This window comes from Collinsella aerofaciens, assembly GCF_015546965.1.
Lineage (GTDB): Bacteria > Actinomycetota > Coriobacteriia > Coriobacteriales > Coriobacteriaceae > Collinsella > Collinsella aerofaciens_X.
Map to the genome: position 1 here is coordinate 1 of NZ_JADMUF010000015.1, position 42,005 is coordinate 42,005.

Consider the following 42,005-nt stretch of genomic DNA (forward strand, 5'->3'; position numbering starts at 1 on the left):
CCGGGCCCGCGCCTTTAGACGCGAGCCCGGGGCCCGTGGGTTATACCCTAAGAGCAAACCACCCTTTTTAAGGGTGGTTCTGATTGCAGCCAACGTACGTCATAGCAATTCCCGGTAGGTCGAGGGTGCCCCGCGGCGGTCTGGTGTTTTCATCTGAACGACTTTGCGAAGCAACCGGAGTGAAGATGAAAACACCAGACCGCCGCGGGGCACTCGCAGACCGCAGGGACGGGAGCAGCTATACTACTCTCAGTAGTTAAGGGTCGCGGATTGGCCGCGTCGCCGTTCTCAACAGGAGGTCTTTGTTTATGGCAGATCAGAAGCCGGTTGTCGGGATCATCATGGGTTCCAAGTCCGATCTGGGCGTTATGGAAGGCTGCACCGCCGAGCTCGAGGCGCTGGGCGTGCCCTATGAGCTCGTGATTGCAAGCGCGCACCGCACGCCGGCGAAGGTCCATGAGTGGGCTTCGACTGCTGCCGATCGCGGTATCAAAGTGATTATCGCTGCCGCCGGCAAGGCCGCTCACCTGGGTGGTGTCGTGGCCGCCTTTACGCCGCTGCCGGTTATCGGTGTGCCTATGAAGACGAGTGACCTGGGCGGCATGGATTCGCTGCTGTCGATGGTGCAGATGCCTTCGGGCGTGCCCGTGGCCTGCGTTGCCATCAATGGCGCCAAGAACGCCGCCATCTACGCCACGCAGATTCTGGGCGCTTGCGACCCCGAGTACCGCAAGGTTATCGAGAAGATGAAGCAGGAGATGGCCGACGCCTAGGCGTTCCGCCGTTTCACCGCAGTATAAGGAGAGCCATGTCCGACTATCAGGGAAAACGATTCAAGGCTTCTCAGATTCCCGATCCGTCGAAGCCGGGTGCTGCTCATGCGGCACAGCAGGGTCGGACATCCTCTCCTCAACAGCCGCGCGCGCCGCGTTCCGTAACGCCGACGTCCCGTCGCCGCCAGGATACGCCGGCTGCGTATCGCCCTTCGTCATATGGCACGGCAAAGAAGCAGGCTCGGACGACGAGGCAGCTGAGTGACGCGCCGTCAAACTATGCCGAGCAGCCGCGTAAGAAACGCCGATCCATCATTCCCATCTTGCTCATCATCGTGGGCATCGGTCTGATTGTCGCCGCCGCCGCCATCTTTATCAATGCGCAGATTGGCTACAAGCAGGCGAGTGATTCGTATCAAAAGATCGAAAAGCAATATGTGAGCGATAAGGATGCCAGCGGCGTGCCGATTGTCGACTTTGACGCGCTTGCCCAGACGAACCCCGAGGTCGTTGGCTGGATTTACGCACCCGGTACCAACATCAATTACCCCGTGGTGCAGACTAACAACAACTCCAAGTACCTCAATACGCTGTTTGATGGTACGGCGAATGCGTCGGGTGCGATCTTCTTGGATAGCGACGATACCGCGCCGGGAATGGTTGACCAGCAGACCACGATCTACGGACACCATATGAACGATGGGTCGATGTTCAACGTGATTTCGGATACGACTGACCAGGCAACGTTCGATAGCATTGAACATGTGTACTACATCACACGGGATGCTGCGTATAAGCTGCGACCACTGGCGACCAAGGTCGTTGAGGACACGTATGCCAAGGCGCGCACGCCCAATTTTGAGGGCGACGACGGGCTCAAGAACTACCTGTCCGAGATGCTCGACGGTGCCTCTGCCGTGGCGAGCGATGCCACCGATCGTGCCGCTTCGGCAACCAAGGTCGTAACGCTTGTGACCTGTCGTTCGTTATCGCTGAGCAACACGCGTGCCGTCATGGTGCTCACGCCGGTCGAGGAATAAGTTGTTCGAGAATAGCTAAAAAGCCACGTCCCAAATTGGCTACTCAATGACGGTGAAAGGGGAAATGATGCTCGAGAATGGCAAAACGATGCCTTCGATTGATGCTTGGCTGCGCGAGGCCAAGGCCGATTCGTCGGCACCTGCGTGCGGTATGTATCTGACACATAACGGTGTGGTGCGCGCGACGCCCAAGGCCGAGGCGCGCGGTGTCGAGACCGACGGCGTGGCGCCGGGCCACAAGGTGGGCGGCATGGTGTTTGGCTACGACGCCAGCAAGGTGCAGGCTGCTATCGAGGCCACGCGCGCGATGCCGGGTATCGGCTATGTGCGCGTGTGGCTGGCGAGCGGTGAGCTTGCCGTAGGCGACGACATCATGCTCGTGCTCATCGGCGGGGACATTCGCCCGCACGTGGTCGATGCGCTGCAGGCGCTCGTTGGCACCATCAAGAACGAATGCGTGAGTGAGGTCGAGCACGAGGCGTAGAGGCTTGCGTCGATAGAAGACTCGTTTATAAAAATGCCCCCCGGTACGTGTGATACCGGGGGGCATTTTGCGTTTTGGGTGCGGTGGACGCTACACGCGCGTCGCATCCTTGGGGCTCATGGTCATGCTCTGGAAGCGGTTCTCCATGTAGTCGTTATCGAAATACTTGCCGTAGAACTGCGCGACGGGAATATCCGGCTCCGTGCCGTTGACGCGCTGGTACCAATAATCGAGCGATTGCAGCGTCATGACGCCGTCGACCAGCATAATGATGGTGAAGATGACGGTAGCCGAGTAGCGACTCTTCCACGGAATCATGTTGATGAGCTTGAGCAGCCTCGGCAGCAGCAGCTTGATCCAGATGAGGCCACCCAGGCCCCACAGGCAGGCGAAGCCCGTGCAGGTACGTCCGCCGGTAAGGACGGCGAGCGGATCGGGCATGCCAAAGAGCTTCATATGCGAGTAGCTCCACGAGACCACGCCAAACGAGGTCTGCATAAACCAGCCCACGAACACCTCAAAGCTTGCACCGAGCAGCGCGCTCACCAAAAAGATAATGATGGGGTTCTTTTTGTAGAAGCGGTTGAGCACCATGGTCATGAGTACGGCGCCAAATCCGTAGATGGGGCTGAAGGGGCCAAACAGCATGCCGGCGCGGTTCTGGAAGACGCCCGGGTCGTCGACCGTCATGTGCCAGATGTCCTCGGCGATCAGGCCGAGTATGCAGCAGACAAAGAATACCCAGAACAGGTTGAAGTAGTTGAGCTTGATGTAGCCTTCGCCGGTTTCATCGCGCCCGAGCATGCCCTCGGCTGCGGCGTCGCGATCGAGCATCTCCTGCAGGCGGCGCTGCAGCTCGCGCTCCTGGCGCAGCGTGGGGTCGACGGTGGCCGAAAGCGCGACGAGGATGCCGAGCTGGATGGCAGGGCGAAGCAAGAAGGGCCCGATGCCCTGGAGCATCACGTCAACCAAAAGCTCGACGACGGTGAATGCAATAAGGATGTAGGACAGGCGAGCGGCGTTGCGGCGCTGGTTTTTGATAAGGTCCAGGCCAAAGATGATCAGGATGACGGCGCTTGCCGCAGAGAGCATGATGCCGGCGACGATAAGGCCGACCGCGACGAGCGTGTTGTCGCCGAGCTTGGCGGCGGCGTTGCCGTTGATGAGCGCGGTGATGACCTGCCACATAAAGGCGCCGACCGAAGGGAGCGTGCCCACGCCGGACAGGATGCATAGGACGGCGTACACCTTAATGATGAGGGGGATCTTCTTGACCTCCATGGCGCTGGGGACGCTGGGGTCGAGTTCGTTTCGATCCATACATAACCTTTCTCGTTTTGCTGTAGGTACAAGGATACGCCGCCGACCTGCCAAAAGACAGGACGAACGTCCTAATTGCAACAATGCAAGCCCCAACGGCGGGCGAGACGCGTCGCAACGGAAGTATGCGGGATCGTCGGCCCCGAGGCGGTTGCCCAATAAAATGTTTGGCTGCAAAACGGATTATAAGCTCGGTGGGCTTTTAAAAAGCGCTGTTCATGCGCGGGAGTGCTTGTCTTGCCGTGCGTATAATAGGGCAGGTAACGCCAAATAACGAGGCTCTGAGGGGATGCCATGTCTCAAGAAACCATCCGCGCGGCCGAGCGTGCCGCGGGACAGGTGAAGACCATGTCGACGTATGATCCGGACTCCGACCAGCTGCATGAGGAATGCGGCATTTTTGGTGTGTGGGCACCCGATCGCGATGTGGCTCGACTGACGTACTTTGGTCTGCGCGCGCTGCAGCATCGCGGCCAGGAATCGGCGGGAATCGCCGTGGGTGATGGCGGCACGGTTATGGTCCGCAAGGATCTGGGCCTGCTCGACCGCGTGTTCTCCAACGCCGACCTGTCGACGCTCTCCGGCCAGCTGGCCGTGGGCCACGTGCGCTATGGCACTGCCGGTGCCAAGAGCTGGGAAGCCTCGCAGCCGCATCTCTCCACCATCAACAGCGTCATTATCGCGCTTGCTCACAACGGCACTCTGGTCAACACCGACGAGCTGCGCCGCCAGCTGATCGAGCTGGGCGTGCCGTTCCTCTCCAATTCGGATTCCGAGGTCGCGACCAAGCTTATCGGCTACTTTGCTCAGCGTACAGGCCATCTGCGCGAGGGCATTCGCAAGACCATGGAGCTCGTGCGCGGCGGCTACGCCATGACGCTCATCAACGAGCAGGCGCTCTACGCATTCCGCGATCCGCACGGCATTCGCCCGCTCGTGCTGGGCAAGCTGGTGGACGAGGGTCTGGACCAGGCCGATGCCGCATCCGTTTCGCAGCTGCCCTCGCAAGACGGCGCCACGACGGTCGACTCCGCCGTCCATGTCACGCGCGCCGGCGGCTGGGTCGTTGCTTCCGAGACCTGCGCACTCGACATCGTGGGTGCCGAGTACGTCCGTGACGTCCGTCCCGGCGAGATCTTGCGCATCAGCGCCGAGGGTCTGGTATCCGAGCAGGGCGTGCCTGCAGCCGAAGAGCCCGCAAACTGCATCTTTGAGCAGGTCTACTTTGCCCGCCCCGACTCCATCATGAACGGCAAGAGCGTCTATGCCTGCCGTTACGACATGGGTCGTCAGCTGGCACACGAAGAGCCCGTCGAGGCCGACCTGGTCATCGGCGTGCCCGACTCCGGCCTGCCGCCTGCGGAGGGCTATTCGCACGAGAGCGGCATTCCCTTTGGCGAGGGCCTCATCAAGAACCGTTACGTGGGCCGTACGTTTATCGAGCCTACGCAGGAGTTGCGCGCCATGGGCGTGCGCATGAAGCTTAACCCGCTGCGCGACAACATCGAGGGCAAGCGCCTGGTCGTCATCGACGACTCCATCGTGCGCGGCACCACCATGGTGCAGCTCGTCAAGATGCTGCGCAACGCTGGCGCCAAGGAGATTCATATCCGCATCAACTCGCCCGAGGTCATCTGGCCGTGCTTCTACGGTATCGATACCGACGTGCAGTCGCAGCTTATCAGCGCCAACAAGACGGTCGACGAGATTTGCGAGTATATCGGCGCCGATTCGCTGGCTTTCCTTTCGGTCGAGGGCCTGCTGAAGGTCATGCCCAAGGGCGGTTACTGCGATGCGTGCTTTACCGGACGCTACCCCGTGGCGATTCCCGAGAGCTTTGGCCGCGACAAGTTTATGGAGGGCTTTAAGCCCCGCAACCTGGACAAGCCACTGCACTTTGACGACGACGCCGTGGTCGAGAAATACGACGACCGCAGCTGGGAAGAGGAGCACGGCGAGGCCTAAAACCTGCCATTTAGGGACAGGTTTATTTTGGTAGGTTTTACCTGCTGTTTTGTTGATATGACGGCGCGTGCTGTTATGGCGCGCGCCAAAATGAACGCAACTATGAGTACCGTTTGGCGCCCGCGCGGCGCCACGGTAGTGGGAGAGGAAGGCCCAGATGAGCGACAGCAAGCATGTGACGTACGAGGACGCCGGCGTCGATACCGCCGAGGGCGGCCGCGCCGTCGACGCTATTAAGCAGATGGTCAAGGACACCAACCGCCCCGAGGTCATCGGCGGTATCGGCGGCTTCGGTGGCCTGTTCTCGGCCGCCGCGCTTAAGGATATGGAAGACCCGATTCTGATCAGCGGTACCGACGGCGTGGGCACCAAACTCGTGCTCGCTCAGATCATGGACCGTCACGAGACGGTGGGCCAGGACCTGGTCGCCATGTGCGTCAACGATATTCTGGCTTCGGGCGCCGAGCCGCTGTTCTTCCTGGACTACGTTGCCATCGGCCACATTGAGGCCGAGCACATGGCAAAGATCATCAAGGGTGTGGCCGATGGCTGCAAGCTCGCGGGCTGCGCGCTCGTGGGCGGCGAGATGGCTGAGCACCCGGGCGTCATGGCTCCGGCCGACTACGACCTTGCCGGCTTTACCGTGGGCGTCGTCGACCGTCCCAAGATGCTCGATCCCGCAAACGTCCGCCCGGGCGATGTGATCCTGGGCCTGCCTTCCACCGGTGTGCACTCCAACGGCTATTCGCTCGTGCGCAAGGTCATCGGCGTCGACGGCATTAAGCCGGGCACGCCCGAGGCCGCCGCTAAGGCCGAGGAGCTGAGCCGTCCGCTCGAGGAACTCGGCGGTGCATCGCTGGCAGACGCCCTGTTGGCCCCCACGCGCATCTATGTCAAGCCGATTCTTGAGCTGCTCCGCGGCGGCGCTCCGGTGCACGCCATCGCCCACATCACTGGCGGTGGTATTACCGAGAACCTCAACCGCGCGCTCGCCGACGACGTCGACGCCGTGGTCACCCGCAACGGCGCCGAGATGGGTTGGGACGTTCCGCCCGTCATCACCTACGTGTCGCGCCAGGCCGAGCTTGCGCCCAACGAGGCGTGCAAGACCTTCAACATGGGCGTCGGCCTGTGCCTGATCGTCGCCCCCGAGGACGAGGCCGCGGTGACCGAGGCTCTGGTCGCGCTGGGCGAGAAGCCGTTCCGCGTGGGCGAGTGCGTCGAGGGTTCCGGTAAGGTCGTGTACTCCGATGAGCGCTAACGAGCAGATGACTGCTGCCGAGGGCCTGGATTTTGTGCCCTATACCCGTCCGACTGGCACCGATACGGCCGAGCCGCTCAAGATCGGTGTGCTCATCAGCGGTTCGGGTACCAACCTGCAGGCGCTGATCGATCTGATCGCTGCCGGCAAGCTCAACGCTTCGATTGAGCTTGTGGTGTCGAGCCGTCCTTCGGCTAAGGGTTTGCAGCGCGCTGAGCGCGCGGGCATCCAGACGCTCACACTGTCCAAGGATGTCTATGCCGACCCTATTGCCGCCGACGAGATCATCGCGCACGAGCTTCTCGAGCGCGGCTGCGAGTATGTGGTCATGGCCGGCTACATGCGCATGGTGCACACGCCGCTGCTGGCGGCGTTTCCCAACCGCGTGGTCAACTTGCATCCGGCGCTGCTGCCGAGCTTTACCGGTGCGCATGCGATTGACGACGCCTTTGCGCGCGGCGTCAAGGTAACTGGCGTGACCGTGCATTTTGCCAACGAGATCTACGACAACGGTCCCATCATCGCCCAGCGCGCGCTGGCTGTCGAGGAAGGTTGGGATATCGACACGCTCGAGGAGCACATCCACGCGATTGAGCACGTGCTGTATCCCGAGGTTGTTCAGATGCTCGCCGACGGCCGTGTCCACGTGCTGGAGAGCGGCAAGGTCGCAATTGATGCACCCCGCGGCTAGCGGTGCACAGTACAATTTAGCCGAGTAGTCAGGGTGGTCATTGGCGCCAAGGCGCGCGTGGCCACCTTTTGTTTTAGGTAGTCATTGGGGACGTTCTTTAACGACTGGCCATTCAAGAACGTCGCAGGTGACTAGATGAGAGAGGTGAGCGCATGGCGGATAACGAAGCGCTGTTTACGCCTGAGCTGGTGTTTTTTGATTGGGAGTGTGCGACGCCGGATGAGGTGTTTGCGCGGCTCGAGGGCGAGCTTGCACCGCGTGGCTACATTGCGTCCGGTTGGCTCGACGCCGTTCGCACGCGCGAGGATGCCTATCCCACGGGTCTTGCCATGCCGGCGGCAAACATTGCCATTCCGCATACCGATCCGGGGTTTGTGGCCAAGCCCTATATCGCGGTGGTGAAGCCCGCCGCGCCCGTGACATTTAACGCTATGGCTGGCATGGGCGCTCCGGTGCCGGCGCAGATCGTCATCAATTTGGGTATTGCCGAGCCGGGTGGCCAGGTCGAGGCCCTGCAGGCACTCATGAACATCTTTATGGGCGCCGATGCCGCAGCCGACGTGCTCGGCCAGACCACGCCCCAGGGCATGGTCGACGCCATCCGCCGCCACTTCTAAGGTGGGGCTGAGTCGGCACTTGGGGACTGTCCCTAACTGCCGGCTGCCAGAGCTGTCCCCTTTGCACCAAAATGGTGCAGATTAACCTGTCCCCAATGCACCAAGCGTGCCGCGGGGGCTGCGTTGTGACACAATGGCGTTTGTTCGATTCGTGATGCGAAAGGCCAACTATGGCAAATAAGAAAAAGAACTCCGAGGCCGCGCCGACGCCCGAGCAGCAGGCCCGCGCTGCCTCCAGCTCTCGCAAGAAGCAGCGCAAGACGTACGTGTCTAAGACAGTCAAGATCGTCCTGGTGGTCATCGGCGTGCTGGCGATGCTGCTTTCCGTCTCGGCGATGGCGTGCTCCGGCCTTATGTCGCAGGCCGAGGACACCTCGGGCTACAAGCTGACCGGCGGTGTTGCTGCAACTATCAACGGCACCAACCTCACCGAGGACACCGTGACCAAGCAGATCATGAGCATGCGCACGTCCTACGGCTACACCAAGGATAAGGATTGGGCGCAGTATCTGGTTGACAACGACCTCACGCCCAAGAAGTACCGCAAGCAACTCATCGACTCCTACACGCAGCAGATTCTGCTTCAACAGGCACAGAAGGAGAACGGCGTGACGGTGTCGGACGAGGAGGTCGAGAAGGCTTGGAAGGACGCGTGCAAGAGCGCAGGCGGTGCCAAGGCCTTTAAGAAGACCCTCAAGACCTACGGCTATACCGAGGACACCTACAAGGACTCGCTCAAGGAGAGTCTGGCGCAACAGAAACTCAAGGATGCCGTCGCGCCCACGAGCAAGCCCAAGGACAGCGAGATTGTCGATTACATCAACGAGAACCTGTCCAGCTACAACGACGCCCGCCGCTCGTCGAACATCCTGATCAAGGTTGATTCCGACGCTTCCGACGAGGACAAGGCTGCCGCCAAGGCCAAGGCACAGGAGTGCCTGGACAAGATCAACTCCGGTGAGCTGAGCTTTGAGGACGCCGTTGAGCAGTACTCCGAGGACACCGGTTCCAAGGAGAAGAAGGGCGATGTGGGCTGGGATAAGCTCACCACTTTCGTCGACAGCTACCAGACGGCGCTCGAGGGGCTCAACAGGGGCGACGTGAGCGAAGTCGTCGAGTCGACCTATGGCTACCACATCATCAAGTGCACCGACTACTTCCATGTCGATAATCAGGTGGACGACATTAAGCAGGTGCCCAAGGCCATTAAGAAGTACGTCTCCAACGTGGTGAAGACGCAGGCGGCCAGCACCGCATACAGCGAGTGGCTGGAGCAGTACAAGAAGGACGCCGACATCACCGTCAACCCCATGCCCAAGGACGTGCCCTATAACGTGAGCCTGAAGGGCGTCACCAAGAGCTCGACCGACGATTCGTCGACGACTGAGTAATCATGGGGCGGTGCTCGCGCGAGTGCCGCCCACGCTATCAGAGAGGATTTGCAGATGACCAACGAAGAGCTGCAGAAGGAAATGATCGCGGCCATGAAGGCCAAGGACAAGGTTCGCCTGTCCATCATTCGCCAGGTCAAGGCCGAGGTGAAGAATATCGAGGTTAACGAGCGCCGCGATGTGACCGAGGAAGACGTCAACAGCATGATCAAGCGTCTGATCAAGCAGACGAGCGAGACGTTGGAGATGTCCATCAAGGCCGGCACCGACCAGGAGCGTACCGACAACCTGACCGAGCAGGTCAAGATTCTGGAGAGCCTGCTGCCCGCACAGGTTTCGGGCGAGGAGCTCGAGGCCCTGATCGAGCAGGTTATCGCCGAGCTGGGCGCTACTTCCAAGAAGCAGATGGGCCAGGTCATGGGAGCACTCGGCAAGGCCACCGGCGGCAACTTCGATAAGCCGGCCGCGGCAAAGATCGTCGGAGCAAAGCTGTCTTAAGGGCTGACCGACACATAGCCGATGCTGAGGGGCGTGACCATTGCGGTCGCGCCCTTTTTTGTCGGCCGATGAAGGGCGCCTCCCCTGGCTGGTCATTGGGCGCTCATTGGGGACAGGCTTAAATGAGTGCCCAATGAGCAGGTACTCATTTAAGCCTGTCCCCAATGAGTGGGTGGAAGGTTGCGGGTTCTTTACGGTGATGTAGTGTGGGCTGCGGAAACGTGATTCTTTCCGTACAATAGTGCAATTCGTGTAAGCGCAGGAAAGGGACATTCATGGCAGACATGATCGAGATCAAGCATCTCAACAAGTACTTTGGCGACCTGCATGTGCTCAAAGATATCAACCTCACCGTCAAGCGCGGCGAGAAGCTCGTAATGATCGGGCCTTCCGGCTCGGGTAAGTCGACGCTCATCCGTTGCGTCGATTATCTTGAGGAGCCCACGTCGGGCGAGGTCGTCATCGACGGTACGCCGCTCACCAAAAAGAATCACCTGGAGATGGCTCGCAAGTACAGCTCCATGGTGTTTCAGCAGTTCAACCTGTATCCCAACATGACGGTGCTGGGCAACCTGACGCTCGCGCCCATCAAGCTGCAAAAGAAGAGCAAGGAGGAGGCGACCGAGATCGCCATCGCCGCGCTCAAGCGCGTCGGCATGGCGCATAAGGCCGGCGAGTATCCGCAGAATCTCTCGGGCGGTCAGCAGCAGCGCATCGCCATCGCCCGTGCCCTGTGCACCAAGCAGCCCATCATTCTGTTTGACGAGCCGACCTCGGCGCTCGACCCCGAGATGGTCCAGGAGGTTCTGGACGTTATGATTGAGCTCGCGCAGGAGGACATCACCATGATCTGCGTGACGCACGAGATGGGCTTTGCGCGTCAGGTGGCCGACCGCGTCATCTTTATGGAGGACGGCCGCATTCTGGAGGAGGGCACGCCCGAGCACTTCTTCGATAACCCCGAGAACCCGCGCTGTCGTGAGTTCCTGTCCAAGATTTTGCACTAGGCGCGGTGATGGACATGACGGATATGACGAGGGCGGCCGTATCGCGCCGTCACTTTTTGCAGCTGGCTGGCGCCGGCATGCTTGCGCTGACGGGGACCGCGCTTGTCGGTTGCGGCCACTCCACCAGCGGCGAGGGCTCCGACAAGGGGTCCAAGCTTGCGGCCATCAAGTCGCGTGGCCATCTGAATGCCGGCGTTAAGAAGGACGTTCCCGGCTACGGCTATTACGACACCGCCAAGGGTCGCTTTGAGGGCATGGAAGTCGATTTGTGCTATCAGATCGCCGCTGCCGTCTTTGGCGTGAGCTACAAGGAGGCCCGTGCCCAGGAGCTTGTCGAGTTTACCGACGTAACGCCCAAGACGCGCGGCCCGCTGATCGATAACGGTCAACTTGACGTAGTCGCGGCGACCTACACCATCACCGACGAGCGCAAGAAGAGCTGGGATTTCTCGACACCGTACCGCACCGACTACGTGGGACTCATGGTCAAGAAGCGTTCGGGCTTTACCTCGATTGAGGACCTGGACGGCAAGGTCATCGGCGTGAGCCAGGGTGCTACCACGCAGGGCCTGATCGAGCAGATGATCAAGGACAACGGCTTTAGCTGCAAGCCCGAGTTTAGGGCCTTTAGCGGCTACCCCATCATCAAGAGTTCGCTCGACGCCGGCAATATCGACGTCTTTGCCATGGACCGCTCCACGCTGGCCGGTTACATGAACGAGACCGTTGAGTTGCTGCAGCCCGAGGTTAAGTTTGGCGAGCAGGGCTACGGCGTGGCGACCAAGAAGGGCTGCGACCTTTCGGCCGTGGTCGATCAGGTGATTTGCGATCGCCTGGCCGACGGCTGGCTCGACCAAGAGGTCAAGACCTGGGGTCTTGTATAGGCGCATCGTCCAAGGAAGGAATCAAATGCTCGAAGGATTATTTGACGCCGACCGTTGGTCGACGACATTTCAAAACATGGGGCCCTTCTGGGAGGGCTTTGGCGTGACGCTGCAGGTGGTCGTTGCCGGCCTGCTGCTGTCGCTGGTGCTGGGCACGCTGCTGGGCGTGTTCTCTACCACTCGTTCGCGCGTGCTGCGCGCCATAAGCCGCGTGTACGTGGAGTTTTACCAGAACACCCCGCTGCCCGTGCAGGTGCTCTTTATGTACATGGCGGGCCCGCAGTTTTTGCAGGCCATAACCGGTGCCGACCAGCCGGTGCGCATCGCGCCGTTCGTGCTGGGCTTTTTGGGCGTGGGCCTGTATCACGCGGCCTACATCTCCGAGGTTATCCGCACCGGCATCGAGGCCGTTCCGCGCGGTCAGATGGAGGCGGCCCAGAGCCAGGGCTTCACCCGTGCGCAGGCGTACTGGTACATCGTGCTGCCCCAGACATTTAAGATCATTCTGCCGCCGCTGTGTAACCAGGCGCTCAACCTGGTCAAGAACACGTCGGTGCTGGCGCTTGTGGCCGGCGGTGACCTTATGTACCGTTCCGACAACTTTGTGAGCCTGTACGGTTACCTGCAGGGATACATCGTCTGCTGCCTTATGTACTTCATCATCTGCTTTCCGCTCGCCATGCTGGTGCAGTGGCTCGAGCGCCGCTCCAAGGAGCGTCCGCGCGGCGTGAGCCTGGCCGAGCTGGGGCTCGACAACGTAGAGGAGGCCTAGCGCATGGAAATCTTCAACGCGACCAACCTGCTCTACATTTGGGGCGGCTTTGTTAAGACAATCGAGATCTCGGCGCTGTCGATCTTTTTCTCGCTCATCTTGGGCACGGTGCTGGCGCTCGTTAAGAGCTATGCGCCCCGCCCGTTCCGTATTTTGGTAAGCGCCTATATCGAGCTGTTCCGCTGCACGCCAAACCTGCTGTGGATCCTGTTTATCTACTTTACGGTGCAGGGTTTGGACATTGTGATTTCGACCATCGCCTTTACGCTGTTTACCAGCGCTGTTATGGCCGAGATTGTGCGCGGCGGCCTCAACTCGATTCCACGCGGCCAGTTTGAGGCAGCGCAGAGCCAGGGCTTTGGCTTCTTTGCCACCATGCGCTACATCATTCTGCCGCAGACGTTTAAGACGATCATTCCGGCGCTGTTTAGCCAGTGCACGACCGTCATCAAGGACAGCTCGTATCTTTCGGGCATTAACGTGGCCGAGCTCATGTACACGGCAAACGTCGTGATGGCCCATGCGATCGACCTGTCGCAGGTGCTTATGCTCTACGGCCTGGTATTTGCGATGTACTTTGTGCTCAACTTTGGTATCTCGCTGCTGGTCCGAGCATATCAGCGCCGTATTGTGGCAGCGTAGTCCTGCTTCCCCAAGCACGGCACCTTGCCCCTCAATCGTCGCTTGCGTACATTTAGTACGCGGCGCTCCTCTTTCGGGACAATCTGCCGCACTTGGGAAACCAGGACGGTCGTAAGTGACAAAATGAGAAACGAGGACAGCCTTTTTTTCATTTGTTAGAAAGGAATCGCGATGAGCGATCTGGAGAACAAGAAGAATCCTGTGGTCATTACCATCGCGCGCGACTTTGGCGCCGAGGGCCACGAGATTGGTCGTATCCTCGCCGATGAGCTGGGGATTCCGCTGTACGATAACGAGCTGCTGGTGCGTGCTTCGCTGCGCGCGGGCGAGTCGCTCGACAAGATGGCCGCCTACGACGAGCGCCTGGCCGTGGAGAACATGGCGTTTCTGCCCGACCGCTACGATGCGCGTTCGTACTCGGACAAGTTGTTCCAAAAGATGAGCCAGGTGATTTTGGATCTGGGTGAGACCGAGAGCTGCATTATCGAAGGCCGTCTGTCGGATTACCTGCTGCGCAACAATCCTAACCACATTGCCGTGTTGGTGACCGCTCCCTTTGAGGACCGCGTCGAGATCGTGCGCAAGAAGCGCGGCCTCAACAAAAAGAAGGGCGCCAAGCTGGTCAAGCAGCAGCAGAAGGCGCGCGAGGCATTTTACAAGCGTTACAGTGCCGGAAAGTGGAAGATGACGAGCGGTAAAGACATCGTCGTCAACCGCGCCAAGCTGGGCCGCGAGGGTTGCAAAGACGTTATTGCCGCCGCCTACCGCTACAAAGTAGCGCAGCTCGAAGGCTAACCGACCAAAAACCACCACGAAGGGGACACAGGCACCTTCGTGGTGGTTTTTGTTTTAGGCAGAGAAAGTCAACTGGTTCTGCCGGGGCCAATCGCTCAAAGAACTCAAGGATGCTCAAAAAAATCAAAGATACTCAAAATACTTAAAGATTGTAGGGGCATAATTAAGTTGTATGAGTTCAAGGATGAGTTCAAGGGAGGCTTTATGGCGGCACCGACGGCGTACAGGCAGGCAAATCCATTCACTCCGATGTTCGGACGTGTGCCGGCGTATATGGCCGGCCGTGAGCAAATCATCGATGATATGGTGCTGGCGTTTGAAAATGACGATTCCGATCCCAATCTTTGCTCGGTTTTCTATGGTGCGCGTGGTACAGGTAAAACGGCGCTTTTGGCATATCTGTCGTACCGCGCCCAGCAAGAGGGCTGGATTACAGCGAATGTGACGGCCTCGGAGGGGATGCTCGAAGACATTTTGCAGCGCCTCAACGAATCAGCTGCCCATCTGATCGAAAAGCCCGCTTCTAGGCGTGTGAACAGTGTCGGCATTGCCCCCGTAGGAAGCATGAGCTGGGAAAACATCGATATTGAATTTGAGGGCGCTAACTGGCGCACTAAGATGAACGCTTTGTTTGCTCAGCTTGAAGCGACTGACACTGGGGTGCTTATCGCCGTTGACGAAGTGGATGCATCGTTTGCGCAAATGACGGAGCTTGTTACTACCTACCAGCACTTTGTAAGCGAGAATAAAAAGGTAGCTTTGCTTATGGCGGGGCTGCCGTTTCGCGTGCTGGCGTTGCTGACGGGGAAATCGACATCGTTTCTTCGTCGTGCGGCTCAACATTCACTGGGATCAATTTCACCGACTGAGGTAAAAGAAGCGTTTCGACTAACGATTGAGGACGGCGGCAAGACGATTTCCGATGAGGCGATCGACCTCGCTGCCAAGGCGATCGATGGCTTTCCGTTTATGTTCCAGTTGGTGGGGTATCGGGCATGGAATGCTTCGCGCCAAGCCTCCGAGGTTTCTATTGAGGATGTCGAACGAGGCGCGAAACTTGCGCAAGAGGAGCTAGAATCGCGAGTTTTCGCTTCAACAGCGGCGGAACTTTCACGAGGGGACCTGTATTTTCTTCGTGCAATGAATCCGGTTGGGACGACGACCAGGCAAGAGCTGGCAGCGAGGCTTAAGAAGAGTTCTGGTTCGATTTCAACGTATAAAAAGCGTCTGGTAGAGGCTGGGGTAATTGAAGAGCCTCTGCAAGGGCGTTTTGAGTTTGCATTGCCAGGCTTCGGCCGATATGTGGCATCGCTTTACTAGAGGGTTGTTGCTGCGAAAGATCGCTTCGTGTTCCTTTACTGTCTCGATCTGTAACAATAAGCCTGCTTATAGGGGCCTATCTGTTACAGGCTGAGACAAGCTGGCAGAGTGACCTTCTGCTCCGCTCAAACCACCACAAAGGGGACAGGCACCTTTGTGGTGGTTTTTGTTTTAGGCCGAGGGGAAGGCCTTGGTGAGACCGGCGCGCGTCTGCGTGCCGGTCTTTTGGTAGATAGAGCTCAGGTGGCGCTGCACCATGCGCATCGAGATTCCAAGCTCCTCGGCGACCTGCTTGAGCGGGCGTTCATCCTGGGTCACGGCCACGAGCACATCGACTTCGCGCGGGGTGAGAGCGTGGTTGGCGATGAAGGCCTGGCGCTGCTCCTCGATGGTGGGGGCGGCGAGTGCTTCTTCTGCCAGCTGCTCGCGCTCGCGCTCCTGCTCGGTTTGGGGCAGGCGGAACAGGCCCGCAGCTACAAACGCCACACTTGCCGCCACAAGCAGCATGAGCGCGCCGATCATGATGATGGCGACATTGCCCGAGGTCACAAGTGCCAGCGAGATGCCCGACGTAGTGAACGCGCACACGTTGTTGGCTGCGCGGCCCATGCCAGCCCACAGTGCGGGCGTATGCATGCGCGGTGCCAGCTGTGTAAAGGTGGCAGTAAAGAACGTGACAAAAAAGCCCGAGCTCAGGTAAAAGACGACAAGGCCCAGGTTGGGGTCGGCGCCGGCTTCCACGGCCAAGATCGAGATGGTGGAAAGTACCGTGACGCCGAGCATGATGAGGCCCATGTAGCGACGCTCGGCAAGATCAAAGACGATACCGGCGACGAGACCGCTCGCCGCCAAAAAGAGGCGCGGCCAGGTCTGTACGGCGATGGTGCCGTGGGCGTTGGAGAACGTGACGACGTTATCGAGCGTCGAGAACAGGCAGGCGAGAATCATGACGAGCGCGATACTCCAGCACGCCTGCTTGGCGAGGGCGTGCGAGGGCTCGGCAAAGGGATTGATGGTGGGACTGGGGCCCTCGTTTGCCGCTTGGGTAGTGGCGCTGAGGGCGGAGATGGCGATAGTCGCTGCGCCAAGGACGATGAGCTCTGCGATACCGCCGCAATTGAGCAGGTTGATGGCGAACTGCATCAGGATGCCCGCGGCATAGGCTGCCCCCGCACCGGTGGCAAGCTTGGGGTCATCCTGGAATGCCAACGAAAAGGCGTGGTGAGTGGCGGCGCCCAGCAGGCCGAGCCCGAGGAATGCGAGGCATCCCAGAATCTCGAGTGCAAGCGGGCTCATGGGGGACTGAATTTGGGTCAGGCCCACGATGACGATAGGGACGGCGGCGTTGACGGCTGCCAGTGAGTGGCCTTTGCGCTGTGCGAGCCCGAGCAGCGGCGCGTATCCGATAAAGCCGAGCACACTCGCGCCCAGAATAAAGCCCTGTGCGATTACAACGCGTTCGGCACCGGCGAGCAGGCCGACGTTGACGTCGAAGCGAAACTCGGCGGCAAGGAAGGCGAAGGTGAAGAGCGCGAGTGCCAGAAGCGCGTTGATTTTAGGCCTGCTCAGGTTCAAGGACGGTCCTTTGGGTGGACGAATAATCGTGTCCTCGATTGTAGCGTTCCTGGGACGAGTGTGGCGATGGTGAAGTCATATTGAATTAAACCGCAGGTAGAGGCCTAGGTTCACATCTACGAACCTAGGCATACGGAGTCATTTGACACATCTTGGTGGTACAGGACCACCACAAAGGGGGCAGGCACCTTTGTGGTGGTATGCCCCTACGACCAAGGAGGCCGTTATGTGCGGAAGCCACTTTGGAAAGCAAACCCAGCGCGAGCGTACCTGCTCGCTGGTTCACGGTACCTGGCGTTGTGTGGGTGCCAAAATAGCTTGCGCCGGCGCGTGCGCGCTTATGGTCGGTCAGCTGCTGCTGCCGAGCGTGGCGCTGGCGACGGAATGCGCCGATCCCGCCGCTGGGACGGATGAGGTTGCCGCAGCTCCGGTGACGCCGACGGTTGCGGGGGATACGGCTGCAACGACCGCACCAGCTGCTTCGACCGCGCCTGCAACCGATGCTGCTCCGGCGGCGCAAGCCACCGTTGAGCCTCAGCAGACGGCCCCGACTGGCGCCACCGATGAATCCAACGATGCGGCACCCGCTGAACAAAATACTCCCAGCGACAACGCCGTTGCGTCGGCAAACAACGCCATCATGCCCTGTGGCGTGACCGATGTTGTTGGCGGCAGCGGCGTTAGGGTCAATATTACGGTGCGGAACAATTACACCGACATCAAGAAAGAAGAAACGATTGAGTATGTGGAGGGGATTGCCCTTGTAGATGGAGACCAGTCTGCTCTCGATGGTAGCGCTTTGACTTTTATCGGTCTGGGGGACTTGATCGTCCATGCGGCGTATGACAGTGCGAGCAATAAAACAACGCTTACCCTGGATATCAGCAAGATTCAGAGACAGAAGGAGGAGCAGAAGTACTTTACGGAGTACAAGGAGAATAAGTCCAAGATGACGACCACCTATGATGGATCCAAGCTTACGTATACGGGTACAGAGCCCGGGAATATCATCATCGGTGATCCGGACGACGCCTTTAAAGGAGACACCGAGGCGACCGGGAAACCCACTATTAACGAGATCCGGGATGACTACTACACCCGCACCCATGTCTACGAGAGGGCGTGCCTTGTTATCCCGGCAGCGGAATCAGAATCGGAATCCATCTCCTTTGCCAATGTTCAGAATACGAACTTCAATTGGCAGCTGGATACTGGTCCGCAGGTGACGGCAGGTGTCCCTAACTACGATGCAGATAAATACGAAATCGCTTATGAATGCTGGCAGGAATTTGAAAACAACGAACCCGTTGCTGCCTGGTATTCCGATAACGGCTCACATGGTTCCCTGCCGACTATTACAAAGTTTAAAAGCGGGAAAGAGTACGTGTATTCTCTTATGCTGAAGCCAAAAGACGGATATTCCTTCAGCGATGAAACCGTTGTTACCGTAAACGGGGAAACCGTAAAGTCGAGTCTAAGCGGAGAATTCCTGTATGTCCCTGCTATTAAAACAATTACGATGCCTGCTTCGTCGGAAAACGAAGCTCTTGAGAATCTAAACGTCAACGATGTGAAAACCGACTACGCGCCCGGCGAGGCGCCGCGTGCGACCGCGACGATTCCTGCCGCCGATGCCGATAAGTATGAGATCGCCTATGAGTGCTGGGAAGAGATGGATGGCAGCGACCCTGCGGAGCTCAAGCCCGTTGCCTTCTGGTATTCCGACCCCGCAAAGTACACGCCGGGCATGAAGAAGATTGACCACTTCGAAGAGGGCAAGTTCTACATGTATTCCGTCGAGCTGAGGCTCAAGGGCGACAATACCGTGGCTGATGACTGCGAAATGAACGTCAACGGTCATTGGGCGCACCACATCAAGGCCGACAACGGCGTCTTTGCGCCCAATGCTGACAATATGCTGTGCGAGCAGCCAATCGACGAATGGCGTGCCATCGACGTTATAGAGATCAACGGCGCCACGACCACCTTTAAGGCGGGCGATAAGCCGGTCTTTACGGCGAGTGTTCCGACGGGCTCCAACTCCCTTCCTCAGTGTGAGTACTGGATGGGCAGCGATGGCAGCGAAGTGAACTCTCAGAAGTTCTGGGATCAGAACATCACGAACCACATCGACGTCTTTAAGCCTGGCGTGACCTATCGCTACGGTATCTACCTCAAGCCCGCGCGCGGCTTCTACTTTACGCCCGACACCAAGCTGGTGATCAACGGCCAGGAGTGCGGCTACCAGATGGGCGAAGCGAGTGTAGTTGATCCCGAGAGCGGCTGGATCTACACCCTGTGGCTCAACACCGATCTGACCTTTACGCCTGAAGCCACGCCGACTCCCGATTCGCAGCCTACGCCGGATCCCAAGCCGACACCGCAGCCTGAGGTTAAGCCCGAGACCAAGCCCGAAGTGAAGCCCGAGACCAAACCCGCGGCCAAGCCGGCCACGACAACCGCCACGACCAAGACGGTTGAGAAAACCACGCAGGCCAAGAAGGGCGATGCTGTCCTGGCTACCACGGGGGATACCACCGCATTGACGGTCACCGCCCTGGGTATCGCCGGCGCAACCGTTGCCGCCGCCGGCATCGCCGCGACCAAGCGCCGCAAGCGCTAGGTTTTTGGTGGCAGCGTCCATTCTCGGATTTAGCAAAATCTCAATCTGTAACACCAAACTGCCCAAAACGACCCTAGATGTTACAGATTTAGATGAACCGAATGGCCGCCAATCTAATGTCTCGATCTGTAACACCAGGCGGGGAATTTGACCTCTAACTGTTACAGATCGAGACAAACTGGCCGGCCAAGTCCAGAACCGCCACAAAGGTGCCTGTCTCCTTTGTGGTGGTTTGCGCAGGTAGAACGGTAGGTTCGTATATATGAACCTACCGTTCGCTTTGTTTTTGGACGACGATTACGCTGGATGACTTTAGGTTTGCAGGAAAGGAACGACCATGAGGTGGACCACTGTTCGAGCGCTTTGCCGCCGCCTGACCGTTGCCGCGGTGACCCTCACCATGGTGACGGGTTCGTTGCCCGCGGGCGCGTTTGCCGAGACCCTCACCACCGACGGCGCTTTTGTGCAGACGGATAACGGCCAAGTAGCCGACGCCGCTCCCGCCGATTCGGCTGACGCCCAAACGTCAGGCTCGGCTTCCGCCGACCTCGCGGCCGATGCCGGCGCTGCCGACCCCACAGTGCTCGATGCCGGTGACACCCCTACGCCCCCGGCCTCCGAGATTGCATCGGCGGCGGGCCTGACGGGCGCCGGGCAGACCGAGAGCACACCTGCGGGTACGCTTGCCACCGATCTTGTCGAGGGCAAGGAGCTCGCCGAACAGCAGAAGCAGGAGGAGACCGCCGAAGCCGAAGCAACCTGGAATGAGGATCTTGGGCTCTGGATGACCTCGAAGGGCGCCACGGGCGTAAAGGACGAATACGACGATGGCTACGTGGCCGGCGAGCAGACCCCCGCGCAGTACTACTTCTCGATTGATAGCCTCACCAACGAAATTTCTATCGAGTATGGCGACGCGGGCATTACCACGTTGGAGGTGCCCTCGACCATCGACGACAAAAATGTCGTAAGCCTTACGGGTATGGGAAGCGCTGCGCTCACATCGATCACCTTCGCCCCTAATTCGCATGTCCGCTCGGTTGGAGGCTTGGGCGGCAGCAGCATCAAAGAGATCGCACTGCCCGATTCGGTCGAGGAGCTCAAGAGCTATGCATTCTACAAAAGCAAGACGCTCCAAACGGTAACCTGGCCCAACAACGCGGCCTTTACCACGATTCCCGAGCAGGCCTTTAAGGAATGTGAACAACTTGACGACAAGGTGGTGGCAACGCTGCCGCCTTCGGTCAAAACTATCGACTATCTTGCATTCGCCTATTGCGGCGTGCCACAGTTCTATGTCTCGGACACAACAGTGCTCACCTTTACGCAGATCAATGTGCCGGGCACGGTGGAGCGGATTGAGCGCAATGCCTTTGACGGGTGCTCGCATGTGTCGTCGGTGACGATCGGCGACGGCGTCAAATCTATCGGAGCGCACGCGTTCGCCTCTCTTGATCCTGCGATTGCCGGCAAAGAGATTGTGCTACCCAAAAGCGTGGAAATGATAGAGTGGGGAGCTTTTGAGAACACGAGATACGGAAACGAGACGAACCATAATGCCGTTGCCCTGCGCGTGATGAACCCCGATCTTCAGTTTGGTGAGGCGGGCTATCCGGGCGACTATAATGAGCGCGTGACAATCGATGGCGTAACGTATGCGATTCCCTTTAGTGAAGGCCAGACCATCTATGCCTATGCGACCGATTCGGCTGGCAACCCCTCGATGGTCAAAAAGCTTGCCGATGCCGTGGCCGATCGCAAGGACTCCGTCGATTCCTCGAAGCCTGCCTACACGTTTGAGTGGGTGGGCGAGGCGGCCCAGATCACGGGCAAACTTCCCCAGAGCGCGACGGCTACACTCGTGCAGGCGGGGCAGTCCACGCCGCTGGCGGTTGGCGATGACGGCAGCTTTACAGCGGACGCTCTCTCCAAGACAGCAGCCACCCTGCGCATTTCGCTCAGCGGTTACTATGACATGGTGCTGGCGCGCCCGGGCGACCAGATGACGGGCACATGGAATATCGGAGAGATTAAGGCGGAGGACTTTGCCAAGATTCCGACTTCGCGCGCGATTGAACTCAATGTGGCCTATCTCGAACCGGTCGCAGGCCAGGATAAGACCGAACGCATTGAGCTCGATAGTCTCGATAACATCGATCTGACGGTGAAGAGCGGCGGCAAGACGCTCAAACCTGCCAAGGGCGACAAGGAAAACGACTACCGTATCCAGGGTACAGCACTCGTGGTGTCGCAGGCCATTGCCGACGCGGACCAGGATCTGGAGATAACGCTCGAGCCTAAAGACAGCCTCAAGCTGGGTGGGGCGACGGCGACGGTGAAGCCTTCGGCCGGCAAGGTCGATATCGACTTGAAGCCCTGGGGCACGGCGACGGTCACGACCAAGGGCGACTACCAGGGCGCCAACCGCGTGCTGGTGTTCCGTACGTCCGACGGCAAGCTAGTTGCCGACGGTGTCACCTATTTGATGGGTTACGAAGACGATGGCACCACGCCTATCATGAAGGCCGAGACGCCGCGCCTTAAGGCCGGTTCGTACACCATCGTCGCCTTTAACAAGACGAGCTACGACATCCAAGCAACGAGCTATTCCACGTTTAGCCGCCTAGGGCTGACCGTGGGTAAGCATATCGCGCAAAAGCAGGTGAAGATCGAGGACGGCAAACAGCTCGACGTGACGCTCGACGTTCCCGCGTTTGACGTGGAGACGTATCGTGCCGAGCGCGGGCTGACGGCGGGCTCGGTTATCGCTGATTCGTCCGCGGTCGTTGGCGTGGAGACCGAGCTGCGCATTCATTACGAGCTCAAGGACAGCCAGGCTGCCAAGATTGAGATTCCGCTGGCCAAGGATGCCGTCGAGGATGTGTCCGCAGGCGCTCGCGAAGCCGGCGCCAGCTCCGATGCCATGTGGGCTGGCACAACTTGGGAGGGCGACAACCTCGTTCTCGATATGAAGAAGGGCAAGGGCGCCGATGTGTTTGTGCGCTTTAAGCCTAAGGCCGCGGGCACCTATGCCATCTCGCCGCTCATTACGCTGGGCGAGGTGACATTGCCGCTGGGAAGCACCACACTCGAGGTTAGCAGATCGCGCATCGAGGTCGACAGCACCGACGTTCACAGCCTGCTGGGCAATGTGGCCTACGTTTATGCAGCGCCGGGCAAGAGCGTGCAGCTCACCGTGGGGACGGGCTCCTCGGCTGCAAAGTACACCGGCAAGACCAATAAACTCGGCCGTGCCAAGATTGAATACGACCTGCCGCAGGATACGCTTGCCGCCGAGCGTGTGACGCTCGAAGCGCGCGTGGGCTCGACCGATGTTGCCGCCGCTGCTGCCGAGGTAACGGCTCGCAATTATGTGCGCTATGTTCCGGGTGCTTCGGTCTGGAACTTTGATGTGACGTATCGTGGCGGTACGCAAAACTTGGTCAAGGACGGCAAGGACACCGGCAAGAGCCTGTGGACCTTCCATCATCTGCCACAAAAGAAGAACGCCTACTGGACCTTTGACATCACGCTCGAGGTGGGAAACGAAGAGGCCGCCGACACGCTCGACCTGTACGTGGACTGCGTGGATGGCAAGACGGTGACGATTCCTCTGACTCAAAAGTCGCGCGAGGGCACCCGTGTGCGCTATGTGGCGGAGTATGTGGACGAGGGTTACCTTAAGCTACTCGACGAGTTTAACAAGGCGAATGACTCGACCTATGTGAACTGCGGAAACTTTGAGCAGATCTTTATGCCGCAGATCTACCGCATCTCCAATGCTCAGCTTATGACCATGCTGAGTTTTGACGCCAACGCTTCGGCCAAAAAGCATTCCGCCGCTGCCGAGGAGCGCCAGCAGGAGTTCTCGAATGCCGTGCAGCAGTGGCACGAGTATATGATGGATAACTCGTTTAATGATGTCGATGAGGCCTTTAACGACGCGATTGACCAGATGGTCGCCGATGCGTTTGCCGAGGAGGACGAGGACGGTAAAGAGGACGAAGCCCAAGGTGGAGCTGCCCGTAAGGCTCGCCGCGCCCCTGCCGCCAGCGACGGCGAGGGTGATGATGCTGGCAACGACGAGGCCGCGCAGTTTGCGGCCGAGCTCAAGGCCGCGGTCGGCGGGTCGGCGGCGCTGCTAACCCGGCAGGGCGACAGCTACGGCGTCAATGTGGACAAGATGATCTTTGAGGATGCTTACGGCACCAGCGAGGATTGGTATCAGGAACTCGCGGCGGCCCAGGGCGCGAACGCTGCGGATGCGGCCGCCATCAAGGAGCTCGTCGACCATGCATCGCGAGCGGAGTTTATTGCCCAGCAGGCCGAGGATCTGGTGGGCCAGTCGATGGGTATCGGCCAGCTCAACCAATATGGAAGCTGGAATGACGCAACCGCTGCGGCGCTCAACAAGTGTGCGGGCATTAAGGCCAGCGAGTACAACGGCCAGTCGACGAGCGGGTTTAACGATTTGGGCCAGGCGCTCGGCAGCTCGCTGAGCTACAAGGCGGCTGACGACGATACCGTCAAGGGCTTTAAGGTCGCCGCGCCCGATGGCGAGCAGACAGCCTATATCGAGTCGGAATTTATCGAGAACTCCAATAACAACAAGAACCAGGCGCTTCTGTTTAACTCGATCGCCATGCAGTGCGACATTCTGGACGACCTGTACGACAACTGGAATGTGGTCCATAGCCTCAACAACTCCAAGGTGCGCGGATGGCTCATGGCCTGGAAGCGCAACGGCGACGTGAGCGCCCATATGAAGCTCATCCGCACGATCCGTTCGCTCAAGAGCTATAAGATCGAGTGCGAGATGTTCGGACAGGTCTTTAAGACCGATGCGTGGAAGGCGGCCGGCCAGGCGTTTCCCGCGGCGACCCAGGGCATCGGCATCTTTACCGGCATTTACGGCGTGAACGATGCCAGCAAGAACTGGGAGAACGTGAACGTCCGTATGCAGAAGGTGAAGGGCGAGCGCGAGGGCTATGAGCTTCAGCATACGCGCTTGCTTGCCAAGCCCGAGAAGACCGAGGACGACTGGAAGTGCATTTACGCGCTGCGTGACGCCATGGAGAAGGCGCGTGCGTTTGAGGATCTGCTGTATCGCCAGCTCTGCCACGACAGCACCGATGTGGCGGTGGGCTCCATTATGACAATCGCCGGCGTGCTGACGGCCGGTTCGGCGGGCACCGTGGTGGGCGCTGCCTATGACGCGGCTTCGACCAGCGTAGGTTCGGAGCGCGCGATTAAGCTGACCAATGCCGAATGCGCCTACGATGTTGCCTGCGAGCAGGTGGAGCGTGCGTGCCAGAATCGCATTACGGTCAACTGGGGCGAGCTGACCGATGCCGAGGTCTACAAGGCCAACAAGGACGGCTTGATCTCTGACGAGAAGATGCAGTCGATCTTCGAGGCGCGTTATCGCAATGTGGCTGCCAAGGCTGCACCCGACCCTGCGGGCGTGGTGTACGAGGGCCTGCTGTCCAATAACGTTGAAGGCGCGACGGTTGAGCTGTGGAGCGCCGACGATGCGGCCGGTACCAATGCCGTGCGTTGGGATGCCGAGGAGTATGAGCAGGACAATCCGCTTGCAACGGGTGCGGACGGTGCATACAACTGGAATACGCCGACCGGCTGGTATCAGGTGCGCGTGACCAAGGACGGGTTTGAGGAGGCGCGTTCGGCTTGGCTGCGCGTGCCGCCGATTCAGACTGAGGTGAATATTGGCTTGGTGTCGAAGGCGGCGCCCGAGGTAGCTTCGGTCCATGCCTATACCGATTGCGTCGAGGTTGAGTTTACGCAGTATATGGATGCGAGCGACGATACCCTGGTCGCATTGTGCGCGCAGGGCTTGGGCGACGTGACGTATAAGTGGCTCGACAAACAGGACGATCCCAATGGCAAGCCGCTGTCGCGCGTGCTGCGTATTCGCTATGCCGATGCGCGTGAGGCGGGCTCGACGGTGGCGTTTGAGCTCGACGGTGCTCGCAACTACGCCGGCACGGCCATGGCGCGCTGGGCAAGTGGCGAGCTTGTCGTGGGCGTTCGTGCCGACAAACTCAAGCTCAACGTGGAGCAGGCCGTGACCATGCTTGAGGGCGGTGACTTTGAGCTGGTGGCGCACGTGACCGATAAGGCGGGCAAGCCGTTTGCGGGCGCCAAGGTTAGTGTTGGGCTGGAGTCCTCGGCTATCTGCTCTGTCGATGCCACCCAGGCCGTGACGGGCGAGGACGGCGCGGCGACGTTTGTGCTGCATGGTGCTCTGCCCGGTTTGACGACGTTGACGGCGGCGGTGGACGGCACGGCGCTGTCCAAGCAGGTCGACGTTCGCGTGTCTGCCGAGGCAGTGCGACCGGCGCGACCGGTGGCGACGATTGGTGCGACGACGTTTGGTGCATGGTCGCCCAAGGAGAACTACATTACGGTGCCCAAGGGCACGAAGCTGGAGCTTTCTGCCGAGGATGGCGCGACGATTTGGTACACCACAAACGATACCTGCCCCTGCCGTGACGAAGGCCGTGTAAAGTACACCGAGCCCATTGCGCTCGATAGCAACATGTATGTGCGCATTGCGGCACAGCGCCCTGGCATGTCGTACAGCGAGTATTCCGAGCGTCTGAACATTACGATTACGGTGACCGATGAGGCGGCGCCTGAGCCGACGCCCGATCCCGAGCCGACGCCCGAACCGGACCCGACGCCTGGCGACGGCGAGCAGGGCGGCGGTGCGGATGGCTCTGGCGGCACCGGGGTACCTGCGGGCGGTTCGACTTCGACGACGACCACGGTGACGACGAACAAGTCCAAGGGTAAGGGCGAGAACGGCAAGAAGTCCGGCGGCACGGAGCTCGCCAGCACGGGTGACTCCACCGCGATGACGGTCGCCGCCTTGGGCACCGCCGGCGCCACGGTCATCGCGGCGGGCGTCGCTGCGGCCAAGCGCCGCAAACGTTAGGTTTCGGCGGCGGTCCCCATCCTCGGCCTCAGTAAAATCTCAATCTGTAACACCAAACTGTCCAAAACGGCTCTAGATGTTACAGATTGAGATGAACAGGCGGGTGTTCGCACAATATCTCGATCTGTAACACGTAGCGGGGAATTTGGTCTCTAACTGTTACAGATTGAGACAAACGTCGGAATCGGTTCGCCGACCAGGCCCCCAACCACCACAAAGGTGCCTGTCCCCATCGTGGTGGTCGGTCGACCGGCATAGAAAAAAGTCTCCGCCGGGCGTGTGCTCGACGGGGACTTTGCCGTTTGGTGGCTAGCGCTGTAGGTGATTACTCGCCCAGCAGGCTCTTGGTGATGGAAGCGGCGGCCTTCTTGCCGGCGCCCATCGCCAGAATGACCGTAGCGGCACCGGTGACGATGTCGCCGCCGGCCCAGATGCGGGGATCGGTGGTCTGGCCGGTTTCCTCGTCAGCGACGATGTAGCCCCACTTGTTGAGCTCCATCTTGCCGCCGATCTTGGCAGCGAAGGGGTTGGCGTTGGTGCCGATAGCCGAGATCGCGACGTCGCAGGGGATCTCCTCGATGGCGCCCTCGATGGGCACCGGACGACGGCGGCCGGACTCGTCGGGCTCGCCGAGCTCCATCTTCTGGACCTTGACGGCGCACACGGAGCCGTCCTCGCCAGCGACAAACTCGAGCGGGGAGACGAGCGGCAGAACCTCGACGCCCTCGGCCTTGGCGTGGTGCAGCTCGGCACGACGGCAAGGCATCTCATCCTCGGTACGACGGTAGGCGATAATGGCGTGCTCGGCGCCCAGGCGCTTGGCGGTACGGACGGCGTCCATAGCCACGTTGCCGCCACCAAAGACAACGACGTTCTTGCCGTGCTTGGTGGGGGTGTCGTACTCGGGGAACTTGTTGGCCTTCATCAGGTTCACGCGGGTGAGGTACTCGTTCGCGAAGAAGACGTTGGGCAGGTTCTCGCCGGGGACGTTGAGGAACTTGGGCAGGCCAGCGCCGGTCGCCACGTAGATGGCGTCGAAGCCCTGCTCGAACAGCTCCTCGGCCGTGGCCATGTTGCCCACGACGGAGTTGTACTCAAACTTGACGCCCATGTCCTCCAGGCCGTCGATCTCGCGCTTGACGACCGCCTTGGGCAGACGGAACTCGGGGATGCCGTAGACCAGCACGCCGCCGCCGGTGAAGAATGCCTCAAAGACGGTGACGTCAAAACCGTTACGGGCGAGCTCGCCGGCGCAGGTGATGCCGGACGGGCCGGAGCCGACGACGGCGACCTTCTTGCCGTTCTTGGGGGCCATCTTGGGCGTGGAGGCGAGCTCGGGGCGATCACCCAGGAAGCGCTCGAGCTGGCCGATGGCCACGGGCTCGGACTTCTTACCACGGATGCACTTGCCCTCGCACTGGTTCTCCTGCGGGCAGACGCGGCCGCAGATGGCGGGAAGCATGGAGTCCTCGCGGATGGTATCGAGAGCGCCGCCGAAGTCCTTCGCGCGGATCTGCTCGATAAAGCGGGGGATGTTGATGTTGACGGGGCAGCCCTCAACACAGAACGGCTTCTTGCAGTTGAGGCAGCGCTCGGCCTCGGCCAGCGCCATCTCCTCGGTGAAGCCCTTGTCGACGGGGCGGAAGTCGCAGGCGCGCTCGGCAGCCGGCTCCTCGTTATCGGGGGTGCGGGGCGACTTCATATCGGCAACGAAACGACCGTTAACTAGTGGCATGCGCAGCTCTTTTCCTCATAGGCCTTGAGGGACTCGCCCTCTTCGGAACGGTAAGCGGCCTGGCGGGCACGAAGGTCATCCCAGTCGACCAGGGTGGCATCAAAGTCGGGGCCGTCGACGCAAGCGAACTTGGTCACGCCGCCCACCTCGACGCGGCAGCAGCCGCACATACCGGTGCCGTCAACCATGATGGGGTTGAGGGACGCGGTGATGGGGGTGTCGTACTTCTGGGCGGTGAGGGTCGAGAACTTCATCATCGGAACGGGGCCGACGCAGAAGACCTGGCTCACGGCCTTGTCCTGCAGCAGGCGCTCCAGCGGAGCGGTGACAACGCCCTGCTCGCCGTAGGAGCCGTCGTCGGTGGTGATGTGGATGTGGTCCTCGTCGAGGAGCTCGCGGAACTGGTCCTCCATGAGCAGGAGGTCCTTGGTGCGGGCGCCCATGATGGCGTGAACCTCGTGACCGGTCTCGACCAGGTGCTTGGCGACCGGGAAGGCAATTGCCAGACCGACGCCGCCGCCAATGACGGCGCAGGGGCCCTCGGCCATCTCGGTGGGAACGCCCAGCGGGCCCACGACGTCGCGCAGCGACTCGCCGGCCTCGTAGGTGGAAAGCATCTCGGTGGTCTTGCCGATCACCATGAAGATGAACTCGACCCAGCCCTCGTCACCGTTCCAGCCGGCCAGGGTAAACGGGACGCGCTCGCCCGTCTCGTTGGCGCGAACCATGAGGAACTGTCCAGCGTGCGCATGCTTGGCGATTGCGGGTGCCTCGATGCGGAACTTGAACACCTTCTCCGAGAACCGCGTCTTCTCCAGGATCTTATACATAGAACCCCTCTCTTGTTAGGGCTGCCGAACCGTGCCTCCACGGAAATGGACGGTAGCCCGAGTAAAACCGTACGCGCACAGGCGTTGTGCAGACATACGGTGCAAATTATACCCTCATGGACATGTCGCTTACGTGTGTCTTCGGCGGTTGGGAAAAGGGTTTATCCACTTCGACCTACCAAATAGGGACAGGTTTATTTTGGTCGGTTTTATCAGGCAAAACAGCAAAGGGGCCGGCCTCGTGTCGTGATGAGGCCGGCCCCCTTTGGGGCGCTATGTGTGTATGGCAGTGCGGGGTTTATTGCGATGTGCCGACTGTGGCGTTTCCGTAGATAAAACCTGCCAAAATAAACATCCCTATTTGGTAGGTTTTAGTGCTTGCCGTTGGCGGAAGCGGCGCCGTTTACGTGATCGCGGGCGTAGATTACGCCGTGGACGATGGCCAGACCGGCGGCATCTGCGGCGCGGGCACAGGTGTCCTGGAAATCCTCGGCCTCGCGGGCACGCAGCTGCTTGAGCACGTAGTCGGCGACGGCCATCTTGCCGGGAGGGTTGCCGATGCCGGTGCGGATACGGCTAAAGTCGCGGCTGCTCATCTTGTCGATGATGGAGCGCAGGCCGTTGTGACCGGCATGGCCTCCGCCCACCTTAACACGCACGTCGCCGGCGGGAATATCGAGCTCGTCGTGGATGACGAGCAGCTCCTCGGCCTTGATCTTGTACTCGCGGCAGAGCTTGGAGATGGGCCCGCCCGAGGTGTTCATGTACGACTGCGGCTTGACCAGTACAATCTGGCGCTTGCCGTTCTCTTCCTCGGTATCGTTGATGTTGATGAGCGCGACCTCGGCGCCTGCTTGGTTTTTCCAGTACGTGACGCCGGCCTGACGGGCCAGCTCGTCGATCGCCTTAAAACCGGCGTTGTGGCGGGTCTCGGCATACTCATCGCCAGGGTTGCCAAGTCCGGCAACCATGCGAATCTTAAGCGGCTGTGCAGCTGCCATGTTCATCCTTTCGTTACACAAAAGTTCAATCAACGACAAAGGCTACCACGCCCGCCGAAGGCGAGGAAAGGTTGCAGCAAAGTCATTTCAGAAAACAGCTGCCCCGAGACAGCAGGAAGCCCCGGACACGCCGGGAGGGGTTATCAAAGCGAACATCCCGCAGCCGCAAAGCGGCGAGGACGTTCGCGTGATAACCCCGCAGGCATGTCCGGGGCTTCCGGAGGGATGCGAGGGTCGAGCGACTACAGCGCGAAGTCGCCGCCGACGAGCGTGGAGACGGGCTCCTCGTGGTAAACGGCGGAGATGGCCTGAGCGAACTCCTCGGCGACCGAGATGGTCTTGATCTTGCCGCCGACCTCGACGGGGATGGCGTCGGTGACGACGCACTCGACGATGGGGGCATCGTTCAGGCGCTCGATGGCCGGACCGGAGAAGATGCCGTGGGTGGCGCAGACGTAGATATCGCCAGCGCCCATAGCCTTGAGCTCCTTGACGTTGGCGCACAGGGTGCCAGCGGTGTCGATCATGTCGTCGTTGATGATGCAGGTCTTGCCCTTGATGTCACCGATGATGCCCATGACCTCGGCGGCGTTGTGGCGCGGACGGCCCTTGTGGGCGATGGCCAGGTCGCAGCCGAGCATGTCGGAAAGCTTCTTGGCGGCCTTGGCGCGGCCCACATCGGGGGAGACGACAACCAGGTTGTCGGTGTCGAAGTGCATGTCGTTGTAGTACTGGCCAAACAGCGGCAGTGCGGACAGGTGGTTAACCGGGATATCAAAGAAGCCCTGGATCTGGCCCTGGTGCAGGTCGAGGGTGATGATGCGGTTGACGCCGGCGCGCTCGAGCAGGTTGGCGACGAGGCGGGCGGTAATGGGCTCGCGCGGGCCGGCCTTGCGGTCCTGGCGGGCGTAGCCGTAGTGGGTGATAACGGCGGTGATGGAGCGGGCGGATGCGCGCTTGGCAGCGTCGGTGGCGATGAGCAGCTCCATGAGCATGTCGTTGACGTTGCCGCCTGCCACGGACTGAATCAGGAAGACGTCGGCGCCGCGGACGGTCTCGTCATAGCGGGCGTAAATCTCGCCGTTGGCGAACTGCTTAAGCGTAAGGCCCGAAAGCTCGACCCCCAGGTATTCAGCGATCTTCTGAGCGAGGGGACGGTTGGAGGAACCGGAATACACGCGGATGGACTTGCGCATATTCTCCGACTTCTCGGGATCATTAATCGGCATTACCCTTCTCCTTTATATATCGAATGCCATATAGATGCCTTGTTGCATTGTAACCGCGCGGCGGGGTTTATCGAGTCTTGATAACGTCTTTACCGTCAACGGACACGAACCGACCACTCATCCTGTCGTGCAGGTCAGCATAGAAAAAGGAGCCGTCCCCGTGGAACGGCTCCTTTTATGCTTGGTAAAACGTTACACCTCGTCGTCCTCGTGCAGACGGCGGCGATAATCGGCGGCCCAGCCCTCAATATTTACCTGACGGGCGCGACCCAGGCCGAGCGCGTCGGCCGGGACCGGCTCGGTGATGACGGAGCCGGCGGCCACAAGCGCGCCGTCGCCGATCTGAGCGGGTGCGACCATCATGGTGTCGGAACCGATGAAGGCATCCTTACCGATGACGGTCTTGTGCTTGTGCACGCCGTCGTAGTTGCAGGTGATGGAGCCCGCGCCCACGTTGACACCGGAGCCCATGGTGGTGTCGCCGATGTAGGACAGGTGCGGCACCTTGGAGCCCTCGCCGATCGTGGACTTCTTGATCTCCACGTGCGTGCCGGCCTTGGAGCCGTCGAGCATGTGGGTGCCCGGGCGCAGGTAGGCGCGCGGGCCGCAGTCTACGCCGTTCTCGATGACGGCCTCGATGGCGATGGTCTCATCGATGGTGCAGCCGCTGCCGACGGTGGTGTCGGTGAGACGGCTGTTGGGGCCGAGCTGGCACTCCTCGCCTACGGTGACGTGGCCGATCAGGTGCGTCTGCGGCCACACGACGGTGTCGCGGCCGATAACGGCATCGGGGCCGATCCAGGCCTGCGTGGGGTCGATGAAGGTAACGCCCTCGGCCATCCAGTGCTCGTTGATGCGGTCGCGTGCGATGGCGGTAAGCTGTGCGAGCTGGATGCGGCTGTTGACGCCCAGGCCGTCGCGGTAGTCGTCGCAATGGAAGATGGAGACGGCCTGACCGTGGCCTTTGAGGATCTCGAGCATGTCGGGCAGGTAGTACTCGGACTGCGCGTTGTCGTTGCCGATCTCGTTGATGTGGGCGGCGAGCTGCGCGCCGTCAAAGGCGTAGCAGCCGGCGTTGCACTCGAGCAGCGTGGCGGCCTGCTCGGGCGTGCAGTCCTTCTGCTCGATGATACGCTCGATCTGACCATCGGCGCCCAGCTTGATGCGGCCGTAGCCGAAAGGATCGGGCGGGGTCATGGTCATGACGGTGCAGGCGAGCTCGCCGGTGGCGACGGTCTGCGCGAACTTGGCCACGGTGTCGGCGGTGATGAGCGGCAAGTCGCCGTTGAGTACGACGACCGGGCCTTGCGTGATGCCGCAGGCCTCGAGCGCGACCTTCACGGCGTGGCCGGTGCCCAGGCGCTCGGTCTGCTCGACGCACTCGACCTTGGTGGCGCTGTTGGCGTAGGCGCCGTCGATCAGGGCGCGCATCTCGTCGGCGTGGCTGCCGATGACGACCACGACGCGGCTGCAGCCGGCCTTGATGGTGGCGTCGACGATCCACTGGACCATGGGCTTGCCCAGGATCTTGTGCGAAACCTTGCAGTGGTTCGACTTCATGCGGGTGCCCTCGCCGGCAGCGAGGATAATTGCGGTTGCGTCCATGTGATCTCCTGTTACGTTATAGAGACGTGTGTTTGGAAACGATACACGGCGCAATATGATACCGCAGGCATATGATGAGCGCGTAACGATTGGTTTGCGGCGGTTGAGGCTTGCGTCGCTGGTGTGGCGTTTGCGCTGCTTGCGTGCGGCGTTGGCGGTGCTACGGAGCCGTCGTTTGAGCTAGGGGACGGGGGTGCCCGTGGACAACATACGAGAAGAGTTTGGCGGCGAGCCCGTCGCGGCATTCTCGATGTCGCATCCGGCGGTGCCGGCCCTCTACATGGTACTGACGCTGGGGATCACCATGTTCTCGATGCAACCGGTGCTGATCGCGCTGTCGCTTGCGGGCGGGCTGGCGTACGGGCTTGCGACGCGCGGTGCTGCGCGCACGTTGGGGGCGCTTCGCTGGCAGCTGCCGGTGATTTTGATTATCGCGGTGCTCAATCCGCTGTTTAGTGCATCGGGCTCGACGGAGCTGTTTCGTATTGGCATGCGTGCGGTGTATCTAGAGAGCATGGTTTACGGCCTGTGCATGGGCGGGCTGTTTGTGGCGAGCGTGCTGTGGTTTGAGGCCGCGGCGTCGATGCTCGAATACGACAAGGTGCTCGCGCTGCTGGGCAATGCCGCGCCGGTGATCGCGCTCATGATCTCGATGTGCATGAGGCTTATCCCACAGTTTTTGCGCCGCGGCCGCACGGTGCTGGCGGTGCAAGATGCGATTGATGTGCCGGGCCGCGCGCCGGCCGACCCCGTGCGCTCGCGCCTGCGGGCATCAAGCGTGTTGATGGGCTGGGGCATGGAAGATTCGCTGGAGCGCGCGGACGCGATGCGCTCGCGCGGGTGGGGTGCCGCGACGCATCGTACGACGTATGCGCGGTATCGACTGGGGCGAGGCGATGTTGCCGCGCTGGTTGGGCTTGCACTGTTTGGCGTGGTCACGGTGACAGTGGCGTGGACCGCGACGACGCAGTATTCGTTTTATCCGCAGCTCTCGGTGCCGGCGCCGTGGCCGGGCTATGTCGTGTACGCTGCCTGGATGGTGCTGCCTTGCGCGTTGCACGCGATTGATGAGAAGAGGTTTGGCTGATGGCTCGGTTGGATAGGAGCTCGTCGGCGGGTGTGGCATATGGCTCGGCCGCGCCGGCGATTGAGGTGCGGAGCCTGAGCTTTGCCTACCCCGATGCTGATGCTGCGGTGCTCGAGGGGCTCGACTGGTCTGTTCCCCAAGGTGCGTTTGCACTGCTTGTTGGCGGTACCGGTTCGGGCAAGTCGACGCTGCTGTCGCTGCTCAAGCCCGAGATCGCGCCGGCGGGTACGCGCTCCGGCGAGCTGCGCGTGTTGGGCGAGCTCGTCGCCGACATGGATGTGCGGGCATCGGCGGAGCGCGTGGGTTATGTGTTCCAGGATCCCGAGAACCAGATCGTGTGCGAAACCGTGTGGCACGAGATGGCGTTTGGCCTGGAAAACTTGGGGCTAGCGCGTGATGAGATGCGCCGTCGCGTAGCTGAGACCAGCTATTTCTTTGGACTGGAAGATTGGCTTCACCGCGATACTGACACGCTTTCGGGCGGTCGCAAACAGTTGCTGTCGTTGGCGGCCGTTCTGACGCTGCGCCCGCGCGTGCTGCTGCTCGACGAGCCCACGTCTCAGCTTGATCCGGTTGCGGAGAAGAATTTCCTGCACGCGCTGTTTCGTGTGAATCGCGAGCTGGGCTGCACGGTTGTTGTGGCGACGCATCAGCCGCGCCCAATGCTCGAATACGCGACGTGTGCGTACCGGATTGAGGACGGTCGCGTGCGCGAGGTGGCGGATATGGCTTCTTTGGGATGCCGAGAATCGCTGTTTTCCGATGACATGTTGGGGTGGGGTGCCATCCGATGTGCAAATAAAGGAGTATTCAGCAGGCGTGAGGACAATTTGGGCTCTCTGGAGCCGCCCGGGGACGTATCGAGCGCGAAAAAAAGTTCTGAATTGGACAAATCGTCCGAATTTGTGGCGCAAACGTCGCTCGAGAACGGCTCGGAAGCCTTCTCGCGCACGGATGGAAGCAGAATACTCCAAAAAATGCACGGCGGGTCGGCTACCACCCTGTCGGAAGGCTGGTTTCGCTACGATCGAGCGTCCGGCTGGGTGCTGCGCGGGCTCGATGCGTCGTTTTCGGCTGGCGCGGTGCATGCGGTTGTGGGCGGTAACGGCTGCGGCAAGTCGACGATGCTTTCGGTGCTGGCCAAGACTGCCAAGCTGCAGCGTGGTCGCATGGTGCGCGGGGCGGCCTCGGCTGCGCTGCTGCCGCAGAACCCCAAGGCCCTGCTGGTTGCCGAGACGGTGCGCGACGAGCTGATGGAATGGGCCTCGACCTGCGGATATGACGAGGCTATGGCGCGGGAGCGTGCGGCGCAACTGGGATTGGACGGCCTGGAGGCGCGTCACCCGTACGATCTTTCGGGCGGTCAACGCCAGCTGCTTGCGTTGGCAAAGCTGCTGTTGATTGGCCCCGAGCTGCTATTGCTCGATGAGCCCACCAAGGGTTTGGACCTGGCCAGCCGTCGCATCATCGCCCGCGCCCTGTGCAAGCATGCGCAAGCCGGCGGCACCGTCATCATGGCCACGCACGATCTGGACTTCGCCGAGCAGGTAGCCGACGACGTTGCCATGATGTTCGACGGCGAAATTGCCTGCATGGAGCCCCCGGCAGATTTCTTTGCCGACAACGTGTTTTATAGGGCGTGATGGAATGGCGGATTATCGCAGCCTGCGCCTACTTGCAAAACTGGAGATTCCGCTGTTGTTGGCAGTGCCGGCGGTAATGGCCGCAGCGTTGCTGGCGGGCATTGAGCAGGCGGCGCTTGCCATGCTTGTCGTGGTGGCGCTCGTGCTTGCACTGTTCTTTGCGGGCTACGAGGCGTCGCGCCCGGGCTTGCGCCAGATTATGCCAACGCTGGTTCTGGCGGCGCTGGCCGCGGCGGGCCGCATCTTGTTCGGCCCCATTCCCGACTTTAAACCCGTGAGCGCCATCGCTATTATCGCGGGAGCGACGTTGGGTCGACGCAACGGCTTCATGGTCGGCGCGCTGGCGGCGCTGACCAGCAATTTCTTTTTTGGACAGGGCATGTGGACGCCATGGCAGATGTTTGCCTGGGGCCTGGTTGGTTATGTTGGCGGCGCGCTGGCGTGCGCGGGTGCTTTTGATCGCGCCGACGGCACCGTGCGCATGCCGGCGCTACTGACCTACGGCTTTGCTTCGGGTTTGCTATACGGCGTGGTAATCAACGCCTACGATATCATCGGTTTTGTACAACCGCTCACGTGGGCGGGCGTCGTGGCGCGTCTTGCTACCGCCGTACCGTTCGATATCACGCACGGACTCGCGACCTGCGTGTTTTTGGCCGTCCTGTACAAGCCCTGGTGTCGCCGCATCAACCGAGTCGTCGTGAAATACGGACTGTAGGGCATTTCGCGTTTCCTCACGAACTTGCGGTGGAATAGTTCTCGTTTTTGGCTATTTGCTGCCCAAACAGGAACTATTCCACCGCAGCTTATAGGGGGAGAGGGGTCACATGATCTGTTTTCCTCCGTCCCCCAGGAATTACTTGGGGCTAGAGCTCTAGCGTGAGGGTGACGGGGCAGTGATCGCTGCCGAAGATGTCGCCGCGGATGCCCGTGTCGCGCACATTGCCGGCGATTGTGTCGCTCACCAGGAAATAATCGATGCGCCAGCCGGCGTTGTTCTTGCGAGCATTAAAGCGGTAGCTCCACCAGCTGTAGACGCCCTCAACGTCGGGGTTTGCCGCGCGCCAGGTGTCGGTAAAACCGGCATTGAGCAGCTCGGTAAACTTGCCGCGCTCCTCATCCGAAAAGCCGGCGTTGCCGCGGTTGGACTTGGGGTTCTTAAGGTCGATCTCCTCGTGTGCCACGTTAAAGTCGCCGCAGGTCACCACGGGCTTGCCGGTCTCGTGCTCAAGCGCGTTCAAAAACCCTCGGTATGCATCGTCCCAGGCCATGCGTACATCGATGCGCGCGAGCTCGTTTTGGGCGTTGGGCGTGTAGACGTCGACAAACCAAAACTTGTCGAACTCGAGCGCGCAGACGCGGCCCTCGGTTGCGGCTTGGGCGACGAGCTCGGCCGCCTCGCCCTCGTCGGCGTAGGGCAGTAGTGCATCGGCGCGCAGTACGCGCAGCGGTTCCTTGCGGCTAAAGACCGCGGTGCCCGAGTAGCCCTTGCGCTCGGCGTAGCTCCAGGTTTGGTGATAGCCGGGCAGGTCGATATCGACCTGGCCCTCCTGCAGCTTGGTCTCTTGCAGCGCTAGGATATCGACATTGAGCTCCTGCGCGATCTGAATAAAGCTCGGGTCCTTTTTGAGCACGGCGCGCAGGCCGTTGACGTTCCACGAGGCGAAAGTGTAAGTCTGAGGCATGGTGTCCTTTCGACGGGGTTGGCAGGCTTAAGATTAACGCAACAGGAGCGGGGCGGAGTCCGCGAGTGATAGTGCGAACGCCGCCGTCCCGGAGACACGGACGGAGGACTCATATGACGCAGGCAATATCGGACCCCAAACAGGCCTCCGCCGCGCTGGCTGAGCTGTTCGAAACCCATAGCCACGTGGTCTTCTTTGGCGGCGCGGGCGTTTCCACGGCAAGCGGCATTCCCGATTTCCGCAGCGTGGACGGTCTGTATCACCAGCGGTTTTCCTATCCGCCCGAGACTATGCTCTCGCACAGCTTCTACGAGGCGCATCCGGCGGAGTTTTTCGACTTCTACCGGACCAAGATGATCGCCCTTAACGCCAAGCCCAACCACTGCCACGCCAAGCTGGCGGAGCTGGAGCGCGCCGGCAAGCTCGATGCCGTGGTGACGCAAAATATCGACGGCCTGCATCAGGCGGCTGGTTCACGGCGCGTGTTTGAGCTGCATGGCTCGGTCCACCGCAATATCTGCCAGACGTGCGGCGCGGTCTACAGCGCCGAATGGATTTGCGCGCGCGAGCACGAGGATGCCGCGGGCGTGCCCGTGTGCCCTGCGTGCGGCGGTCGCATCAAGCCCGATGTGGTCCTCTACGAAGAGCCGCTCGATGAGCGTGTGCTTACCGGCGCCGTTGCTGCCATCGCCGCGGCCGACGCCCTCGTCGTGGGTGGAACCTCGCTCGTAGTGTATCCGGCGGCGGGCCTCACTCGTTACTTTACTGGCGATACGCTGACCATTTGCAATTTGGCGCCCACCGATCAGGATGCAAATGCCGACCTGCTGATTTCTTGCGACATCGCGGCCGCGTTTGCGTTCTAGCCCGCGCGCGCGGATACAATAGAAAGACTGATTGCAAAGCGACCCCGCCGCCAGCGCCCGAGCGCGGCGGCGTGGGCATTTTAGGAGGATGTTCATGGCGAACGACAGCAAGACATGGCGGTGCAGAAAGTACGAGCTCAGCTTTGACCGTCCGCGCATCATGGGCGTCCTCAACGTGACGCCCGATTCGTTTAGCGACGGCGGGGAGCACTTTGACCAGGATGCCGCTATCGAGTACGGCCTGGCGATGCTCGATGCTGGCGCCGACATCATCGACGTGGGCGGCGAGTCCACGCGCCCCGGCTTTACCCCGGTCAACCCCGACGAGGAGGCGCGTCGCGTGCTGCCCGTCGTGCGCGCGCTCGCCAAAGAGGGTGCCATTGTCTCAATCGACACGCGTCATGTGGCGGTTGCCAAGGCGGCTGTGCGCTGCGGTGCTTCGATTGTCAACGACGTGACGGGCTTCACCGATCCCAAGATGGTTGAGTTCGTTAAGACGAGCACCTGCGGCGTCATCGTAATGCACGCCGGCGAGGTCGCCGCACCCGCACGCACGCACGCGACGGTGCAGCTCGATACCTCGGCTGCGGCGTTTGTTGCCGAGAAGGCACGCGAGGCGGCTGCCGAGGCCGCGCGCGAGGCCGAGAAGCCGGCCCGTCGCCGTCGCGGCAAGTTGCTGGGCGAGCCCAAGGCTGAGGCCAAGCTTCCGGGCGGTGTGGTACAGCCCTCGCTGCCGTTTGGCGAGCCGGAGCCCGCGCCCGAGCCTGTTGACGAGCCGGAGACGCCGGCTGCCGAGCAGGCTACTGCCGCCGAGACCGTCGCGCCCGCGCCCGAGGCCGCATCGGAGTCCAATGACCACCTGGCGGCCATGATGCGCCGCAGCGCCCGCCGCGAGGAGGCCTACGTGCCCACCTCTCAGCTCCGCCGCTTTACCCTGCCCGATTCGGCACCCATCATGCGCCGTGTCATGGGCTTTCTGTCCGACCAGGCCCGCACGCTCATCCATGCCGGCGTGTCGCGCGACCGCATCTGCATAGATCCCGGTCCGGGCTTTGGCAAGACGGCCAACGAGGACATCGTCATCCAGCGCGAGACTGCCAAGATGGCGTCGCTGGGCTATCCGCTCATGTGCGCCGTGTCGCGCAAGCGTTTTGTGGGCGCCGTCTCGGGCGTGACCGAGGCCGCCGCGCGCGATGCCGCCACGTTTGGCGTGTGCCTGGGCGCTATCCAGGCCGGCGCCAACATCGTGCGCGTGCACGACGTTACCGGCTTTGCGCAGTTCCTGAACGGTTACTGGGCTGTTGCCAAGCCGCAGCCGCGCCGTGCGTTTGTGGCCGTGGGCTCCAACCTGGGGCATCGTTGCGACAACATCCGCGCCGCGCGCGACATGATCGCCGAGATTCCGCTCACCTGCGTGTCCAACTGCTCGCGCATTTACGAGAGCGAGCCGGCCTACGAGACGCGCCAGGATGCATTTGCCAACGCCGTCATCGAGATCAAGACCGAGCTGGCGCCGCTGGTGCTGCTCGACGAGCTTATGAAGATCGAGGCCGAGCTGGGGCGCGATCGCTCCAAGAAGGCCAAGGTCAACGGCCCGCGCACCATCGACCTGGACCTGCTGTGGATGGACGGCGAGATCCACGGCGGCAAGAAGCTGCGCCTGCCGCATCCGCTCATTGGCGAGCGCGACTTTGTGCTGGTGCCGCTCGAGGACCTGATGCACGACCCGGCGCGGTTCTTCCGCTACAACGGTGTCGAGGTCAAGGAGCCCGAGGACCGCGTGGGTCATATCGTGGGCGAATTGGGGCGCATGTAGATGATTGAGATGAATGCTGTAGCCGCCGGTACCGAGCTTGACGCCGCGCGCGATGCGGGCCGCGAGGGTGCGTCCGCGGGCTGGTGTGCTTGGAGCACGGGCGAGGCGTCGTTGACGTTTTCGCTGGTCGTGCGCCCGGACGTGAACATGCATGCCTTCCACGGCCTGCCGTTTGTGGCGGCGATGGGCATGATGGACGCGCTCGTGGGAACGGCTGCGGCACCGGGGCTGGGCCTTGCCGGCAAGGTGGGCATTCAATGGCCGAGCGACATTGTGTGCGGCGCGCCTGCGTTTGAGACGTCGTTCGCGCGCGTCGCCGTCAACGGCGGCGCCGGCGCCGCGGGCATGTTCGGCGCCGTGACGGTGGATATCGAGCGTTCGGCGTTGAGCGAGCTTTGTGTGGATGTGGCTGACGAAGCGCTGGTCGAAGAGCTGGCTGCTGCCGTGCTGACCCGTGTGGACACCTGGGCGGTTGTTGCCAACACGCCGCAGGGCGCCGCCGGGCCGCTGGCTCCCGTGCTGGGCGAGTACTTCGACATGGTGCCGCTGCTGGGTCGCCAAGTTGCGGCGGTGTCGCCCAACGGCTTGCCGCTTGCGGTCGGTGTGTTTGCGGGCCTGGACATCTGGGGTCGCGCGACCATTAAGACCGACGCCGGCGAGCAGGAGTTTCCGCCCGAGGCCGTACGGATTCGCGGTCTGTAGCGTCTCGGCTTCGCCAGAGCCTACGCTAGCTTCTGCATGCGGCGGTAGATTTCGCAGATGCCCTTGATGGTGAGTTGGCCGTCTACCACGTCGAAGGCATCGGTCGAACCGGCGACGATGCTGGCGAGGCCGCCCGTGGCGATAACGGTGGCATCCTCGCGGCCCAGCTCGCGCTTCATGCGCGCGACCAGGCCTTCAGCCATGGCGGCGGCGCCCGTTACGGCGCCGACCTTGATGCACTCCTCGGTATCGCGGCCGATGGCGTGCTCGGGCGCCTCGAGCGGAACGCTGGCGAGCTTGGCGGCTCGGGCGGCGAGCGCGTCCATCGAAATGCGGATGCCCGGCGCAATCGCTCCACCAATGTAATAACCGTCCTCATCGATGACGTCGATATTGGTCGCGGTGCCAAAGTCCACCACGATTGCCGGCGCGCCGTAGAAAGTTTCGGCCGCAACGGCGTTAGCGACGCGATCGGCGCCTACGGCCTGGGGACGCGCCGCGCGCAGCTTGGTCACCGCGGCCGTCTGCGGTCCGATGACGATGGCGTCTGCGGCAATGCGGTCGGCCACGGCGTGCCATTCGCGCGAGAGCTGCGGCACCACGCCTGCAAAGGCGATTGCGTCGACCGCGTCGAGCGAAAGGCCGTACATCTTGAAGAAACCCATCAGGCGCACATGGATCTCGTCGGCGGTATAAGAGCGGTCGGTGGGCATGCGCCACGACTGCACCAGCTCGTCTCCGTCAAACAGGCCCATGGCCGTCTGCGTGTTTCCCATATCGATAGCGAGCAGCATGTCTACTCCCAGTGTTGGCATAAAAGGACGCGCACCATTGTATACGCGCCATCGACGGCGCTCGGGTGCGATTCGTTTACGGTGATAGGGGCTGAGGGGTTTAAATATGAAGGAATTATGCTCCACGAGATTTTCCTTGCCGTTTACCGAACTCCCGCGTAATATTCTTTCTTGCGCACATGAGGCGCCCAGACATTGCGGGGTGGAGCAGTCTGGTAGCTCGCCGGGCTCATAACCCGGAGGTCGTAGGTTCAAATCCTGCCCCCGCGACCAAGAACTTGCAGCTCGTCGGCCTAGCCGGCGAGCTTTTTTTCAAGACTTTAGTCTGCTGGCCGCGCAGCGGCCAGCTTTAAACCACCCGCTACGCGGGTGGAGACAAACGGCTTTACAAAGCCA

At 60.9% G+C, this 42,005-nt stretch carries 32 protein-coding genes and 1 tRNA gene; 24 read left to right on the forward strand and 9 right to left on the reverse strand.

The features are described 5' to 3' along the window. Positions 1-308 precede the first annotated feature (308 nt). The 3 genes from purE (at position 309) to I1M21_RS08965 (ending at position 2,297) form a co-directional block, all read left to right on the forward strand. Positions 309-773 carry a 5-(carboxyamino)imidazole ribonucleotide mutase gene (purE, locus tag I1M21_RS08955; RefSeq protein WP_006235810.1) on the forward strand — a complete coding sequence of 155 codons (465 nt, stop codon included), beginning with the start codon at positions 309-311 and terminating at the stop codon, positions 771-773. Positions 774-808: 35 nt separating this feature from the next. Beyond that, entirely contained in the window at positions 809-1,813 is a 1,005-nt protein-coding gene (locus tag I1M21_RS08960) for a class B sortase (RefSeq protein ID WP_195193285.1), read from the forward strand. 64 nt (positions 1,814-1,877) lie between these two features. After that, positions 1,878-2,297, forward strand: coding sequence for a molybdenum cofactor biosynthesis protein MoaE (locus tag I1M21_RS08965; protein ID WP_138341259.1), 420 nt, complete (start codon positions 1,878-1,880; stop codon positions 2,295-2,297). Between the two features lie 90 nt (positions 2,298-2,387). On the opposite strand, the gene I1M21_RS08970 is transcribed toward I1M21_RS08965, so the two are convergent. Further along, the gene (locus tag I1M21_RS08970; RefSeq protein WP_195193286.1) at positions 2,388-3,617 is read right to left on the reverse strand and encodes a putative ABC transporter permease; all 1,230 of its coding nucleotides are present in this window, start codon (positions 3,615-3,617) and stop codon (positions 2,388-2,390) included. Positions 3,618-3,911: 294 nt separating this feature from the next. Between I1M21_RS08970 and I1M21_RS08975 the strand changes: the two genes are divergently transcribed. The 12 genes from I1M21_RS08975 (at position 3,912) to I1M21_RS09030 (ending at position 15,460) form a co-directional block, all read left to right on the forward strand. Then, positions 3,912-5,582 (forward strand): amidophosphoribosyltransferase, encoded by a 1,671-nt coding sequence (locus tag I1M21_RS08975; protein WP_195193287.1) that lies wholly within the window; start codon positions 3,912-3,914, stop codon positions 5,580-5,582. A gap of 157 nt (positions 5,583-5,739) precedes the next feature. After that, complete coding sequence (gene purM, locus I1M21_RS08980) at positions 5,740-6,843, forward strand: phosphoribosylformylglycinamidine cyclo-ligase (protein WP_117655823.1); 1,104 nt, start codon at positions 5,740-5,742, stop codon at positions 6,841-6,843. Continuing rightward, the gene (gene purN, locus I1M21_RS08985) at positions 6,833-7,534 is read left to right on the forward strand and encodes a phosphoribosylglycinamide formyltransferase (protein ID WP_195193288.1); all 702 of its coding nucleotides are present in this window, start codon (positions 6,833-6,835) and stop codon (positions 7,532-7,534) included. Before purM ends, purN begins: the two co-directional genes overlap by 11 nt. A gap of 152 nt (positions 7,535-7,686) precedes the next feature. Next, positions 7,687-8,151: a PTS sugar transporter subunit IIA gene (locus I1M21_RS08990; protein WP_195193289.1), complete on the forward strand. Its 465-nt coding sequence runs from the start codon at positions 7,687-7,689 to the stop codon at positions 8,149-8,151. 170 nt (positions 8,152-8,321) lie between these two features. After that, a complete protein-coding gene (locus I1M21_RS08995; protein ID WP_195193290.1) occupies positions 8,322-9,542 on the forward strand; it encodes a peptidylprolyl isomerase in 1,221 nt (406 codons plus the stop codon). Between the two features lie 54 nt (positions 9,543-9,596). After that, positions 9,597-10,040: a GatB/YqeY domain-containing protein gene (locus I1M21_RS09000; protein WP_138341245.1), complete on the forward strand. Its 444-nt coding sequence runs from the start codon at positions 9,597-9,599 to the stop codon at positions 10,038-10,040. A gap of 275 nt (positions 10,041-10,315) precedes the next feature. After that, the gene (locus I1M21_RS09005; protein WP_022094215.1) at positions 10,316-11,047 is read left to right on the forward strand and encodes an amino acid ABC transporter ATP-binding protein; all 732 of its coding nucleotides are present in this window, start codon (positions 10,316-10,318) and stop codon (positions 11,045-11,047) included. 8 nt (positions 11,048-11,055) lie between these two features. Further along, complete coding sequence (locus I1M21_RS09010; protein WP_195193291.1) at positions 11,056-11,931, forward strand: transporter substrate-binding domain-containing protein; 876 nt, start codon at positions 11,056-11,058, stop codon at positions 11,929-11,931. A gap of 25 nt (positions 11,932-11,956) precedes the next feature. After that, positions 11,957-12,703, forward strand: coding sequence for an amino acid ABC transporter permease (locus I1M21_RS09015; protein ID WP_035136546.1), 747 nt, complete (start codon positions 11,957-11,959; stop codon positions 12,701-12,703). Between the two features lie 3 nt (positions 12,704-12,706). Further along, positions 12,707-13,345 (forward strand): amino acid ABC transporter permease, encoded by a 639-nt coding sequence (locus I1M21_RS09020; protein WP_195193292.1) that lies wholly within the window; start codon positions 12,707-12,709, stop codon positions 13,343-13,345. Between the two features lie 171 nt (positions 13,346-13,516). Then, the gene (locus I1M21_RS09025; protein ID WP_117734775.1) at positions 13,517-14,140 is read left to right on the forward strand and encodes a cytidylate kinase-like family protein; all 624 of its coding nucleotides are present in this window, start codon (positions 13,517-13,519) and stop codon (positions 14,138-14,140) included. A gap of 39 nt (positions 14,141-14,179) precedes the next feature. Beyond that, positions 14,180-15,460: a DUF8462 domain-containing protein gene (locus tag I1M21_RS09030; RefSeq protein ID WP_271763323.1), complete on the forward strand. Its 1,281-nt coding sequence runs from the start codon at positions 14,180-14,182 to the stop codon at positions 15,458-15,460. Between the two features lie 171 nt (positions 15,461-15,631). Here the strand turns inward: I1M21_RS09030 and I1M21_RS09035 are convergent, their stop codons facing one another. Further along, the gene (locus tag I1M21_RS09035; RefSeq protein WP_195193293.1) at positions 15,632-17,035 is read right to left on the reverse strand and encodes a helix-turn-helix transcriptional regulator; all 1,404 of its coding nucleotides are present in this window, start codon (positions 17,033-17,035) and stop codon (positions 15,632-15,634) included. 226 nt (positions 17,036-17,261) lie between these two features. Here I1M21_RS09035 and I1M21_RS09040 point away from each other — a divergent pair, with 226 nt between their 5' ends. Then, positions 17,262-19,658, forward strand: a complete 2,397-nt coding sequence (locus I1M21_RS09040) for an LPXTG cell wall anchor domain-containing protein (protein WP_195193294.1) — start codon at positions 17,262-17,264, stop codon at positions 19,656-19,658. A gap of 337 nt (positions 19,659-19,995) precedes the next feature. Then, entirely contained in the window at positions 19,996-26,616 is a 6,621-nt protein-coding gene (locus I1M21_RS09045; protein ID WP_195193295.1) for a leucine-rich repeat protein, read from the forward strand. A gap of 325 nt (positions 26,617-26,941) precedes the next feature. On the opposite strand, the gene gltA is transcribed toward I1M21_RS09045, so the two are convergent. The 5 genes from gltA to glmU form a co-directional block, all read right to left on the reverse strand. Continuing rightward, a complete protein-coding gene (gltA, locus tag I1M21_RS09050; protein WP_089572633.1) occupies positions 26,942-28,351 on the reverse strand; it encodes an NADPH-dependent glutamate synthase in 1,410 nt (469 codons plus the stop codon). Further along, positions 28,342-29,181, reverse strand: a complete 840-nt coding sequence (locus tag I1M21_RS09055) for a sulfide/dihydroorotate dehydrogenase-like FAD/NAD-binding protein (RefSeq protein ID WP_195193296.1) — start codon at positions 29,179-29,181, stop codon at positions 28,342-28,344. Before I1M21_RS09055 ends, gltA begins: the two co-directional genes overlap by 10 nt. A gap of 371 nt (positions 29,182-29,552) precedes the next feature. Continuing rightward, positions 29,553-30,182 carry an aminoacyl-tRNA hydrolase gene (gene pth, locus I1M21_RS09060; protein WP_195193297.1) on the reverse strand — a complete coding sequence of 210 codons (630 nt, stop codon included), beginning with the start codon at positions 30,180-30,182 and terminating at the stop codon, positions 29,553-29,555. 242 nt (positions 30,183-30,424) lie between these two features. Continuing rightward, the gene (locus tag I1M21_RS09065) at positions 30,425-31,411 is read right to left on the reverse strand and encodes a ribose-phosphate diphosphokinase (RefSeq protein WP_089573682.1); all 987 of its coding nucleotides are present in this window, start codon (positions 31,409-31,411) and stop codon (positions 30,425-30,427) included. 192 nt (positions 31,412-31,603) lie between these two features. Next, positions 31,604-33,016, reverse strand: coding sequence for a bifunctional UDP-N-acetylglucosamine diphosphorylase/glucosamine-1-phosphate N-acetyltransferase GlmU (gene glmU, locus I1M21_RS09070; protein WP_118226284.1), 1,413 nt, complete (start codon positions 33,014-33,016; stop codon positions 31,604-31,606). Positions 33,017-33,215: 199 nt separating this feature from the next. Between glmU and I1M21_RS09075 the strand changes: the two genes are divergently transcribed. The 3 genes from I1M21_RS09075 to I1M21_RS09085 are packed head-to-tail and all read left to right on the forward strand — an operon-like array spanning position 33,216 to position 36,464. Then, on the forward strand, positions 33,216-34,103 hold the full coding sequence (locus I1M21_RS09075) for an energy-coupling factor transporter transmembrane component T (RefSeq protein ID WP_271763328.1): 888 nt from the start codon (positions 33,216-33,218) through the stop codon (positions 34,101-34,103). Continuing rightward, positions 34,103-35,746 (forward strand): ABC transporter ATP-binding protein, encoded by a 1,644-nt coding sequence (locus tag I1M21_RS09080; protein WP_195193298.1) that lies wholly within the window; start codon positions 34,103-34,105, stop codon positions 35,744-35,746. Before I1M21_RS09075 ends, I1M21_RS09080 begins: the two co-directional genes overlap by 1 nt. Positions 35,747-35,750: 4 nt before the next feature. After that, the gene (locus I1M21_RS09085) at positions 35,751-36,464 is read left to right on the forward strand and encodes a DUF6580 family putative transport protein (protein WP_195193299.1); all 714 of its coding nucleotides are present in this window, start codon (positions 35,751-35,753) and stop codon (positions 36,462-36,464) included. 148 nt (positions 36,465-36,612) lie between these two features. On the opposite strand, the gene I1M21_RS09090 is transcribed toward I1M21_RS09085, so the two are convergent. After that, positions 36,613-37,431, reverse strand: coding sequence for an exodeoxyribonuclease III (locus I1M21_RS09090; RefSeq protein WP_195193300.1), 819 nt, complete (start codon positions 37,429-37,431; stop codon positions 36,613-36,615). A 113-nt stretch (positions 37,432-37,544) separates the two neighbouring features. Here I1M21_RS09090 and I1M21_RS09095 point away from each other — a divergent pair, with 113 nt between their 5' ends. From I1M21_RS09095 to I1M21_RS09105, 3 genes are all read left to right on the forward strand, one after another. Then, positions 37,545-38,297, forward strand: a complete 753-nt coding sequence (locus tag I1M21_RS09095) for an NAD-dependent protein deacylase (protein ID WP_195193301.1) — start codon at positions 37,545-37,547, stop codon at positions 38,295-38,297. A gap of 94 nt (positions 38,298-38,391) precedes the next feature. After that, entirely contained in the window at positions 38,392-40,113 is a 1,722-nt protein-coding gene (folP, locus tag I1M21_RS09100; RefSeq protein WP_195193302.1) for a dihydropteroate synthase, read from the forward strand. Beyond that, positions 40,114-40,815: a hypothetical protein gene (locus tag I1M21_RS09105; protein ID WP_195193303.1), complete on the forward strand. Its 702-nt coding sequence runs from the start codon at positions 40,114-40,116 to the stop codon at positions 40,813-40,815. Between the two features lie 20 nt (positions 40,816-40,835). Here I1M21_RS09105 and I1M21_RS09110 read toward each other — a convergent pair whose 3' ends face one another. Beyond that, complete coding sequence (locus I1M21_RS09110; RefSeq protein ID WP_195193304.1) at positions 40,836-41,609, reverse strand: type III pantothenate kinase; 774 nt, start codon at positions 41,607-41,609, stop codon at positions 40,836-40,838. A gap of 196 nt (positions 41,610-41,805) precedes the next feature. Here I1M21_RS09110 and I1M21_RS09115 point away from each other — a divergent pair. Further along, positions 41,806-41,882, forward strand: a tRNA-Met gene (locus I1M21_RS09115). The last annotated feature ends 123 nt before the right edge of the window (positions 41,883-42,005 follow it).

Coding starts and splice junctions, on each gene's coding strand:
- purE (WP_006235810.1), top strand. CDS start 309: ATGGCAGATCAGAAGCCGGTTGTCGGGATCATCATGGGTTCCAAGTCC.
- I1M21_RS08960 (WP_195193285.1), top strand. CDS start 809: ATGTCCGACTATCAGGGAAAACGATTCAAGGCTTCTCAGATTCCCGAT.
- I1M21_RS08965 (WP_138341259.1), top strand. CDS start 1,878: ATGATGCTCGAGAATGGCAAAACGATGCCTTCGATTGATGCTTGGCTG.
- I1M21_RS08970 (WP_195193286.1), bottom strand. CDS start 3,617: ATGGATCGAAACGAACTCGACCCCAGCGTCCCCAGCGCCATGGAGGTC.
- I1M21_RS08975 (WP_195193287.1), top strand. CDS start 3,912: ATGTCTCAAGAAACCATCCGCGCGGCCGAGCGTGCCGCGGGACAGGTG.
- purM (WP_117655823.1), top strand. CDS start 5,740: ATGAGCGACAGCAAGCATGTGACGTACGAGGACGCCGGCGTCGATACC.
- purN (WP_195193288.1), top strand. CDS start 6,833: ATGAGCGCTAACGAGCAGATGACTGCTGCCGAGGGCCTGGATTTTGTG.
- I1M21_RS08990 (WP_195193289.1), top strand. CDS start 7,687: ATGGCGGATAACGAAGCGCTGTTTACGCCTGAGCTGGTGTTTTTTGAT.
- I1M21_RS08995 (WP_195193290.1), top strand. CDS start 8,322: ATGGCAAATAAGAAAAAGAACTCCGAGGCCGCGCCGACGCCCGAGCAG.
- I1M21_RS09000 (WP_138341245.1), top strand. CDS start 9,597: ATGACCAACGAAGAGCTGCAGAAGGAAATGATCGCGGCCATGAAGGCC.
- I1M21_RS09005 (WP_022094215.1), top strand. CDS start 10,316: ATGGCAGACATGATCGAGATCAAGCATCTCAACAAGTACTTTGGCGAC.
- I1M21_RS09010 (WP_195193291.1), top strand. CDS start 11,056: ATGGACATGACGGATATGACGAGGGCGGCCGTATCGCGCCGTCACTTT.
- I1M21_RS09015 (WP_035136546.1), top strand. CDS start 11,957: ATGCTCGAAGGATTATTTGACGCCGACCGTTGGTCGACGACATTTCAA.
- I1M21_RS09020 (WP_195193292.1), top strand. CDS start 12,707: ATGGAAATCTTCAACGCGACCAACCTGCTCTACATTTGGGGCGGCTTT.
- I1M21_RS09025 (WP_117734775.1), top strand. CDS start 13,517: ATGAGCGATCTGGAGAACAAGAAGAATCCTGTGGTCATTACCATCGCG.
- I1M21_RS09040 (WP_195193294.1), top strand. CDS start 17,262: ATGTGCGGAAGCCACTTTGGAAAGCAAACCCAGCGCGAGCGTACCTGC.
- I1M21_RS09045 (WP_195193295.1), top strand. CDS start 19,996: ATGAGGTGGACCACTGTTCGAGCGCTTTGCCGCCGCCTGACCGTTGCC.
- gltA (WP_089572633.1), bottom strand. CDS start 28,351: ATGCCACTAGTTAACGGTCGTTTCGTTGCCGATATGAAGTCGCCCCGC.
- I1M21_RS09055 (WP_195193296.1), bottom strand. CDS start 29,181: ATGTATAAGATCCTGGAGAAGACGCGGTTCTCGGAGAAGGTGTTCAAG.
- pth (WP_195193297.1), bottom strand. CDS start 30,182: ATGGCAGCTGCACAGCCGCTTAAGATTCGCATGGTTGCCGGACTTGGC.
- I1M21_RS09065 (WP_089573682.1), bottom strand. CDS start 31,411: ATGCCGATTAATGATCCCGAGAAGTCGGAGAATATGCGCAAGTCCATC.
- glmU (WP_118226284.1), bottom strand. CDS start 33,016: ATGGACGCAACCGCAATTATCCTCGCTGCCGGCGAGGGCACCCGCATG.
- I1M21_RS09080 (WP_195193298.1), top strand. CDS start 34,103: ATGGCTCGGTTGGATAGGAGCTCGTCGGCGGGTGTGGCATATGGCTCG.
- I1M21_RS09085 (WP_195193299.1), top strand. CDS start 35,751: ATGGCGGATTATCGCAGCCTGCGCCTACTTGCAAAACTGGAGATTCCG.
- I1M21_RS09090 (WP_195193300.1), bottom strand. CDS start 37,431: ATGCCTCAGACTTACACTTTCGCCTCGTGGAACGTCAACGGCCTGCGC.
- I1M21_RS09095 (WP_195193301.1), top strand. CDS start 37,545: ATGACGCAGGCAATATCGGACCCCAAACAGGCCTCCGCCGCGCTGGCT.
- folP (WP_195193302.1), top strand. CDS start 38,392: ATGGCGAACGACAGCAAGACATGGCGGTGCAGAAAGTACGAGCTCAGC.
- I1M21_RS09105 (WP_195193303.1), top strand. CDS start 40,114: ATGATTGAGATGAATGCTGTAGCCGCCGGTACCGAGCTTGACGCCGCG.
- I1M21_RS09110 (WP_195193304.1), bottom strand. CDS start 41,609: ATGCTGCTCGCTATCGATATGGGAAACACGCAGACGGCCATGGGCCTG.